45 protein-coding genes (1 of these 45 running past the window's edge) are annotated in these 57,671 nt (G+C 38.3%); 32 read left to right on the top strand and 13 right to left on the bottom strand.

The window, feature by feature from the left end; all coding sequences use genetic code 11:
- Together H148_RS0102870 and H148_RS0102865 are read left to right on the top strand one after the other, a co-directional pair.
- Positions 1-424 carry the 3' portion of an amidohydrolase gene (locus H148_RS0102870; RefSeq protein ID WP_029033444.1) on the top strand. The gene continues 932 nt to the left of window position 1, outside the view, so only the last 424 of its 1,356 coding nucleotides appear in the window; the start codon falls outside the window, past its left edge; it ends in the stop codon at positions 422-424.
- A 9-nt stretch (positions 425-433) separates the two neighbouring features.
- Positions 434-1,735: an amidohydrolase family protein gene (locus tag H148_RS0102865; protein WP_029033443.1), complete on the top strand. Its 1,302-nt coding sequence runs from the start codon at positions 434-436 to the stop codon at positions 1,733-1,735.
- Positions 1,736-1,837: 102 nt separating this feature from the next.
- On the opposite strand, the gene H148_RS0102860 is transcribed toward H148_RS0102865, so the two are convergent.
- Positions 1,838-2,482, bottom strand: a complete 645-nt coding sequence (locus H148_RS0102860; RefSeq protein ID WP_037324560.1) for an alpha/beta hydrolase — start codon at positions 2,480-2,482, stop codon at positions 1,838-1,840.
- Between the two features lie 45 nt (positions 2,483-2,527).
- On the opposite strand from H148_RS0102860, the gene H148_RS0102855 reads away from it, so the two are divergent.
- The 4 genes from H148_RS0102855 to H148_RS0102840 are packed head-to-tail and all read left to right on the top strand — an operon-like array spanning position 2,528 to position 6,762.
- The gene (locus H148_RS0102855; protein ID WP_029033441.1) at positions 2,528-2,956 is read left to right on the top strand and encodes a PaaI family thioesterase; all 429 of its coding nucleotides are present in this window, start codon (positions 2,528-2,530) and stop codon (positions 2,954-2,956) included.
- Positions 2,949-4,100: a chorismate-binding protein gene (locus H148_RS0102850; RefSeq protein WP_029033440.1), complete on the top strand. Its 1,152-nt coding sequence runs from the start codon at positions 2,949-2,951 to the stop codon at positions 4,098-4,100. The genes H148_RS0102855 and H148_RS0102850 overlap by 8 nt, the downstream gene beginning before the upstream one ends.
- A gap of 55 nt (positions 4,101-4,155) precedes the next feature.
- On the top strand, positions 4,156-5,886 hold the full coding sequence (gene menD / locus H148_RS0102845) for a 2-succinyl-5-enolpyruvyl-6-hydroxy-3-cyclohexene-1-carboxylic-acid synthase (RefSeq protein WP_029033439.1): 1,731 nt from the start codon (positions 4,156-4,158) through the stop codon (positions 5,884-5,886).
- Between the two features lie 36 nt (positions 5,887-5,922).
- Complete coding sequence (locus H148_RS0102840; protein WP_029033438.1) at positions 5,923-6,762, top strand: CvfB family protein; 840 nt, start codon at positions 5,923-5,925, stop codon at positions 6,760-6,762.
- On the opposite strand, the gene H148_RS0102835 is transcribed toward H148_RS0102840, so the two are convergent.
- On the bottom strand, positions 6,741-7,226 hold the full coding sequence (locus tag H148_RS0102835) for a hypothetical protein (protein ID WP_029033437.1): 486 nt from the start codon (positions 7,224-7,226) through the stop codon (positions 6,741-6,743). The genes H148_RS0102840 and H148_RS0102835 overlap by 22 nt on opposite strands.
- A gap of 155 nt (positions 7,227-7,381) precedes the next feature.
- Between H148_RS0102835 and H148_RS0102830 the strand changes: the two genes are divergently transcribed.
- The 4 genes from H148_RS0102830 to H148_RS0102815 all read left to right on the top strand — a co-directional run bounded on the left by H148_RS0102830 (position 7,382) and on the right by H148_RS0102815 (position 10,953).
- Positions 7,382-8,221 (top strand): 1,4-dihydroxy-2-naphthoyl-CoA synthase, encoded by an 840-nt coding sequence (locus tag H148_RS0102830; RefSeq protein WP_029033436.1) that lies wholly within the window; start codon positions 7,382-7,384, stop codon positions 8,219-8,221.
- A complete protein-coding gene (locus H148_RS0102825; protein ID WP_029033435.1) occupies positions 8,209-8,742 on the top strand; it encodes a PH domain-containing protein in 534 nt (177 codons plus the stop codon). Before H148_RS0102830 ends, H148_RS0102825 begins: the two co-directional genes overlap by 13 nt.
- Complete coding sequence (locus tag H148_RS0102820; RefSeq protein WP_029033434.1) at positions 8,735-10,246, top strand: PH domain-containing protein; 1,512 nt, start codon at positions 8,735-8,737, stop codon at positions 10,244-10,246. The genes H148_RS0102825 and H148_RS0102820 overlap by 8 nt, the downstream gene beginning before the upstream one ends.
- 164 nt (positions 10,247-10,410) lie before the next feature.
- Positions 10,411-10,953, top strand: a complete 543-nt coding sequence (locus H148_RS0102815; protein WP_156877193.1) for a hypothetical protein — start codon at positions 10,411-10,413, stop codon at positions 10,951-10,953.
- A gap of 75 nt (positions 10,954-11,028) precedes the next feature.
- Here the strand turns inward: H148_RS0102815 and H148_RS0102810 are convergent, their stop codons facing one another.
- From H148_RS0102810 to uvrA, 4 genes are all read right to left on the bottom strand, one after another.
- Positions 11,029-13,443 (bottom strand): alpha-ketoacid dehydrogenase subunit alpha/beta, encoded by a 2,415-nt coding sequence (locus tag H148_RS0102810; protein ID WP_029033432.1) that lies wholly within the window; start codon positions 13,441-13,443, stop codon positions 11,029-11,031.
- 161 nt (positions 13,444-13,604) lie between these two features.
- On the bottom strand, positions 13,605-16,415 hold the full coding sequence (locus tag H148_RS0102805) for a gluzincin family metallopeptidase (RefSeq protein ID WP_029033431.1): 2,811 nt from the start codon (positions 16,413-16,415) through the stop codon (positions 13,605-13,607).
- A 195-nt stretch (positions 16,416-16,610) separates the two neighbouring features.
- Entirely contained in the window at positions 16,611-17,300 is a 690-nt protein-coding gene (locus tag H148_RS0102800; RefSeq protein ID WP_029033430.1) for an LOG family protein, read from the bottom strand.
- Positions 17,301-17,318: 18 nt separating this feature from the next.
- Positions 17,319-20,150: an excinuclease ABC subunit UvrA gene (gene uvrA, locus H148_RS0102795; protein ID WP_029033429.1), complete on the bottom strand. Its 2,832-nt coding sequence runs from the start codon at positions 20,148-20,150 to the stop codon at positions 17,319-17,321.
- Positions 20,151-20,471: 321 nt separating this feature from the next.
- Here uvrA and H148_RS0102790 point away from each other — a divergent pair, with 321 nt between their 5' ends.
- The 5 genes from H148_RS0102790 to H148_RS0102760 all read left to right on the top strand — a co-directional run bounded on the left by H148_RS0102790 (position 20,472) and on the right by H148_RS0102760 (position 29,625).
- Positions 20,472-21,470, top strand: a complete 999-nt coding sequence (locus H148_RS0102790) for a response regulator transcription factor (RefSeq protein WP_029033428.1) — start codon at positions 20,472-20,474, stop codon at positions 21,468-21,470.
- Between the two features lie 191 nt (positions 21,471-21,661).
- Complete coding sequence (locus H148_RS0102785) at positions 21,662-23,233, top strand: hypothetical protein (RefSeq protein ID WP_029033427.1); 1,572 nt, start codon at positions 21,662-21,664, stop codon at positions 23,231-23,233.
- A 96-nt stretch (positions 23,234-23,329) separates the two neighbouring features.
- Positions 23,330-24,673, top strand: coding sequence for a hypothetical protein (locus H148_RS0102780; RefSeq protein ID WP_029033426.1), 1,344 nt, complete (start codon positions 23,330-23,332; stop codon positions 24,671-24,673).
- Between the two features lie 1,902 nt (positions 24,674-26,575).
- Positions 26,576-27,583 carry a M12 family metallopeptidase gene (locus H148_RS0102765; protein ID WP_245583378.1) on the top strand — a complete coding sequence of 336 codons (1,008 nt, stop codon included), beginning with the start codon at positions 26,576-26,578 and terminating at the stop codon, positions 27,581-27,583.
- A gap of 518 nt (positions 27,584-28,101) precedes the next feature.
- The gene (locus H148_RS0102760) at positions 28,102-29,625 is read left to right on the top strand and encodes a hypothetical protein (protein ID WP_029033423.1); all 1,524 of its coding nucleotides are present in this window, start codon (positions 28,102-28,104) and stop codon (positions 29,623-29,625) included.
- Positions 29,626-29,922: 297 nt separating this feature from the next.
- Here the strand turns inward: H148_RS0102760 and H148_RS0102755 are convergent, their stop codons facing one another.
- Positions 29,923-30,507, bottom strand: coding sequence for an acyl carrier protein phosphodiesterase (locus H148_RS0102755; protein WP_029033422.1), 585 nt, complete (start codon positions 30,505-30,507; stop codon positions 29,923-29,925).
- A 163-nt stretch (positions 30,508-30,670) separates the two neighbouring features.
- Here H148_RS0102755 and glmM point away from each other — a divergent pair, with 163 nt between their 5' ends.
- On the top strand, positions 30,671-32,059 hold the full coding sequence (gene glmM / locus H148_RS0102750) for a phosphoglucosamine mutase (RefSeq protein ID WP_029033421.1): 1,389 nt from the start codon (positions 30,671-30,673) through the stop codon (positions 32,057-32,059).
- On the opposite strand, the gene H148_RS0102745 is transcribed toward glmM, so the two are convergent.
- On the bottom strand, positions 32,049-32,957 hold the full coding sequence (locus H148_RS0102745; RefSeq protein WP_029033420.1) for a lysophospholipid acyltransferase family protein: 909 nt from the start codon (positions 32,955-32,957) through the stop codon (positions 32,049-32,051). The genes glmM and H148_RS0102745 overlap by 11 nt on opposite strands.
- 54 nt (positions 32,958-33,011) lie before the next feature.
- Here H148_RS0102745 and H148_RS0102740 point away from each other — a divergent pair, with 54 nt between their 5' ends.
- Together H148_RS0102740 and H148_RS0102735 are read left to right on the top strand one after the other, a co-directional pair.
- Positions 33,012-33,662, top strand: coding sequence for a rhomboid family intramembrane serine protease (locus H148_RS0102740; protein ID WP_029033419.1), 651 nt, complete (start codon positions 33,012-33,014; stop codon positions 33,660-33,662).
- Positions 33,663-33,708: 46 nt separating this feature from the next.
- Complete coding sequence (locus tag H148_RS0102735; RefSeq protein WP_029033418.1) at positions 33,709-34,383, top strand: SIMPL domain-containing protein; 675 nt, start codon at positions 33,709-33,711, stop codon at positions 34,381-34,383.
- A 78-nt stretch (positions 34,384-34,461) separates the two neighbouring features.
- Here H148_RS0102735 and H148_RS0102730 read toward each other — a convergent pair whose 3' ends face one another.
- Entirely contained in the window at positions 34,462-35,595 is a 1,134-nt protein-coding gene (locus H148_RS0102730; RefSeq protein ID WP_029033417.1) for a TlpA disulfide reductase family protein, read from the bottom strand.
- Positions 35,596-35,718: 123 nt separating this feature from the next.
- Between H148_RS0102730 and H148_RS17110 the strand changes: the two genes are divergently transcribed.
- The gene (locus H148_RS17110; RefSeq protein ID WP_211222968.1) at positions 35,719-38,166 is read left to right on the top strand and encodes a GAF domain-containing protein; all 2,448 of its coding nucleotides are present in this window, start codon (positions 35,719-35,721) and stop codon (positions 38,164-38,166) included.
- Here the strand turns inward: H148_RS17110 and H148_RS0102720 are convergent.
- Complete coding sequence (locus H148_RS0102720) at positions 38,086-39,276, bottom strand: Pycsar system effector family protein (RefSeq protein ID WP_029033416.1); 1,191 nt, start codon at positions 39,274-39,276, stop codon at positions 38,086-38,088. The two genes, H148_RS17110 and H148_RS0102720, sit on opposite strands and share 81 nt — an antisense overlap.
- 54 nt (positions 39,277-39,330) lie before the next feature.
- Here H148_RS0102720 and H148_RS0102715 point away from each other — a divergent pair, with 54 nt between their 5' ends.
- The gene (locus H148_RS0102715) at positions 39,331-43,053 is read left to right on the top strand and encodes a metallophosphoesterase (protein ID WP_029033415.1); all 3,723 of its coding nucleotides are present in this window, start codon (positions 39,331-39,333) and stop codon (positions 43,051-43,053) included.
- Between the two features lie 337 nt (positions 43,054-43,390).
- Here H148_RS0102715 and H148_RS0102710 read toward each other — a convergent pair whose 3' ends face one another.
- From H148_RS0102710 to H148_RS0102700, 3 genes are all read right to left on the bottom strand, one after another.
- A complete protein-coding gene (locus tag H148_RS0102710; RefSeq protein ID WP_029033414.1) occupies positions 43,391-44,287 on the bottom strand; it encodes a mechanosensitive ion channel family protein in 897 nt (298 codons plus the stop codon).
- A 5-nt stretch (positions 44,288-44,292) separates the two neighbouring features.
- Positions 44,293-44,784: a Dps family protein gene (locus H148_RS0102705; RefSeq protein WP_029033413.1), complete on the bottom strand. Its 492-nt coding sequence runs from the start codon at positions 44,782-44,784 to the stop codon at positions 44,293-44,295.
- A gap of 65 nt (positions 44,785-44,849) precedes the next feature.
- On the bottom strand, positions 44,850-45,173 hold the full coding sequence (locus tag H148_RS0102700) for a hypothetical protein (RefSeq protein ID WP_029033412.1): 324 nt from the start codon (positions 45,171-45,173) through the stop codon (positions 44,850-44,852).
- Positions 45,174-45,516: 343 nt separating this feature from the next.
- Between H148_RS0102700 and H148_RS0102690 the strand changes: the two genes are divergently transcribed.
- The 12 genes from H148_RS0102690 to H148_RS0102620 all read left to right on the top strand — a co-directional run.
- Positions 45,517-46,539, top strand: coding sequence for a LacI family DNA-binding transcriptional regulator (locus H148_RS0102690; protein WP_029033411.1), 1,023 nt, complete (start codon positions 45,517-45,519; stop codon positions 46,537-46,539).
- 76 nt (positions 46,540-46,615) lie between these two features.
- Complete coding sequence (locus H148_RS0102685; protein WP_029033410.1) at positions 46,616-47,623, top strand: SDR family oxidoreductase; 1,008 nt, start codon at positions 46,616-46,618, stop codon at positions 47,621-47,623.
- Positions 47,624-47,673: 50 nt separating this feature from the next.
- Positions 47,674-48,333 (top strand): GNAT family N-acetyltransferase, encoded by a 660-nt coding sequence (locus H148_RS0102680; RefSeq protein WP_169578539.1) that lies wholly within the window; start codon positions 47,674-47,676, stop codon positions 48,331-48,333.
- 12 nt (positions 48,334-48,345) lie between these two features.
- Positions 48,346-49,620 carry a nucleotide sugar dehydrogenase gene (locus tag H148_RS0102675; RefSeq protein ID WP_029033408.1) on the top strand — a complete coding sequence of 425 codons (1,275 nt, stop codon included), beginning with the start codon at positions 48,346-48,348 and terminating at the stop codon, positions 49,618-49,620.
- Between the two features lie 89 nt (positions 49,621-49,709).
- A complete protein-coding gene (locus tag H148_RS0102670) occupies positions 49,710-51,104 on the top strand; it encodes a nucleotide sugar dehydrogenase (protein ID WP_029033407.1) in 1,395 nt (464 codons plus the stop codon).
- A gap of 308 nt (positions 51,105-51,412) precedes the next feature.
- Complete coding sequence (cysQ, locus tag H148_RS0102660) at positions 51,413-52,213, top strand: 3'(2'),5'-bisphosphate nucleotidase CysQ (RefSeq protein ID WP_029033406.1); 801 nt, start codon at positions 51,413-51,415, stop codon at positions 52,211-52,213.
- A complete protein-coding gene (locus tag H148_RS17105; RefSeq protein WP_083961555.1) occupies positions 52,203-52,697 on the top strand; it encodes a DUF2061 domain-containing protein in 495 nt (164 codons plus the stop codon). Before cysQ ends, H148_RS17105 begins: the two co-directional genes overlap by 11 nt.
- 60 nt (positions 52,698-52,757) lie before the next feature.
- Complete coding sequence (gene cysC, locus H148_RS0102650; protein WP_029033405.1) at positions 52,758-53,357, top strand: adenylyl-sulfate kinase; 600 nt, start codon at positions 52,758-52,760, stop codon at positions 53,355-53,357.
- Positions 53,350-54,255, top strand: coding sequence for a sulfate adenylyltransferase subunit CysD (cysD, locus tag H148_RS0102645; RefSeq protein ID WP_029033404.1), 906 nt, complete (start codon positions 53,350-53,352; stop codon positions 54,253-54,255). Before cysC ends, cysD begins: the two co-directional genes overlap by 8 nt.
- A 9-nt stretch (positions 54,256-54,264) precedes the next feature.
- Positions 54,265-55,521 (top strand): sulfate adenylyltransferase subunit 1, encoded by a 1,257-nt coding sequence (locus H148_RS0102640; protein ID WP_029033403.1) that lies wholly within the window; start codon positions 54,265-54,267, stop codon positions 55,519-55,521.
- Between the two features lie 414 nt (positions 55,522-55,935).
- Entirely contained in the window at positions 55,936-56,742 is an 807-nt protein-coding gene (locus tag H148_RS0102630) for a sulfotransferase family protein (protein WP_156877192.1), read from the top strand.
- Between the two features lie 703 nt (positions 56,743-57,445).
- Positions 57,446-57,671: transposase (locus tag H148_RS0102620; protein WP_029033401.1), on the top strand; the 226-nt coding region annotated here is incomplete at its 3' end.

Below are 57,671 nucleotides of genomic sequence, written 5' to 3'. Positions count from 1 at the left end.
TGCATACAATGCTGCTATTCTTACCCAGAATGGGGTAAACACTTCAATCAATTCAGACAGCGGGGAATTGATAAGACATTTGTACCACGAAGCAGCTAAAACCCAGAAGTACGGAAATCTTACAGACCACCAGGCTCTTGAATTGATTACTCTTAATCCGGCAAAACAACTTGGAATCGACAATAGGGTAGGATCCCTGGAAGTTGGAAAGGACGGAGATGTGGTAATATTTGAAAATCATCCACTTTCAATATATGCCATACCGCAAATGACTTTTGTAGATGGGGTAAAATATTTTGACATTAAAGAAGACAGGGATGACATAAGGATCTATGTAGATCCTTTAGAAGAAGTAGATGTAATGAGAGAAATGACAGAGCACGAGAAATGTATGTCAAATACATGGGAATTTTTAAACGAATAATAAAGAATTATGAAACATATAATATTCACAGTTTTATTGGCAGTTTTAGCTATAGCATCAGTACAGGCACAAAATCCTAAAGCCGAATATGGTGCCTTTGCTCTTACTAATGCCACATTACATACAGTAACAAACGGCATTATTAAAAATGCCACTGTTCTGATAAGAGATGGAAAAATTGAAGAGATTAGTAAGCAAACCTCTTTTCAGGAAGATGTCAAGGTAATCGATTGCAGCGGAAAACATATTTTTCCGGGGATGATCGATGGTGGTACAAGACTTGGTCTTTCTGAAGTTGGTTCAGTCAGTCTTACCCAGGACTACAGCGAAATTGGAGATGTAATACCTCATATGGAAGCTCTAAGTGCTGTTAACCCTAATTCTGCACTTATCCCGGTTACCAGAGTTAGTGGAGTTACCACAGTACTTGCGGCTCCGTCAGGTGGTTTGTTTCCCGGAAAAGCCTCTTTAATTAATTTGCATGGATATACTCCTAAGCAAATGTTTGCCGGTTTTTCTACTCCTGTTCTTAATTTTCCTCAATCAGGAAAAAGAGGCTGGTGGGACGAAAGGACAGAGGAAGAAATAAATAAAGCTAATAAAAAGACTATGGAAGAACTGGATGATATTTGGCAAAAAGTGGCCCAATACCATACAATAGATAGTGCGAATGCTGCGGGATCAACTTCCGTTAAGTTGGATTATTATCCAGAGATGAAGGCGCTGTTGCCTGTATACCGCCAGGAAGTGCCTCTTCTGGTAGAAGTTAATAAAGCAAAAGATATAAAAAAGGCCCTGGAATGGGTGAAGGAAAAAAACGTTAGGGCAATATTTACCGGAGTCAGTGAAGGCTTTAGAGTAGCTGAAGAGCTGGCCCAAGCAGGAATCCCTGTTATTGTAGGACCAGTTTTAAGTACTCCTTCCCGAGACTATGACAGGTTCGACAGACCTTACGCCAATCCCGGTTTAATGAAAGAAGCCGGTGTAAAAGTAGCCATACGAACCATGGAAACAGAAAATGTAAGGAATCTTCCTTACAACGCAGGTTTTGCAGCTGCTTACGGTATGTCTAAGGAGGATGCATTAAAGGCCATAACGATCGTTCCTGCCGAATTGTTTGACGTGGCAGATAAACTGGGTTCTATTGAAGAAGGTAAACAAGCTACACTTTTCGTTTCTACAGGCCATCCTTTTGAAACAGCTACAGATGTGGAACATGTTTTTATCGATGGTTGGAAGATCCCGATGCAAAGCCGTCATACAGAACTTTATGAAGAATTTTTACAGAGAAGCCCGGGCTTAAAAAAGTAAATTAATTCTAGGTTTAGAATAGGACAGCCTCCCAATTTCGGAGGCTGTTTTATTTAATAGTATTCAGGCAAAGACAGCTTATTAGTTGTTGGAAAAGGAATATCAGTTTATTTCAGCCGAATTGTTGATTACCTCTTTGTTTACCTCATGTCCTCCATCAAAAGGAACGAAGGTGAGATTCTTTGGAAATAATTGCCTGATCCTCATTTCTTCTGACTCAAGAAACTCTTTATTGATAAAAGGATCTTCGGTTCCATAAACAAAAGAAATTTCTGTACTTTCCAAAAAGGCAAAATTTTTGGGCTTTAATTCTTTTGGCAGTCGGCCGGAATTCAGGATGAGTTTGGAGCACTGGATCTTGCGCCTTGCAATCCAGCGGGTGACGATAGAGACTCCCTGGGAGTAACCGAAAAGGATCAGTTTTTTGGCAATTTTGAGATCCTCTTTTTCATAGATCTCGTCGAGGTATGCCAGCACATTCTGAACCTCCCGTTCGGTATTTTCACGGGTGGCCCAGGAGGCGCCAACGTGTTCGTACTTGCCGTTCAGGTAGTATTTGGAAGGTGCCTGTGGCGCAATGATGTAGTTCTTCTCCTGATTGAGGTGTCGGAAGTATTTTAAGAAATAGCGGCTCAGGTAGCCTATTCCATGGAACACCACCCATACATTTTCTGTTTTATCTGTAAGTTCGTTGAGCGTGCTGTAAGAGTTAACGGTTTGGTAAGAAACCTGCTTTTCGTTCATCATTATCCAGTGGTTTTGTACTTTTACAAATAAACCAATCTATTTGCTATGACCAAAGAGGAAATTCTGGAGCTGTCGAAAAAAGTGTGTAAGAACACGCTCATGGAAACTCTTGAAATTGAATTTACTGAAGTTGGAGAGGATTACCTAATCGCTAAGATGCCCGTGACTTCTAAAGTTCATCAACCGGATGGTGTACTGCACGGTGGTGCTACCGTTGCTCTTGCAGAAAGCGTTGGCAGCCTGGCCAGTCATGTCTTTTTGGATACCGAGGAATATTTTGTCCGCGGAATTGAGATCGCAGCTAATCACTTAAAAAGCGTTTCTGAAGGGTTTGTTTATGCAAAAGCTACTTACCTCCATAAAGGCCGGACGACCCAACTCTGGAACATCAGGATCACTGATGAAGCTGAAAATCTTATTTCTGTAGTAAAACTTACTACCATTACCCTACCAAAAAAGAAAAATAATGCCTGAAGCTCAATTTTTCGATCGGCTGGAGGCTCAAATTACTCGTAATTTACCGTTTGTTGTCTACAGAAAGTCTATCCTCTCCGGAAATTCGGGAACTGTGACGACTTTTCTACAGCAGAATGATGATTTATTTTACGCCGAAGATTTCACAGAAAAAGGATTCATTTTTGCCCTTTTTGACACTTCTAAAAAGCCGATTCTTTTTCCTGAAAATGCCTCGGAAAAACTCATTTTTGAACAGGTAGTTTCTGAAGAAATCACCGAACCTCTAACCTTTCAAGAAGGAGAAATTCCGGAAGGAATTAAGTCGACTCATATTGAACTGGTGGCAAAGGCGGTTGAGGCTTTGAAAGCGGGCCAAATGGAAAAAGTAGTGCTCTCCCGGAGGGAAGAGTTAGAGCTGAAGGGGAAGGATCCCCTGAAGCTGTTTAAAGAATTGCTGAATTTTTATCCCACAGCCTTTGTTTACTGTTGGTTTCATCCGAAAGTCGGCTGCTGGCTCGGTGCGACTCCCGAAACATTGCTAAAGGTTGAGGAAAATCGATTTAAAACCATGGCCCTTGCCGGCACACAAAAATATTCAGGAACTAGGGATGTTGAATGGGGCGAAAAAGAGAAGCAGGAACAAAAATTTGTAACTGATTCAATTTTAAATGATCTTGAAAGAATAGGTGTCAGCTCGAGCGGAGTCGAGAGCTCAGCAGCTTATACAGTGAAGGCAGGAAATCTGCTACATCTTAGAACTGATATTTCCGGAAGATTAATAGATTCCCGAAAAGGATTAAAAGAAATAATTGAAGCATTGCATCCAACCCCGGCCGTTTGTGGCCTTCCGAAGGAAAAGGCAATGGAATTCATTCTTTCAGAAGAAAATTATGACCGGGAATTCTATACGGGTTATTTAGGAGAATTGAACTTACAAAAGAATACACAGCGCTCCCGGACCAGGAGAAATGTTGAGAATTTGGCGTATCGTGCTGTAAAAAAAGAAACCGATCTTTACGTCAATCTGCGTTGCATGAAAATTGAAGATGGAAAAGCAATACTTTTCATCGGCGGCGGAATTACGAAAGATTCCGTGCCCGAGGATGAATGGGAGGAGACGGAGAATAAGACGGAGACGATGAAAAATGTGCTTTTAAAATAAAAATTTAGTCCTCACAGGTTTCCAAAACCTGTGAGGACTATTCAGAAGAAAATAAATGAAACATCCAAAAATACCTGTTGCAAGATCTGTAGTTGCGCTTTGCGAAGCCAAGGGAATTCAGCATGTGGTGATCTCTCCCGGTTCCAGGAATGCGCCCCTTACCAACGGATTTGCATATCATCCAAAAATTCAAACCTACAGTGTAGTTGATGAACGTTGTGCGGGCTTTGTCGCCATAGGAATGGCACAGCAGCTACAAAAGCCTGTAGCCGTAGTTTGTACATCAGGATCGGCGTTGTTGAATTATTATCCGGCGGTGGCCGAGGCTTATTACAGCGACATTCCGCTGGTGGTGATCTCTGCCGATAGACCTGTTGAAAGAATTGACATTGGCGACGGACAAACAATCCGTCAAAAGAACGTTTTTGAGAATCATATTTTGTATTCGGCCAATTTGCATTCAGAAGTAGTTCTGGAGAATGAGGCGACAGATAAAAAACTTCAGCAGAAACAATTCGAATCTCAAAAGCACAACGAAAGGGAGATTAATCTGGCGCTGAACAAAGCGATAGAGGAGAAGGGGCCGGTGCATATTAATGTTCCGTTTTATGAGCCACTATATGACTTAGTTGAAGATGTGGAGGTGAATCCGATTCAGATCCTGCCCGAGATCATTGAGAGAACTTATTCTCCGGCTCAGCTGCAGGCTTATGCCGATCTTTGGAATAAGGCTGCCAGGAAGATGATCATCATCGGCGTAGCCCCGCCAAATGTTGTGGAGCAGGAATTTTTGGACCGCCTGGCAAATGATCCTTCGGTAATTGTGTTTACCGAAACTACTTCAAATGTGCAGCAGGAGAAATTTTTTACCCGAATTGATACCATTATCGGGCCTATTGAAAAGGATGAAAACAAGGATCAGCTGTTCGACAACTTGCAGCCCGAGATTCTGCTGACTTTCGGCGGAATGATCGTTTCAAAAAAGATAAAAGCTTTCCTGCGTAACTATCAGCCGAAACATCACTGGCATGTGGATCCAAAAAAGGCATATAACACCTTTTTTTGCCTGAACAAGCATTTTGAAACTTCAGTGAATTTGTTTTTTACTCAATTCTTTCCGCTTATCAATAATTCTGAAGGTAATTATTCCGAATACTGGCAGGAGGTGAGAAGCAGGAGAAAGGCTAAACATGAAGATTATATGGGGCGAATTCCATATTCGGATCTTAAGGCGATGCAACTTATTGTCCGGACGGTACCCCGGAAATATGACGTTCAGCTTGCCAACAGTTCAACAATAAGGTATGCGCAACTTTTCAGGTGGAAGGAGAGTCTTAAAATCTATTGCAATCGGGGGACCAGTGGTATTGACGGCAGTATTTCAACCTCAGTAGGAGCGGCCATGGTTTCGGAAGAGCCTGTTCTAATGATCACAGGAGATCTGAGTTTCTTTTATGACAGCAATGCGCTGTGGAACAATTATATTCCGAAGAACTACAGGATCATCATTCTGAACAATCGGGGAGGCGGTATTTTCAGGATACTCCCGGGAGATAAAAATTCGGAAACTTTTGATACTTACTTTGAGACGGTACATGAACTTACAGCCAAACCTATTTGTGAGTTACATGGATTTGAGTATGCCGCAGCAAAAACTTCAGAAGAGATAGAGCAGCAGTTAAATGCCTTTTTTGACACCTCAGGAAGGCCGAAGGTTCTCGAGATCTTTACTCCGCGGGAAGTCAATGATAAGGTTTTGCTGGAATATTTTAGCTTCGTGAGGTAGCCGTTTTATTTAATTATCTTTGACAAAATTATTTTTATGCTTGCCATTGGGGAATACCATACGCTAAAGATTGATCGCGACACTGATCCCGGACTCTTTTTAAAAGATGATGATGGGAACGAGGTGTTGTTGCCAAACAAATATAAACCTGAAACCTTTGAAATAGGGGATGAGCTGGAGGTCTTCGTTTATCTTGATCATGAAGAACGACCGGTGGCAACGAATTTGAAGCCTTTTGTGAAGTTGGATGAATTCGGCTACCTCAAATGTGTAGAAGTTAGTGATATTGGAGCTTTTATGGATTGGGGCCTGGAAAAACATCTTTTTGTGCCTTTTAAAGAACAGGCAATGAAAATGAGAGAGGGAGAGCGCTATCTTATTTTCTGCTATCTCGATGAACTTACGGAAAGGCTGGTGGGTTCGAGTAAAGTAGATGCTTTCCTTGATAATTCTCAGCTCACGGTAGAGCCTTTTGAAGAGGTGGGTCTCATTATTGCAAATCCCACAGAATTAGGCTGGAATGTAATTGTAAATGAAATTCATAAGGGACTGCTGTACAAAGATGATGTGTTTCAAAAATTGCACGTGGGAGACAGGCTGAAAGGTTTTGTAAAGAAAACCCGACCCGACGGTAAAATTGACATAACACTGCAGAGGCCCGGCTACCGAAGCATTGAGCCAAATGCGCAGGAATTATTAACTATACTGGAGTTAAAAGGTGGCTTTCTCGGTCTTACAGATAAATCTTCACCCAAGGAGATAGAGAAAGAGGTGCAAATGAGCAAAAAGAGCTTTAAAAGAGCACTGGGAAACCTATATAAGCAACGAAAAGTAGATATTAAAGAAAGCGGAATTTATCTTCTAGAGGGCGAATAAAAATAAGGGGATACAAAACCTCTTCCTCTGGTACGAGAATAATATGGATTGCTGAATAGCGGCACCTGCATTTCCTGATAAGCCGGGATCTTCTTTTCCCCTGAATAAATATCGAAATTGGAACTTCGGTCATGAATTCTTATTTGATTGGTCACTTCTAAAAGTGTCCTCTCTCCTGTGCTAAGGGTGGGCATTGGGGATTCCAGTTCAACTATGGCTTTTTCTTTTTCATATCGTTCTTGTTCCATCATTGCGATAAGATTGACTTCTCTTTTTTCTGCTTTTTTATTAAAATTAACTTCAGTAAGAGTGAATCGGCTGTCGGGAAATTCAGGTGCCAGCACAGAGAGACTGGGTCGTATTTCTAAAGCACCGATGTAAAAACCTTCAGAATTAGAGAATTCCTGGGCTTGACCGCTAAAGCTTATAAAAATAATACTTACCAGAAGGACTATTCGATTCATTAGTACCTGTTTCTTAGGTGAAATCAAATATCGTACTAAAAATGATCATTTTAAAAGAAGCCGGGTAAAATATGCAGGAGGTTCTATGAAGAAGGTTTACATTTAATAATTCAAAATAGTTAAAAGCCTTATTTTTGATTAAAATTATTTAAAATATGACCAAACCAGATTATAGAACAGCCAAAGAATACGACGATATTACCTATAAAAAGAGCAACGGAGTAGCAAGAATCGCGTTTAACCGGCCAGATGTTCGCAACGCTTTTAGACCAAAAACAACTAAGGAATTATATGAAGCTTTTTATGATGCTCAGGAAGACACATCAATAGGAGTTGTGCTTCTTTCTGCGGAAGGACCTTCTTCTAAAGACGGTGTTTATAGTTTTTGCAGCGGGGGAGATCAAAAGGCTCGCGGGCATCAGGGTTATGTAGGTGAAGATGGAATGCATCGTTTAAATATTCTGGAAGTACAAAGATTAATAAGATTCATGCCTAAAGCTGTCATTGCAGTTGTTCCCGGGTGGGCAGTAGGAGGCGGTCATAGTCTTCATGTAGTTTGTGACCTTACCCTTGCCAGTAAGGAACATGCGATCTTCAAACAAACCGATGCCGATGTCACCAGTTTCGATGGCGGATATGGCTCTGCTTACCTGGCAAAAATGGTAGGTCAAAAAAAGGCTCGTGAGATCTTCTTTTTGGGCAGGAACTATTCAGCCCAGGAGGCTTATGAGATGGGAATGGTAAACGCGGTAATACCGCATGACCAACTCGAAGAAACTGCTTATGAATGGGCACAAGAGATTCTTGCAAAATCGCCAACATCAATTAAAATGCTCAAGTTTGCAATGAATCTCACCGATGATGGAATGGTGGGCCAGCAGGTCTTTGCAGGGGAAGCAACCCGACTTGCTTATATGACAGATGAAGCCAAGGAGGGACGTAATGCCTTTCTTGAAAAAAGAAAACCGAATTTTGAGAAAAAATGGATCCCTTAGCAACAGACAATTTTTCAAATTTCCAGCTTAATGTGGATGCCCTTCCAAAATTTGAGGAAGTGAAATTGCAGCCTATTTCAAGGAAGTATCTTATAAAATTGCAGGTAGGAACAACGATTTCACTGTTGTTTTTTGTAGTGGGGATCGTTTTTGGTTTTTATTTTTTGCCTGTGGAATTTCACAACTACCTTGTTTGGGCGGCAATAGTTCTTGTACTGCTTTTTGGATGGTCTTTCTTTAATAATGTTATGTACGTGAAGAGAAGTGGGTACGCCCTGCGGGAGCAGGATATAATTTTTAAACGCGGATTTCTATTCGAGCGGATTACTGTGGTTCCTTTTAACCGCATTCAACATGTTTCTGTTGAGCGATCTTTTATGGATAAGATGCTAAACATAGCAACTATAAAGGTATTCACAGCCGGAGGTTCGGGAAGTGATGTAAGTATTCCCGGGGTAAAACCTCAAACTGCTACCTCTGTAAAAGAGGAAATTTCGAAAAGAATCTATAACCATGCCTGATCATAATTTTTCTGAGCCGCAGCGGCAATCAAGTGTCGGGTTAATATTGATCTTTGCTACCTCCCTTTATCATATTTTACGGAACTTATGGGTAGTAGTATTTTACTTTGCCATTGGAGAATTCAGCCAAAAAACACTATTTATTGCAGGAGCGGCGGTAATTCTTTTATTGCTATTTAGTCTTGGCTACAGTATATTATATTACCTGAAGTTTAAATTTCACATCGATGAAAAAAATGAAGAATTTGTTCTTCAAAAGGGGGTGATCTCCACAGATGTCATAAATATTCCTTTTCAAAAAATTCAACAAGTTAACTTCCGAAGAAATATCTTACAACGAGTTATCGGAGTCTACAGTGTGGTCGTCGAAACTGCAGGAAGCCAGGACAAGGAGGTGGAAATAAAAGCACTTTCTAAGGAATCTGCTAATGCATTAGCCAACCGTCTAATGGCTCATGCCGAAGAAGAAAGAGCAGAGGCACAGGAGGACGAATCCACATCTCCCGTGACCGAAGCAAAATTAGCTACCGGAGCATCACCAGATTGGGAACATAAAGTTAGTCTTGCAACTTTGTTCAAGTTGGGATTAACATCAAATTATCTTCGTGGAGTAGGGATTATTGTTGCCTTTTACTTCACCCTGAGGGAGCAATTTATGTTTAATGAAGAACTTTCGGCTCAACTTCAGGAACAGGAAGTATTCTTTGCCCAGGGGAAATTTATGCTCATTATCTTATTATTGCTCGTGGGAATGTTACTCACAGTAGGAGAGACGGTTGTGAAGTATTACGGGTTGCACTTGCAGAAGTTTAGAGATAATCTACAGGTGGAAATGGGACTGAGAAATAACACCAGAGTAAATCTGAGAGCCAGTCGAATCCAGCTGTTGCAGGTCCTTACAAATCCCATTCAGAAGAAAATGGATCTGTATAAGCTGAAAATATCTCTTGCAAGCAGTGAGGATGATCTTGAAAAGAACCAGATCAAGGTGGTGGGGTTGCCTCCAGCAGTAGTCACTCAGGTAAAGGAATATTTTTATAAAAAACAGGTACAGGAAGATTTTATAATCCTGCCCAGTAAATATTTGTTATTGAGAAGAATTTCACGAGCCATGATTCCACTTATCATTGTCTCCCTTTTGTTGTTCTTTTACGCTCAACTTGTCACGATAAGCTGGTTTCTTGCTATTACCGGCGTTTATGTGGTGCTAGTGATACTTTATAATTATTTATATTATAAGAGGTTTAGACTTGGAGTTTCAGAAGAATTCCTTATCCGGTATTCCGGGGTATGGATAGAAAAGGAAGAATATCTTGAAATGTTTCGGCTACAGGCGATTTCTGTAACACAACCAATCTGGTATAAAAAACGCAGATTAATAAATCTCACTTTTCATTCTGCAGGAGGAGATATTAGTTTTCCAATGGTCAAAAAGGAGCAGGTGCAGCCATTATTAAATTATCTTGTTTACAGAATAGAAAGTACTGAAAGAGCATGGATGTAAGTTTTTATCAGTTTCTTTCTTTTATCTTCAAAAATTGCTTACCCAAAGGGCTTTAAAATTTCATATTCACAACTTTATTTAAAGTGTAATTAATTGAAAATTAATTAGTTAAAGTTTTATTTGCTATCATGTATTAAAGTAACTTTAGAGTAAAATCTATGCTTATGGAAAAAATTTACTCAGTTACACTGTTACCATTTATTTTTTTATTGTTTTTTTCCTGCAGTGTCGAGGATCTTCAGGAGAATCTTGCTGTAGAAGGAGAGTACGGCTATAACTTCAGGGAAAGCAAAGCCGAATGGGATAGATTAAAGAAGAAGAATGGAAACTCATATGTCTACACCATTCTTGAACAGTCCTGGACCGGTTTTGGTAGTGAGACTACTATTGAAGTTGAAAAGGGGAAAATTACAGCCCGGCACTATATTGCTTTTGAGATATCAGAAGAGGGTGACAAAAAAATCACCGAAAGTTATGAAGAGTTCAAAAATGACATAGGAAAACACAATTTGGGAGCACCTCCGTATACTATGGATGATCTCTATAAAACCTGTCTTTCCCATTATCTCATTGCTGATCCCGATACTCATGAAATACTTTTTGAAACCAATGAGGAAGGGATAATGACGCTCTGTGGGTTTGTGCCTCAGGGATGTCAGGATGACTGCTTTAGGGGGATTAGGATATCTTATTTTACCTGGAAGTAATGTATGTATGTAAAAGGGAAAAGCCACGACTCTAAAATAGGCGTGGCTTTTCCCTTATTGTAGTTTTTTGTGATATTATTTTAGATCGGGGAATCTTGCAGGATCTGCTTCATTCATAATTTCATATACTTTCTCAAAAATGTCTTCTACAGAGGGTTTTGAGAAGTAATCACCATCTGTTCCATACGCCGGACGATGGTCTTTTGCCGTAAGAGTCTGTGGCTTACTGTCGAGATACTTCCATGCATTCTGCTCCTCCAAAATCTTTTGCGTAATATAAGCCGAAGCACCTCCCGGAACGTCTTCATCGATTACAAGAAGCCTGTTTGTCTTTTCAACGCTTTTTACAATATCCCTTTGAATGTCGAATGGTAGAAGGGATTGAACATCAATAACCTCAGCGCTTATTCCTACTTCCTGAAGTTCATGGGCAGCCTGTTGAACAAGTCGCAACGTAGAACCGTAGGATACAAGCGTAATGTCTTCACCTTCATTCATGGTTTCGACCACCCCGAGTGCAGTTTTAAAATCTCCAAGATTATTTGGCATCTTCTCTTTTAAACGATACCCATTAAGTGATTCAATAATTAAGGCAGGTTCATCGCTCTCAAGCAAGGTATTGTAAAATCCTGCTGCTTTGGTCATGTTGCGTGGTACCAGGACGTGAATACCACGGATGAGATGTAGTATACCACCCATTGGGGAGCCACTGTGCCAGATTCCTTCCAAACGATGCCCACGGGTTCTAATAATAAGCGGAGCCTTTTGCTTTCCTCTTGTTCTGTATTGTAAAGTGGCTAAATCGTCACTCATGATTTGGAGAGAGTATAGCAGGTAATCAAGATATTGGATTTCTGCAATTGGCCGCAGACCTCTCATCGCCATCCCTATTCCCTGTCCCAGAATAGTCGCTTCTCTTATCCCGGTATCTGCAATACGCAATTTTCCATATTTCTCCTGAAGCCCTTCAAGTCCCTGGTTCACATCCCCAATTTCCCCTGTATCCTCTCCAAAAATGAGAGTTTCGGGATACTTTTCGAAAATCTTGTCAAAGTTTTCTCTTAACACAAGCCGACCATCCACTTCTTGAGAATTTTCATCATAAGAAGGAGCTATAGGAGCTATATTTAGAGCGTTAAATTGTGATGTACTGTAAAGATGACTACTGTATTGCGGCCGAACCTCTTCGGTATATTTATTAATGAAGTCAATTAGCTCCTGTTTTGCCGGGAAATCCTCTCCAATTAAAAGTCTTAGAGTTTTTCTGGTTGTAACCAGGATGTCCCGCTTTAACGGTTCTTTGTTGCTTTGAAGTTCGTTTATTAATTGAAGAATGAAATTTTTATTCTGACTATTTTCGGCCACCTTTTTAAGTACAGGCAATATATCCTTCATTTTATTCTTCACGGGTGAGGTATGAGCTTCCCATGCATCCTTTTTCCCGTCCCTTACCTGCTTTTTAATCTCTTTTTCGATCTCCTGAAGTTCCTCTTCTGTAGCAATATTCGTGGCAATCATCCATTCCCTCATCTTAACATTGCAATCATGTTCCCTTTCCCATTGCAGTCTTTCTTCACTCTTATATCGCTCATGGGAACCTGAAGTGGAGTGCCCCTGAGGCTGAGTAAGCTGTTGAACGTGAATTAATACGGGAATGTGTTCTTTTCTGGCAATTTCACTTGCATTTTCATATGTCTCTATAAGAGCGGGATAGTCCCATCCGTTCACTTTATAAATCTCATAGCCGTTATTTTCACCTTTGTCTCTCTGGAAACCTTTTAAAACTTCAGAAATATTTTCCTTTGTAGTTTGATGTTTCGCATGAACAGAAATTCCATATTCGTCGTCCCAGACATTCATCACCATAGGTACCTGGAGTACCCCGGCAGCATTTATAGTTTCCCAAAACAGACCTTCACTGGTACTGGCATTACCAATGGTTCCCCAGGCAATTTCATTGCCCTTATTGGAAAATTTCTCTGCATCTATACCTTCCACGTTTCTATATATTTTAGAAGCCTGTGCAAGACCTAACAGGCGAGGCATTTGTCCCGCTGTAGGGGAAATATCTGCACTGGAATTTTTTTGTTGCATTAAATTTTTCCAGGTTCCATCTTCTTTTAAACTGTGTGTAGCGAAATGACCTCCCATTTGTCTACCGGCAGAGCTGGGCTCCTGATCAATATCTGTGGTAGCGTATAAGCCTGCAAAAAATTGCTGAATATTAAGAGCTCCAATTGCCATCATAAAGGTCTGGTCCCTGTAATATCCGGAACGAAAATCACCATTCTTAAAAACCTTTGCCCATGCTAACTGTGGTACTTCCTTTCCATCACCAAAGATCCCAAACTTAGCTTTTCCGGTAAGTACTTCCCGGCGTCCCAAAAGACTACACTCACGGCTGGTTACCGCCAGTTTATAGTCGCTTAAAACCTGTGCCTTAAAATCTTCGAAAGAAATTGCACTTTTTGGGGAGGTTTCACTCTGCATAATACTTGTTTAAGATTAGTGCAAATGTACAGAAAACAATGATTAAATACAATTCAATGAAACCTGCTTAAAATCATTTTTTCACAATAAAAGCATCCAAATAATGAGATTAATATAAGAGGAGAGGTGAGGAGTATATTTTATTAAGAATAAAAGAATCTTTAGAACCAGCTTCGGGTAAAGAATCCTATTAAGGTCTGAATATCGAGCGTAGCTATAAATCTTATTTTTTGATCGTAGTTTTCCCCTTCAAATTCCCATCCTTCACTGGAATGAACAGGCAGGAAGATCTCGAAATAACTTTGTACCAGGCTCAATCTTATACCGGAGTCGTACAGGAGCTTTGCGTTGTCATTCCTGTTTTTTACCAAGCCTACATCGCTATAGGCATAGATCCATTTCCAGAGTGTTATACTTCCGTTAACCGTCGTTATCCATTGGTTCGCAAACTTGGGTTCCAACATTGATTTAAATCCACCTTCTGCCATGATAATTTGCTGGCTGAATAAACCACTCGTCTCACTTCTTCCGTAGTAATTATAATCAAAAAGATAATCTGAAGGACGATCAAGTGCGAAACTAAAATAATCACTATTTGGCATATCATTATACAAGAATGCTCCTCCAAAAAATCTCAGGTTCACCTGTCTGTCATTTTTTAGAAGCTTCCGATATCCAAGGGTAATAGAAGATTTGCTGAATTGCTGGGCTACCTGAAAGTCCAGAGATCCTGATAAAGAAGTAACGAGTCCGGGATTACTGTACAGGTAATTTACATTGAATACGCTGTAGTTAGGCACCTCAAGATCTGTAAATTCATTTTGATCTCTATAGACATTTACATTGCGTATCATGATTCTTTCCCTGGGACTTTGTCTCATGTAGGAATCCCTAAAATATAAGGAGAGATGGGGAGTAAGCCTTTGGTACATAAGATCATGCCCATAAGAAAACCGGCTTCCACCTATGCCATATGAGATCATATATAAATCTTCATCAAAGAAAATTTTGTGAGATAAACCTGCACCACCAACAATGGTTTGACTTTTTGAGGCATAAAAGGGCGAAAGGTTATATTCGAAATTGCGATCCAGAACAGTTTTGTTGTAGAGCTTAAGTCCAAAGGAAGGTCCGTCATAAAGATTGTACTGGAATTCGGGCATAAAAAATACCTGCTGATACCTGGGATTCTCGAAATCCTGAAAAAGTCTGAACTGTAGCGGTCGGTTCATAATTCCTCCCACCGTTCTATAGTTATTTCTTCGGTTAATTTCCGGCACAACTCCTTCGTGATTGACAGCAACCTGTTTTATTCCGGCTGCAGGAATACGTACCCGCCGAACCCCGGGAGAATGTTCTACCCATGTCTTATATACAACGTCATCTCCGTTTAGCCCATAAACCTGAACGGGAGCAGAGGTGCCTGTTTTATTTTTTAAAATGATTCGCAATGAATCCCCCTCTCTCGACAAACTACGTATTTTAAAATCAATTTTGCTTTTTGTTGACACATAGTCATCAAAAAACCATTCTACGTCTTTCCCGGCGTTTGAAACAAGAATTTGACGAAAATCTTTGGCGTCAACGGGTTTCAGTTTATATTGCTCAAAAAATTCCTGAATGGAATAGGGGATAGTGTTGTCCTCCAGGAATTCATCAAGATATTCAAAACCTACTCCCGCTTTAAAAGGGTTAGCTAAATTTTTATTAAATTTTATAAGGGAATCCTGGGGGGTGTCTAATGGTTGATCCAAATGTTTACGTGAAATAAACAAATACATAAGAGGGTATTGATCATTAAATTCCAGGTTGGAAGCATGAAACCAGCGTACACCAATGATCTCACTCAAACTTCCCAGTAATTTAAGATCTGGATAGTATTCATCAATGTATTCCATCATCATATAGATGTGTATACCATCCATGACCCATTTATCTTCCCGGGGGTTTAACATGAGGGAATTTTCCAAGTAGTTTTCTGTAAGTATCTTTAGTTGTTTTAATTCGTAACTAAAGCCTTCCGGAAAGGGTCTTAAAAATTTTGGAAGTTGATTAAGACCGTAGACCGGGTTTGAAGCATAATCTTGCTGAGTTGCAAGCAGAACAGAGTGAGGATAGGGGCCAAGGTTATCCTGAAGATAATTTATTATCCTGTTTACAAAAAAAGATTTCATTCCGGGATTTGCCCCACTATCGGAAATATCTGTTAGTACATGAAGACTGTCCACTTTAAAATTTTCAAAAATAACTTCTTTAGTGAGATGCAACTCTGTATCTAACCTTTCCTCCCCCGATAAAAAAACAGTTTTTTGAGCACCATTAGGCTCAATCTTACTCATCTTCAAGGCAGATATAGCTGAAAGATTGGAAGGAATCGTTAGTTCAATATCCAAGCTGAGTTTTGGAAGATAGAGATCATTTAAGTTCTTATGGCTGTAAACTTTCCAGCCATTATTATAGACCCCCGGAGCAATAAACCAATATCTCAACTCGTACTTTCCATTATTTTGATAGCCGTAACCCGTGAATTCATCGCTGGGAATCTTTACTATGTAGTCTAAATTAATTATATATTTTTCCCCTGGAGCTATTGGATGCTCGGGGATTATCTTGATCAAGTCGGGTTGATCTTTAGGGCGTTCCCATTTAAGAAGGTTTAATGAATCTCCTATAATGGAATTAATGGTAGTTCCTCCTCTTCTTTCCTGCCGGGCAAAATGGAAACTACGATCGTAATCTTCAAAAAACCTACGGGCTAGTGGGGTGCGGGTATCAGAAAAAGCATTCATCCAGTCGCTTAGATAAATCTCTCTGAGAGTATCACTACTGGTATTCCTATACTCCAGCGTTTGCTGTATGGATATTGATTTTATAGAATCATTAAGTTCTGCTTTGATAAAAACATTATGTTGCCCAAAAAGAGGAAAGGACAGGAAGGCAAACAGAAAAAAAATAGGAAGCTTTATATTCAATTTTTCTAGTGGCAGATAGGAGTTAAGACTAAAAACGTAATGTGATGCAAGATATTATTTCAAAGCACAATAATGAACATCTTATATAAATTTTTCTGAAGTTATATTGATACAGGTTTTTTACAGATGATGCTATCGTAATTAAAAACAGCCCTGTCTAAAAGGCTGTTTTTAGAATAAACTTTTAGATAATTCCTAGAAATTAGGACTAAGATTATACTCGTCATAGAATTTGTCAAGAATTTCGATAACTTCTTCGGCAGTGTCCACTACCTGAATAATATCTATATCTCCGCTGCTAATATTTTGAAAATTATCAAGTAATGTACTTCGCACCCAATCAATCAAACCTCCCCAAAAATCTCTTCCAACTAAGATAATGGGAAATTTATCGATCTTATTTGTCTGTATTAGGGTAATCGCTTCAAACAATTCATCCAAAGTTCCGAATCCACCGGGCATAACTACAAAACCCTGAGAGTACTTTACAAACATGACTTTTCTTACAAAGAAGTAATCAAAATTTATATTTTTATCATTGTCAATATAGGGGTTGTCGTGCTGTTCAAATGGAAGATGGATGTTCAGGCCTACAGATGTTCCACCGGCAAGATGAGCACCTTTATTTCCTGCTTCCATCACCCCGGGGCCACCTCCGGTGATAATTCCATACCCGTGTTCTACTATTTTTTTGGCAACCTCTTCGGTCAACTTGTAGAATTTGTGATCGGGTTTTGTACGGGCCGATCCAAAAATAGATACACAGGGGCCTATCTGGCTAAGTTTTTCATATCCATTTACAAATTCCCCCATGATCTTAAAAATAGCCCAGGAGTCATTGGTTTTTATTTCATTCCAGCTTTTATTTCTTGTCTCTGTTCTCATAAATTTTTCAAATTGCGGCTAATTTAGTTCTTTTTGCAGAAAGGGTGCAGTGTAACTTTTCCTGTCTTTGGCAACTTCTTCGGGGGTTCCCTTTGCTACCACTTTACCTCCGTTTCTTCCTCCTTCATATCCAATGTCGATAATATAATCGGCCATTTTTATTACATCCAGGTTATGCTCTATGATGAGCACCGTATTTCCTTTATTGACCAGCCTATTCAATACTTCCATTAGTACACGGATATCTTCAAAATGCAAGCCTGTGGTAGGTTCATCCAGAATGTAAAAAGTATTACCGGTATCTCTTTTAGAAAGCTCTGTTGCCAGTTTTATGCGTTGCGCTTCTCCTCCGGAAAGCGTGGTGCTTTGTTGTCCCAAAGTAATATAACCCAACCCCACATCCTGTATGGTCTTTATTTTCCTATAGATCTTCGGAATGTTTTCGAAGAAAATTACAGATTCATTGATGGTCATTTCCAGAACATCTGAAATTGATTTTCCCTTATACCTTATTTCCAGGGTCTCCCGGTTAAATCGTTTACCCTGGCAGGTTTCGCACTCAACATACACATCAGGTAAGAAATTCATTTCAATTACACGTAATCCACCACCTTTACAGGTTTCGCACCTTCCGCCTTTGACATTGAAGCTGAAGCGGCCCGGTTTATAACCTCTAATCATTGCTTCGGGGGTTTTTGTGAATAAGTTTCTGACTTCAGAAAAAACTCCGGTGTAGGTTGCAGGATTTGATCGGGGAGTACGACCAATAGGAGTTTGATTAATATCTATTACTTTATCAATATGTTCCAGGCCCTTGATGCTCTTATATGGCTTTGGTTTTTTTACCCCGTTGAAATAATGAGCGTTCATGATGGGATAAAGGGTTTCATTAATTAATGTTGATTTTCCACTTCCGGATACTCCGGTTACAGCAATCATTTTTCCTAAAGGAAAGCTTACCGAAACGTTTTGAAGATTATTTCCGGTTGCACCAGTGAGCTCGATCTTTTTACCATTACCTTTTCGTCTCTTTTTGGGAACCTCAATTTTCATACTTCCATTAAGGTAGTTGGCCGTAATAGTGTTGTGTTGTTTGATCTCCTGCGGAGTGCCCTGGCTTATGATCTCTCCTCCGTGTCTTCCAGCTTCGGGACCTATATCTATTACATGATCGGCCCGCTCGATCATATCTTTATCGTGCTCAACTACAATGACCGAATTTCCAAGATCCCGTAAAGAAATAAGAGAATTAATTAGCTTTTCATTATCGCGTTGATGCAATCCTATACTTGGTTCGTCCAATATATATAATACCCCAACCAGTTGAGAGCCAATTTGCGTAGCCAACCTAATTCGCTGTGCCTCTCCTCCCGAAAGAGATTTAGAACCTCGATTTAAAGAAAGGTAATTAAGACCTACGTCCACCAGAAATTGTAAACGGGTTCTAATTTCCTTAATAACTTCAGATGCTATCTTCTGTTGCTTTTCTGAAAGTTCGGTATTCAGATTTTTGAACCATTCGGCAAGATCTATAATGTCTTTCTGGGCAAGTTCGGCAATGTTTTTTCCATTTACTTTGAAGTAAAGAGATTCTTTTCTAAGGCGGGTTCCTTCACATTCTGGACATTTAATTTTATCCATATATTCCTTTGCCCATCGGCGCAGGGAAGTGGATTCATTTTTTTCATAAGTCGCCTCAATAAAAGTAACTACTCCTTCAAAGTCAATTTTATATTCCCTTGTGATCCCAAGGGTTTGAGATTCCTTGCTGAATTTTTCCTTGCCTCCAAACAATATCATGTTCAAAGCATCTTTAGGAATTATTTCTACAGGATCTGAAAGGCTAAAATCAAATCGTTCGGCAATTAACTGAAGTTGATTAAAGATCCAATTTTTCTTTTGTGGTCCATGAGGGGCAAGAGCTCCGTTTTTTATACTTTTCGAAGGGTCGGGAATAATTTTCTTTTCATTGACCTTGTGCAGAGTACCAATTCCATTACATACAGGACATGCTCCTTTTGGAGAGTTGAATGAAAAGTTATTTGGTTCGGGATTAGGATATGATAATCCCGAAGTTGGACACATTAAATTACGGCTGTAGTACTTCACTTCCTCATTGTCCTGATCCATAACCATAAGAACACCATCCCCATGATACATGGCTGTCACTATACTTTCGGCCAGACGCTTACCCGAATCTTCATTTGAGGTGACTTTTAATCTGTCTACCACTATTTCAATATCGTGAATCTTGTATCGATCCAGCTTCATCCCTTTGACGATGTCTCGTACTTCCCCGTCTACCCTCACTTTTACAAAACCCTGTTTGGCAATTTGTTCAAAGAGTTCTCTATAATGCCCTTTTCGGGACCTAATTACGGGGGCAAGAACATTTATTCTTTTTTGTTCAAAATTTTGGAGGATCAAATCCCGGATTTGCTCATCATTATAACTCACCATTTTCTCTCCCGTATTGTAGCTGTAAGCATCACTTGCCCTGGCATACAGGAGCCGTAGGAAATCATATATTTCGGTTATTGTTCCTACTGTACTCCGAGGACTTTTGCTTGTTGTCTTTTGCTCAATAGCTATAACAGGGGAGAGTCCATCAATTTTATCAACATCGGGTCTTTCCAAACCTCCCAGGAACTGGCGGGCATAGGCAGAGAAAGTTTCTATATAACGACGTTGTCCTTCAGCATAGATGGTGTCGAAAGCAAGAGAAGATTTTCCCGATCCTGAAAGTCCGGTAATTACTACCAGTTTTTCCCGAGGAATCCTGACATCAATATTTTTTAAATTATGTACCCGTGCACCAAGTACCTCAATAAATTCTTCTGTTATGGCCATGGAATTTTTTTGCAAGGCTGCAAAGGTACTGAAACTGTAGTTATTGAGAAAGTAAGAGCTTTCTGATTAATCATTTTAACCCATGAGGAAAAATTTAAATTTTTTTCTGAATAAATGTTTCTTAAAAAAGCATTTCAAGGTTTAAAATGTAGTTAAAATTATCATATCCTGTAGGAAATTAGTGTTTTTAACTTATTATAAGTCAGGTAATTACCACACAAGTTTAGGATTTATTTTAAAGTAGTTTCTATATCTTTACCTGTGAAGAGGAGAAAATATTCTCCCTTTAAATTAATTAAACTACAAGCCGGGACCTACGATATGGAAAAGAATTTACTACTACTAATTACTAAAAACCGGGACCTTGCCATTAATCTTGAAAAGGAAGCCAATAACAATTTCAATTCGACGCAGGTAAACAGCATTCATGCCGGATATTCATTAGCACTTAACATTTTACCTGATGTCATTCTTGTCGATTATTCTTCGCTAGGTCTTGAGAGCCTGAAAAGCCTGACAAATTTTAAATTAACTCATTTTTTAAATAAAAGTCTTCTTTTTCTTTTTGGAGATCAGGAAAATAAAAAATTCTTGGATAAGAACATTAAAGATACCGTTGATGGAATTATCTATGACAGCGGTTGTTATCGAACAATTGTAGAGGAGATTGAGGAAATTATCAAAAACAAAAGATGTCTTACTAATTACTGGAAAGATTCCTTTATGGGCTTATTTAATCTGTTAGAGAATCCCGTAATCCTTTTACAGGAGGAAAAGGTTGTGGCAATGAACGATGCTTTCAAAAACGATTTTTTTATTACAGGGAAGAAGCGACTTGAACTTACAGACCTTGTAGTAGAGAGAAATAAACTGAAAGTAAAAGAGACTCTTAAAAAATTTGCTAAAGGCAAACATATGAAAGCTATTACTAAAACTTCCCTTGTAATGAATGAAAAAATTAGGGAAGCCAAAATAACTTTTTCGAAGCTTGATAAGAATCTTTGCGGCCAAATGATCATGATGATCAATTTCACCGGAAATGATTTTCCTTTAAAAAATGAAGTTGGTACAAATTCACCCGAAACAGAAAAATATTTTTCCAATTACTGTAATCAGGAAGAGCAGTATTTTACCAAGAGGGAAAAAGAAATTATCACCCTGCTATGCAAAGGTTATAAGACCAGGGAAATTTCTGAAGCCTTATGTATCTCGGCCAAGACTATAGAGAAGCACAGAGCTAATATTACACGACGTACACATTCGGGAACAATCCTGGAGAGTATTATCTATGCACTTAATCACAATATGATCGAAATATAACGAAAAGGAGGGTTTTCCCCCATTGTCAGCAGTTAAGATTAATCCTACATTTAACAAGAATTACCTTTACTCCCCCACTTGCTTCCCCCAGCTTTTTTTACTCCCCCCGTTGCAGACCTTTTAGAATATTATTTATTAACCATTATATATTTATTAACCATTCTATTTATTAACAAAAACCTTAAGGAATTATGAAGAAATTTAAAATTTCAATTGCCTGGCTTACCGTTTTGGCATTGACCTTTACTTCGTGTAGTAAAGAAGAAAACGATGTCACAGGTAGTGACACAGAAACCGTGCAGTTAACATTTGGTGCTATGCTGGATGCTTTTGATAACCAAAATAAACAGGCGACACAAGCAGAATGTAGAGACAATGCAGTACCAGCTTATGTTATGTTAGGTATATCGACTGATGAAGCAGGAACCGATTTTATTGCAGGCGGAAATGCTGACAACTTAATAGAAGTTGGACTAACTAATAATAGTGGATCCTGGGAGACCACCTATTCAGATCATCTTGAGCTTCCTCAAGACACCTATTATTTACAACACTTCATAGTTTATGATGCAAGTCATCAAGTATTATGGGTTGCTCCCAGAGAGGGAGGAGCTTTTGCAAGTGAAGTGGGCGATGCCTTACCACAAGCTATTGAATTAGCTGCAGGGACAAAACCATATATCGCAGTTGATGTATTATGTTTTTATCCAAGAGAAGAGGAAGCTTACGGTTACCCGTTCTTTGACTTCGATATTATTGAGGTAGAAAACAGCTATTGCATTTTTGTAAACTACTGTTATGATGGAACAGGACGGGAATATCCTGCTCATTTCTCAGTTGAAGTGTGGTCAGACACATGGGATGGAGATGAGGTGGTTTACAGTGATAGGATGAATTCGATATCTATGCAAGGTGGTGATCCTGCTGCTACGGTGTTATGTCTTGCCTTACCAGATCTTGGTGATGATACCTATTATGCACGAGTAACTGTTCGCAATCACGATCTACTTCCATACTTGTCAGATCCTGACTCTGATTATTTTGAATTCACCATAACTCAGGATGATATCGATGATCAGGAACTAATGGTTCCAGCTTATGAGCATGTACGATTCAATTGTCAGCCTCCTTATGGAGAGCCGACTTGTGAGCCCGGAACTGTGGTTGGAGATACTAACGGAGATTGTATCGTTGACTGTAATGATACGAACTCTTGTGAGCCGGGTGACCCATGTCCAGGTATAGATCCTGCTTTAGACACTAACGGTGATTGTGTTATTAACTGTAGAGACACAAACACCTGTGTGACCAATGGAGGGTGTGGTGATACAGCCTTCATGTTTGGAGATTACGTTCTTGCTGAACATTATAATGGTAACAACTGGGGATGGGGACTTCTCATCGATGGTGTAGATGTAGATGCACAATTTTACGATGAAGAAAATGAGCGTTGGGTGCTTCCTTTCTGGGCAGGTGCCGGTCAAAATGATACCAGTAAAGCCTGGAGAGCGGGTGATGTTATTATTGAACTTGATGATGATGGAGAACAAATTCATGTAACTATTGATCTTTACGACGGAGTTACTGTTGGAGACACCCACTTCTGGTTTAATGATGATAACCAGTGGCCTGAAAATCGTGCTCCCGGACAATTTGATCTCCACAAGGACACAGATCTCTTAAGCTATAGCTTCCCTGTGGATGGAGAAGATAACTATACTTTAATCGTACATGCCGGACAGGTGTGTCATGAAGACTTCTAGACAGAATTAGATCTCTCCGGATCTAAGGTTCGGAGAGATCTTTTTAAATAATTTTTATTAACCATTCTAATTTTTATTAATTAAAATCAATTTATTATGAAAAATTTCAAAATTTCCATTGCCTGGCTGGCAATGTTTGCACTAATTTTTACTTCCTGTAGTAAAGAAGAAGAAGCAGGTGTAGTCACAGATGATCCCGAAACGGTACAATTAACTTTCGGTGCTTTACTTAATGCTTTTAACGATCAGAACAAGCAATCAGAAGCAGAATGTAGAGACAATGCAGTCCCTGCATATGTTATGATAGGAGGGTCCACTAATGCAAATGATGAAGTTGCTGAAGAACACTGGTTTGAGGTTGGCCTTGTGAATAACAACGGATCATGGGAGACTACTTACTCAGAAGACCTTGCACTTCCTGCAGGTACTTATTATCTACACCACTTTATTGTATATGATGCAGGTGGAAATGTGTTATGGGTTGCTCCTCGTGAGGGAAGCACTTTTGAACCAGAGGTCGGTGACGCACTTCCAATCGAAATCGAGTTGGTAGCCGGAACAAAACCCTATATTGATGTCGATGTTCTATGTTATTACTCAAGGGAAGAAGCTGCCTATGGATATCCATTTTTTGACTTTGATGTAATAGAGGTAGAGAACAGCTACTGTATCTTTGTTAACTATTGTGATGATGAAACAGGTCGTGATTATCCTGCTTATTTTAATGTAGATGTATTCACTGATGCTGCTATGACAGATGAAGTTAATATTAGCAATGACACCAATTCCATAACAATGGCAGGTGAATGGCCTTCAGCTTCTGTATTATGTTTTGCATTGCCAGATCTTGGTGACGATACTTATTACGCAAGAGTAACTGTAATGAATCATGATTATCTTGATTACACTGCAGATGCAAGTGACTATTATGACTTTGAGATTACTCAGGCAAGTATTATCGCACTTGAAGCACAAGAACCTGGCTATCACCACATAAGATTTGAATGTGGAGAAACTACGCCACCTCCTGTGAACTTCGATTGTACAGAAGACTTTAATGATCAGACTTGGAGTGACATTGGTAATTGTAATTTTTATTATGTCAATGGAACTGATAGTTTTGTGGAGATAAATGCTGAGAAGCCATTATTCCTAGCCGAATTGGGTTCTAATAATCCAGTAGAAGACCTAACGATAATGCTGAATGACAGTAATGATTTGGTGATATCTACAACTGATTTCGGATTGGACTTCGCAAGTGGTTTTGAAGTAGTAGTGACTGATAACGAGACATTCTGCGAATCATTTTTATTAGATTATCGCTCAAATACAGCTGAAATTACAGCTTCTATAAATGATATTATGGAATTAAGTGCGGATAATGTAAGTTATCCACTGTGGGTGAAGGTGAGAGTATTAGTATGTCCTCCTGAGGCCTAAGCTATAGTGTATTGAATAAATTAGGAATTCAATTCTTGATTTACAATAAAAAGCTGCGCGATTTATCGCGTGGCTTTTTTTTATGCAGTGACCCGTCCTGAAATAAGTTGACAACAATTTCAATTACTCTAAAATCCCCAAAAACCAGAATTGTAAAGCGTACCAAGTGCAATTACAAATTAGTTCCTATTTTGGTTGGTAATTCAGTGGTTATAGAAACAAGTCCAGAATTTATCTGATCCAAAAATCAAGAACATTTTTGTCTAAGTAAAACATCACCTCTTTAGTCGGGAGTTAAACCTCCTTTTTAGTATTGACAGGTTTTTTGTTTTTTAATGTTCCTCATCAAAAATAGTAATACTGCTCTTGTTGTTTTAGTTGTTCACAGCCTTTTTTAAGTGTTTTCTGAGTTGACTAAAGGTCTGGGGCTTGAAATAGTCGAAATATGCTTCTTCCATTTGTTCTGTTAATCCTTTCAGTCTAGTTATTTTCTGGACAATTAAGGCCATACCGATTGTTGATATGGGATTAAAAAAAGATTGGTCAGAACTTGTAAGTATATTGGCCTACTATATTATCTTTTTAAGCCCATCTTCAGAGCCTTTAGGTTTGCCTTTCCTTTTCATATGATCAGAAACTTTATAAACAACTATTTTCTTAGTGAAACATTTATATTGAAGATTGGGTGACAATTTTATCTCCTACGCGATAGCAAGTGTCACTTTACCACACTACCGGAGGTGTATTAATTTTTATACTCTTTAATTTCATTTGGATAGTAGATGTTCCGGGGAATAATAGTGCGGCTGAATTTTTTCCTTTTAAGGCGATAAACTTTGTAGCATTAAAGTTTATACTAACCGGCCTTTTCGAAGAAAGGCAGGCTTTAAAGATGTACTTTTTCTCGACCCCACAACTATGTTCGTCTCTAAGAACAATTATCAGCTACAGAGATTATCTATTTAAAACTACAATTAAACACGGCTCGGTCCTGCATATTAATATACAGCCTCTTTCCTGATCCCGATACCTGGATATTAAGCTTTGTCCTTCTCCGTTCATCCATTTTAATTGAGCTCTATCGGCTTGCAACAAATGCTGCCTCCAGTTCTTATTTGACTTGCAAAATATTGCACTTTTTACTACTATTCTCTTTTTTTCCGACTCTAATAACTTTTCTTGTGAACGGTTTAATTTTTTTAAATCTAATGAAAGATAACCTTGGTCAGATATACCACCAAACCGTTCCAGCTGACTTAAACCAAATCCGCTGCTTTTAAACACAGAATTAATTTGTCTTTGAAATTCCTCGAAATATCTTCATTGGTTTTAAATTACGCTTACACTTAATTTCATACAAGTCGATTTCAGGCTTCCGCCCATCTTAGAAAGAAAAATATTCCTTCTCCCATTCATGAAGAACTATTTTGACGATTCTTTTATGGATCTCATTGTAGGAAAAATCCTATGTATCTATCTATGTTTCAATGTGTTAAAATTAACAAAAAATTATATTAAACCAATTATTTTCTTTTTTTTTGCAGCGTAAATTTTTATTTATCAAAATATATCTTCTAAAGAACCCTATCACCAAATATTTAAATTTATTACAACGAACCAGACAGCAATTTGAAACTTCCTTAGCCCCAAACATGTTACGATCCAAAGCAACATGTGTTAAAAAATAACAACAAATTTTTTGGCACGGTTCTTCCTAAATAAAAATTTTAGGACTTTTTTAAGTTATTATGTTGCCTAATTAACCATTTGAAAAATGGTTAATAATATTAAAAAAAAGTAAACATTAACAACAGCCTATTTTTTTAAAAGGTTGTTTACATCAAAGAAAACCTACTTATGAATAAAATTAAAATATTTTTTATTGTACCTGTTCTGGCTATAATGGCCTGTAGCAAAGATTCTGTAGAGGAATTGGACTTAATAGATTCTTCAACTCAGATTACTGAGGCAGAGGATATCACGGAAATGGCCCATACAGAAGTAAATGGAAATATAACTGAAGTATTTTTTGCTGGAAGCAAGATGCTCGTTGAACAACATAATGGTGATTATATTTATGAAGGGGACATTCTTTTACCTCCAGATATGGTGAGCCATGAGGAAGTTAAAGTAGTTTTTGAAAAAAATGAAATTGTCCCGGAAACTAAAAGTGTTGGACGAACTTCAGGTAGGTGGCCTAACAATACCGTCTATTATGCTATAGAAAGCGGACTTGATAATAAAACAAGAGTTTATGATGCCATAAAGCATTGGGAATCTAACACTAATATTAAATTTGTGGAGAGAACTTCTCAGTCCAATTACGTTTATTTTGTAACGGGTTCAGGTTGTTCTTCTTACGTTGGGATGATTGGCGGAAGACAAAATATTACCCTGTCTACCGCATGTTCTACCGGTAATACCATTCATGAAATTGGACACGCTATTGGCCTTTGGCATGAACAGAGTCGTGTAGATAGAGATAACCATATCACTATAAATTTTCAAAATATTCAGAGCGGAAGAGAACACAACTTCAAAACATACGAAGAAAATGGTATGGATGGCGATGAATTTACTACTCATCTTGATTTTGGTTCTATTATGATGTATGGATCCTATTCCTTTTCAGCGAATGGACAACCTACTATTGTGAAAAAAGATGGTAGTACATACAGTATTCAAAGAAGTGCCTTATCTTCAGAAGATGTTAAAGGAATAAACAGTATGTACCCTGGAACGTCTCCAGGAACAACAGTAACGACAACGGAACCAGAATATATTGATGGAGAATATTATACTGTCCATGGCCTCTATGTATTACGTTACTACGGTCAATGGTATTATTATACCCGTTATGGATGGAGAACAGTGATTTACGTTGATGGTGCATGGAGATATGCCTATTAATATTTAATAATTCATAAAAAAACCCGGCTTCTACGCCGGGTTTTTTTATGAATTATATTGTATAGATTTTTCTCTAGAATTCGGATTTAAATAATTGAGGACTAATTCTACACTATGCCAAAATTGTGTGTAATTTTTCTACTTTCTATTATTTGTTTTACCTTTTATCCTTATTGGCCATTAGATTCTTTCAAGAATTTCAAGAAGTAGGGAATTCCCCCATTGGTTTAAATTTAAGCTAAATGTACTTTTATAGTATTAGTTACTACTTTCCTGAGTAACTACTAATTCCCCATTCATTTCCCCCACTTAATTCCCCTGTATAGTTAAAAATTTGACTAGCAACATCTCGTTGACATGGGTTATACCGTATGCTTTACAATGACATGGAACTTTCTTCTTCTCCGGGAGCAGAGGAAGTCGTTTCAAATTGATCTCTGTAGAAGATCCCGCTATGGATGATATAACAACAATTTTTTACAACCATTTTATTTTTTAACCAAAACTTTTTAATTATTATGAAAAATTTTAAAATTTCAATTGCCTGGATGGCAATTTTTGCAATGATTTTCACCTCCTGTAGTAAGGATGAAGCCGGAGTAGTTTCTGATGATCCTGAAACTGTGCAGTTAAAATTCAGGTCTTTGCTTAATTCTTTTAATGATCAGAATAAACAATCTGATGCTGAGTGTAGGGACGACGCAGTACCTGCTTATGTTATGCTAGGATGGTCTATCGATGAAGATGCCGAAACGGGAGATTATGATCTCCATGAGGTAGGGCTTGTTGACAATAATGGTTCCTGGGAGACTACTTATTCTGAGGATCTGGCCGTTCCTGCCGGTATATATTATCTACAACACTTCGCAGTTTATGATGCAAGCGATCAGGTTCTATGGGTTGCTCCACGCGAAGGGGGAGCATTTGAATCAGAAGTCGGCGACGCTCTGCCAATGACTATCGAATTGGCAGCTGGAACTAAACCTTATATTGACGTTGATGTTCTATGTTACTATGCAAGGGAAGAAGCTGCTTATGGATATCCATTCTTTGACTTTGATGTTGTAGAAGTTGAAAACAGCTATTGCATCTTTGTTAACTATTGTGACGAGGAAACAGGACGTGAATATCCTGCTTATTTTAATGTTGACGTTTTCACTGATGCCGCTATGACCAATGAAGTGGTGCTCAACAACGACACTAATTCAATATCAATGTCAGGAAATTGGCCTTCAGCCTCTGTACTATGCTTTGCAATGCCAGATCTTGGTGATGATACATATTATGCGAGAGTAACAATATTAAACCATGAAGATCTTGATTACAGTGCAGATGCCGGAGATTTTTATGACTTTACGATTACTCAGGCCAGTATTGAGGCATTGGCACAAGAAGAACCAGCCTACCATCATATAAGAATTGGATGTTCTGACGACCCTGTTATTAGTGCTGACACAAATATTTTTATTTATTTTGATAGTTCTGGATCCATGGACAATACCTTAGCGCCTCTGCAAGAAATGAGAAATAATCTTCTAAAAGCGGCGTTAATAGGCCTTTATAATCACGATGAAACGCTTTACGATGATAAAGTAAGGGTGATTTCCGATGGAAGTGAAAGAACAATAGATTATTTAAATATGGGGGGTGATACCCCAACGGGAGATGTTATAGTTCTGGTCTTCCAGGATGAATCTGTAACAAGTTATACCAGCTCTAGTACCACCTGGGATTCCAGTTCTCCAAGGACAGCAACTTTTGACAATGATATTACTACCTTGAGAACGAGGTTAAATTCTTTCCCTGCAAATTATTATCATGGGGTAATTTTTCAGGTAGCAACGCCCAATTATTCAGGGACAGATAACTTTGCTAAGCTCATTAGCTATTGTGAAAACGGAGATGGAAATTACGCAGGAGCCTATGGCCTCTCTGACAGATCTGAATTTGGTTATGTGTATGATGTTACCCCGGGAGCCTCTGCAACGTACTATCAGAATTTAATTGTAACAGCACTTCAAAATCTTGGATATAGTCTGTAGAACCCAATTGAGATTATTAATACTCACAGGAAAGCCGCTTTTTTAGCGGCTTTCTTTTGTTATAGGAATTAAGGATCATTTCCCTTTCTTAAATGATTCATATTCTCGGAATATATTTAATCCTTTACCAATTCATTAATTAGATTATATCAAGTTTGTTCTTCAGAACATTTAAGTAAATTTTGCTAATTGAAAATTTATACAAATTAAGATTCCGAAAATGCCCTTTTTTACCCTTTTTGTGGTTTTTGTCGGCTGATTTTTGAAGCAGAAAACAAAATATGAAATTGTTGTCTTTTATAGGGAAGCCTTCTTCTCCCGAGAATACTGTTGCAGTTGTGGAAAAAAAGTTTTGAATTCTTCAGAGAGGTCATCATAATGCTCCTGGAGATCATTAATTGCAAGATCCATTTGAACAATATTTTTGGTGCGGATATTCATTTGGTATAATATTCTTGCTATTCCTTCAATACTGGCGTAGCTTAAAAGCCAGTTTTCAGAAACCATATAGGGAAAGAATCTTTGAATAGGAGCCGGTAGCAGATCAAATTTTTTTTGTAGTAATTTATAGAATTCGGCTACAAAATCTTCTAAAGGAACCTCAGAGTATTCATCCCAATATGAAGCCAGAAAATGATCGTAATAAATATCTACAATTACTCCACTATAATGACTGTAGTTCTTGTGCAATTTCGCTGAACTTTTCTTAACGAGAGGATGGGAATCTGTGAATGAGTCAATAGCCCGGTGTAAAAGGATGCCTTTTTGAACTTCGGGAGGGTATTGTAAATAGTTCTTTCCCTTTATTGAGTCTGCGATAAAATTTCCCAGGATGATGTCTTCATTTTGACCGGAAAGATAAATATGGGCAAGAAAATTCATTTGAGCTAAGGTAATTAATCTCTGTGTTTAATTTATGTTAAGTTTTGTGACTGCTTCAGAAGGACTGTATATTTGTGCGACCTTACTTTTTTTGCTGAACAAATTCCGCAGAAAATGAGGTTCCAAAAAATGACATTTTTGACAACTCTTTGAAAACCAGTTTATGACTTTAATTAAATCTATTTCCGGAATTCGCGGAACCATTGGAGGAAAACCTTCAGAAAACCTGACTCCAGTGGATGCAGTAAAGTTTGCTGCTGCTTACGGTACCTGGTTGAAAAACCGCCATCAAGATAAGAAGGCTATCGTTGTGGTAGGTCGGGATGCAAGAATTTCGGGTCAAATGATTCAACAACTTGTAATGAATACGCTTACCGGACTTGGAATTAATGTAATTGATCTTGATCTTTCTACAACTCCCACGGTCGAAATTGCGGTTCCCATGGAAAAGGCAGATGGGGGAATTATTCTTACCGCCAGTCATAATCCTAAACAATGGAATGCTCTAAAGCTCCTCAACGAAAAAGGAGAATTTCTGAATGGAGATGAGGGAGCTGAAATTCTACGAATTGCCGAAAAAGCCGATTTTTCTTTTGCAGAAGTAGATGACCTTGGAAAAATTATGGAAGTTGACCATTATATTGATACTCATATTGAAGAAGTGGTAATGCTTCCCCTGGTGGATGCCAAAAAAATTGCTGAAGCAGGATTTACTGTAGCAGTGGACGGGGTTAATTCCACAGGGGGAATAGCAATTCCAAAATTACTGAAGAGGCTGGGAGTAAAGGTAATTGAACTTTATTGCGAACCAACCGGCGAGTTTCCTCACAACCCGGAGCCTCTTAAAGAACATCTTTCAGAGATATGTGAGCTTGTAAAAGAGCAAAAAGCAGATCTTGGTGTGGTGGTTGATCCCGATGTTGACAGACTTGCTTTTATTACAGAAGAAGGGGAAATGTTTGGCGAGGAATATACTTTAGTGGCTTGTGCCGATTATGTTTTAAGTAAGACTCCCGGGAATACTGTAAGTAATCTTTCTTCTTCCAGAGCTCTAAGGGATATCACCCAAAAGCATGGTGGCAGCTATGAAGCCAGTGCGGTAGGTGAGGTAAATGTTGTGGAGTTAATGAAGAATAACAATGCCATTATTGGCGGTGAAGGTAATGGTGGAATTATCTATCCGGAATCCCACTACGGCCGTGACAGTCTGGTAGGAGTAGCCTTATTTTTAACTTTTTTGGCTGAGAAGCAAATGAAGGTGTCCGAATTGAGAAAGACTTATCCTTCTTATTTCATGAGCAAAAACAAAATTGAACTCACTCCGGAGCTTGACGTGGATAATATTTTAAAGCAGCTAGAAAAGAAGTATACCGGAGAAGAGGTGAGTACGGTAGATGGTGTAAAAATAGATTTTGCAGAACACTGGGTGCATTTGAGAAAATCCAATACTGAACCTATAATCAGGATTTATACCGAAGCTAAAAGTCAGGAGAGGGCAGATGAGGTAGCTAAAGAAATGATAGGTGAGATAAAAAAAATCGCTAATCTTTAATAACTACAGCATTTTCTGATATTGGATTATTTCTATGTTTCCATCTTTTATGGGTCCATAAATAATACTGGGGCTCCTGTTTAATTTGATTTTCAAGATGTTCAAAATAGCTTCGGGTTATAAAATATTGAGGTTCTTTTGCCGGCTCATATGATATTGTTTTAAAGGAGGCTACGTAGTAGCCTCTTTTAATTTTTTCTACGTGCAGGTAGACTACTACCATATCCAATGTGCGGGAGAGATGTTCCAGCCCCATAAAGATTGGAACCGTAATTCCCATAAAATCTCTCCAGGCCCGGGCACGGGAAATTTTTGGAGACTGGTCTGCAATCATAGCATAAACCCCGCGGATTCCTTTACGTTCATTAGCAGTAATAGTTTTGGTCGCTTTTGTAGTTGGAATAAGGATACCTTCATAGCGACCTCTAATATCTTTGGCAAGTTGGTCAAAGTAGCGGTTTTGTACCTTTTTATATACCCCAAAACCTTTGTAGTCCAGGCCGTATAACTGTAAAGCATTCATCCATTCATAACTCGCATAATGGCCACAGGCAAGAAGGATACTCTTATCCATTTCTCTAATCTTCTGGATTTCTTCTACATTTTTAAATTTAAAACGCTTTTTTAATTCTTCATTTGAGATAGAGAGGCTCTTTATCATTTCCAGAAACATGTCCACCATATGACGGAAGAAATCTTTTCTGATCTTTTTCAGTTCCGCCCTGGTCTTTCCAGGAAAAACGAGTTGAAGATTTTCTATGACTGTTTTCCTTCTGTACCTGGCGACGTAAAATACAATCACAAAAACAAAGTCTGAAAACAGGTAGAAGAGCCTGAAAGGTAATATCGAAATAAGCCACAAAAATGGGTAAGCCAGCCAGAAAACTAAACGCTGCATGGGAAATTCATTTAGGCAAATATATGGTATATTTGGCACTAAATTTTAGCATTAATGGGAGATTTGGACCTGGTTACCATAGCAGTCATAGCAGCAAATATAATTTTCTCTTTTAAGGGATTTAATGATCGGTCTTTATTTGAAAAGTACAAGTTTAATTCTGCAGCGGTTAAAAGAGGAGAGAAGATAAGAATCCTCACTTCCGGATTCTTACATGTGGATACAGCGCATTTGTTTCTTAATATGCTCACCTTGTATTTCTTTGCCGATATCGTTATTGCCTCCCTTGGTAGTATAAGTTTCTTACTCATATATTTTACGAGCCTGATGATTGGTAATCTTTTATCTTATTATTTTCACAAGGACGAATTTCAATACAATGCGGTGGGAGCAAGCGGTGCCGTATCGGGAATTATTTATGCTGCTATTTTGTTGTATCCGGACATGAGCCTCTATATGTTTTTTATACCAATTCCAATACCGGCTTATGTTTTTGGAATAGGTTATATGTTTTACTCTATCTATGGGATGAAAAACAGGATAGGGAATATTGGTCATGATGCTCATTTTGGTGGAGCTGTAGGAGGTTATATTTTAACGTTGATCCTTGTACCAGAATTATTTACTACAAGTTTGTTAATGGTGATTTTACTTGCATTACCCATTGTTTTACTTTTTTTCTTACAGAAATCAGGAAAAATATGATATTGGCATCGAAATTGAAATTCAGAACAAAATAGTTTTAATAATTATGAAAAAATATCTTCTTTTAATTGCCATTTTTGGATACTGTATAGGCTTTGCTCAAGAGAAACCAATTCCTTCAATCTCGGTACTTGGAACCGGAACAGTAAACATAGTACCAGACAAAGTGCTTATTAAGTCAAGGATCGAACACACTGGTAAAACAGCTGAAGAGGTTAAGCGAAAAAATGACCAGGTGGTGGATAAGGTGATAAAATATTTGAAATCTCAGGGTGTAGCCCCCAAAAATATCCAAACCGAATACATCAGGCTCAACAAGGAAGTGAATTATAATACCCAGGATACCATGTATTCAGCGAATCAGGCAATTTCCATTGAATTGGTCAACCTTACGGACTATGAGAAAATCATGTCTGGTCTACTAAGTTCAGGCCTCAACCGGATTGATGGTATAGAATTCAGAACTTCAGAAAAAGAGGCACTACAGTCAGAAGCACGAAGAAAGGCAGTTTTAAATGCAAAAATGAAAGCTGAAGAATATGCATCTGCACTGGGACAAAGTGCAGGAAAGGCAATATTTATTTCTGAAGTTCAAACAGATCATTATCAACCGGTTTACAGAGTTATGGAAATGCAATCGGATAATGCCGAACAGCAAACTATCGCGCCGGGTGAAATGGAAATTACCGTGAAGGTCAATGTCACTTTTATGTTGAATTAATTTATGATTTAATATAATTAAAAAGGGTGCTGAACAGCACCCTTTTTTTGTTTTTAAACCGAAACCCAAGGGAAATTTTTAATTTTGCGAAGAAGTATTATTAAGCATCTCTCCAACCTTTTCTCCTAGGGCTTCACCTCTAAGGTCTTTTGCAATGATCTTTCCGCTTTCATCTAACAGGAAGGCTGCCGGGATAGCCCGAATGCCGTATTCTACTGCGACAGGATCCTGCCAGAACATAAGATTAGAAACATGGTTCCATTGGCCAAGATTATCATCTTCTATAGCTTGAATCCACTTGTCCTTTTGTCCCGGACGATCCAAAGATACCTGAATGATATTAAATCCCTGGTCATGATATTTCTCATAGACCTCAACAATATTGGGATTTTCTACCCTACAAGGTTTACACCATGCAGCCCAGAAATCAACAAGAGTCACTTTTCCAAGAACATCATTTAAAGCAAGCATTTCTCCCTGTGGAGTTGGTGCAGTAAAGGTTGGAGCCTTACTGCCAACCTCGGTCTTGCTCATATTGTCCAGACGTGTTTTAAAAGATTTTGTCAAAGGAACTTCCTTAATTTTAGGACTCAATTGATCGTAAAGTTCCCTTAACTCTGAGGAAGAATAGGCAGAATTTAACATGTCCTGAAGGATCATTACAGATACAATGGAATTAGGATTTGATTTGATCAATCCTATTTTTGTCTCTTGATCTTCGTCAAAAATCTGTTCCTGAAAAGCCTGTAGATTTTGTAAAGTAGTAGAATCTCTGTTCATCATAGCTTCTCTCAAAGCGTTTCTGTTTTCTCCCATTTTCTTGCTAACCGTTCTCACATTCTCCAGGTAAGCGGTTAATACTTCGTTGTCTTCTCCACCGGAAATTTCTGAAGAATAAATACTATCCGGATATACTTCAAAATTAATGGGGGTATTATCTGCAATAAAAACCACATTCCCACGGGTTCCTTCAACGGTCAGAAAACTTATGGTAGGCTCTTCTTTTTCGGCAAGGTCAAGTTCAAATTTCTCATCTTTAACTTCTACAGTATCCAGATGCACAACCTGAGTATTACTGTCATTTAATTCTGAAACGATAACCATTTGCCCATCCGGAGCATTTTGAACTGTTCCGCTAATCCTGTATCCTTCATTTTCACTTTCACAAGCAGCAAGAAGAATAACCAGTCCGGCTAAGAATATTTTTCGCATAATTAATTTAAATTTTGGACAAAAATAAGGAAGATACCGGAGAGAAACCGTTGAAATAGATAAATTAATGTTAATATGAAAAACTGTCACAGGCACAGATCGAAATTCCTTTAATTTTAACATATGAAGAATCAAAAGGAATTTCCCCTGGAAATAAAGATCGGTTTTCACAAGATCATTGAACAATATCGCAGACAACTGGAGATAGAATCGAGCAGCATCTCCAGGGAATATTTGGAGAAGATGTTGGAGTATATCTCCACTTTTCCTCCTTTGGAAGAAGGGATCAACAACTTTGAAGAGCTTAATAAGTTAAAAGATCCCATAAGGATTCTCATGAAAGATCTTTTTCCCGAAATTCTTTCGGGGGCACAGATTAAAGCCATCTCTGTTCCATTTCATAATCTTATTTTTAATTCAACTCAAAAATTCAGAGAGATTTTAGCAGGTGCAGGAAAAGATTTCACATTGAAAATGAGGAATCTTGGAGACGACCTTGATTACATCTACGCGTGTATTCTTATACTCAATGAGTATTATGGCTACGATTTGGATTTTTCACGGCCTCTTTATTATGACATACCCGATCAAAATGGCATTTTAAGACACTATAGAATTGAACTGGATTCAGATTTCATGGAGCTGGAACCTAATGATAAGGCTATAGAAATAACCAAAGATGATGTTGATGAGTTAATTCAAAATATTGAAAATGTAGAGCTTTGGAAGCAAAAATTTCCCCCAAAAAGCTGGATTTTTAAAGGGTTTACTATTATTTCACTTACAGATGTTACTGTAGACGATGCAATCTCAGATCTTAAGACAACTCTGTTGCAAAGAAATACCTCAGGAAAGGAAGAGATGGAAAAATTTGAGGAGATTTTTAAATCCATCTATAAAATTCCAAATCTTCGGGTAGGTTTTACTATGTATAATGATCAGGAATCAACCTTTGAACGAATGATGGGAAATCGTTCTCCCAGTTTTTTACTTCAGCAGAAAAAAGGAGTGGACTGTAAGGGTGCGCTAGAGGAGGAGGCTTATCAAAAACTTGTGAGGGAACATAATTACTTTAGTATTCCCGATGTCACAAAATTTTCAGCCAAGTCTTCAAAAAATCTTCTGGCTGCATCTTTGGTGGACGCAGGTGTAAAAAGTGCAATAATTGCTCCTATTGCTAAAAACAACATTTTATTGGGGTTGCTTGAATTGGTGTCTTATGAAAAAAATGAACTTAACAGTATTAATGCCACGAAACTAGAAGATATCTTACCTTACATTGTTACCGCCGTGGAACGTAGTAAGGCAGAATTTGAGAACCGGGTGAAGGCGGTAATACAAAGCGAATGTACATCGATACATCCCAGCGTGTTATGGATTTTTGAAAAGGAGGCAAGAAAGTTTATAAGAGACCTGGATGAGGATGGACTTGCATCTTTTAAGGATATTACCTTTGAAGACGTTTATCCTTTATATGGAGAAATAGATATTGTGGCTTCTTCAGAAGCCCGTAATGAAGCTATTCAGAAAGACCTGCTTGATCAACTTCAATTAATTACCGGCATAGTTTGCGAGGCTGAAGAAATTGAAAATCTGAGTATTTATGAACAGGTAAAATTCCGCATTAAGGAATTTGAAGATGATCTCGCCGGCAGTTTGAGCACCTCAAGTGAACAGAAGGTTTTCAACCTCCTCCAAAGGGAGATAAATCCTGTCTTGGACCACATTGAAAAACAATCTCAGCAATTAAAGGAAAAGGTAGGAGTCTACAGAGAAAATGTAAATTCTGAAACCGGTATAATATATAATCACCGCAAACATTATGACGAGGCTGTACAGCAAATTAATCGCACAATGGCCCGTTATATTGATCGTAGACAAATTGATGCGCAGGAGATCTATCCCCATTATTTTGAAAGATATAAAACCGATGGCGTAGAACACAATATTTACATAGGTGCTTCCCTCGCAAATAATAAAGCGAAACCTTTTGACGAGGTTTATCTGTTCAATCTTCGTTTGTGGCAATTGAGTACGATGTGCGAAATGGAGAACCGTTTCTACCAAATCCAGGAAAATATGCCTTTGAAACTGGAGGCAGCTTCATTGATCCTTGTTTACAATACAACGTTATCAATAAGATATAGGATGGATGAAAAACAATTTGATGTTGATGGTACCTACAACGCGAGGTATGAGATCATAAAAAAAAGAATAGATAAAGCAAATGTGAAAGGATCTGAAGAAAGGGTAACTCAAAAGGGGAAAATTGCAATTGTCTATGCTAACAGGAAAGATGAAAGGGAATATTTGCGTTATATTAAATATTTGCAGTCCAAAAAATACTTAGGGGAAAAGGTTGAAAAATTAGAGTTGGAAGATGTACAGGGAGTAATTGGCTTAAAAGCAATCAGAGTTGAGGTCCTATACCATCTTAAAAATGAACAACAGGAAGAGCAGATTTTTACCTATGAAGATCTTGAAAAGGTCCTAGGCAAGGTAATAAGTAGCAATGAAAGTAAGGACCGAGAGAATAATTCCTACCATAAAGATAGTATAGGTAATTCTTAACAGGTAATACTTCCGGTTGAGTACTACTCCGAGCATGTAGAGATCCTTCATTAGAGATTCATAAACATCGGTTTGATTTTCTAGTATTTCATGCATTGCCCATTCAAATTGCTCGTAAGGCATACGATGAAAATTCCCAAAAAATAAAACGTTTACCTCTCCTTTTTTTATTTGCTCCCTTGTGAATTCTCCCGATGTTACGTTTGGCCTGGTAGACATAATTGCTCCTATAATTGATGCCACACTAAAGATCATGAGAATAAAAATGGGGATCATCATCATAGTACTTGATTGGGCGGGGGTCGCAAGATCTGGTATAAAATTGGCAATGGCCAGAGAAATGATTATGGCATTAACTGACAGGAGGATATTGGCTTTAGCATCTGCAATATCACTTAACTTTAGGTGATTCCGCATGGTGACTCTAAAGAGCGTTTGAATCCCCCGATCCGGGCTCTTGTCTTTGTATTTTACTTTGAGTCTAGCCTTAGCCTCTTCCTTAGCTAATTTCTTTTTTGCCTTTCTTTCTTTATTGAGTAGCTCGTAGAGATTTTTATTTTTTCCTTCTGTCCAGTTTTTTCTCGCGTAAGGAGTATAGTATTGGTGTCGTTCGGTAAAAAGTTCGATATTTTGTTCAATCCACTCCTGATGTGAATAGTTCTTTATCTTTTGGAGTTTTAGTTCCTGCCGAAGGAATTCACTGGTTTCTTCAAAATAGTCTTTTGTCAGATGAGAGGTATCTGCGTCTTTAATAATCTTTTCTGAAAGATCTTTAGGTTCTGCCCCCATTCTGGAGGCGAGAATTAATTTTGAGACTTCATCAATAAGTTCCTGGTCTGCGTCCTGTTTTTGCAACCAGTCTTTTGCAATGTGAACACTTTCATCTTCATGACCTGCATATTTCTCTATATAACCTGTGTCGTGCAACCACGCAGCAAGGAGAAGCGGCTCTTCCTGTTTAACACTTATTTCAGATTTTTCAATTAATTCTTTAGTACTTTTAACTACCCTTTGAGTGTGCTTAAAATTGTGATAAATGAATGTATTGGGTAATTTTTTTCTGAATAGTTCCTGTACAAAATTTTCAGCTTTACCGGTAAGAGTTGTCATTCAGTCGTGGTTAGTTTGCACCAAATTACAAAAAAATCCCCCCAATAATTTTGTATGAGAAAAAATAACATATTTCTAACACTGGTATTGTTTATTGCACTTTCGGCCTGTTCTCCTTCATTAAATCAACTTTATTATGCCAAGGATGAACCTACAGAAGATTTTGGCTACCCCGAGGATAAAGTAGTTGAAAAATCTTTTTATCTATTGGGAGATGGAGGTTATTCTCCTCCCGGAGGTTCTTCAGAGGGATTACTGGCTTTTAAGACCTACATTGATTCAGTAAAACAGGTTGGAAATTACACAATATTTCTTGGTGATAATATATACCCCTCTGGACTGGTTCCTAAAGATCATCCGGATAGGAAGCTTATGGAATACCGTCTCGATGCCCAAATAGATGCCGTGGAAAATTATGACGGTAATCTCTTTTTTGTTCCAGGGAACCACGACTGGTATGGTGAAGGATTAACGGGACTTGAACGCCAGGTTGAATATTTACGAGAAAAACTGGAAAGGGATGATGTTTTTTATCCTGAACCGGGCTGTGGTTTGGCTTCGTTTGAAGTTACTGAAAATATCCAGGTTATAGTTGCCGAAACCCAATGGTTTCTGGAAGATTGGGATGAGCACCCTAAAATTAATGATGACTGTGCTGAAATCAGAACCAGAGAAGCCTTCTTTCAGGAAATTGACAGTGAACTAAAAAAGAACCAAACAAAAACTGTAATTTTTGTGATGCATCATCCTATGTACACCAATGGTTTACACGGAGGGAATTTCAGTTTTAATAATCATTTGTACCCAACTCAGCGAAAACTTCCTTTACCCCTTTTAGGAACTTTAGCGAATTTTATACGAACTACCGGTGGAGTTACCAGTACAGATCTTCAGAATGAAAGATATAAGGGGATGAGGGACCGCATAGAAACTATCGCATCCAGATGGGGGAATGTAATCTTTGTTTCGGGACATGACCATTCCATACAGTACATAGAACATGATAAAATAAAGCAGGTAGTTTCCGGTTCGGCTTCTAAAGCTTCTTATGCAGGTATAAGAAACGATGGGCTTTTTGCCTATTCCGGACAAGGGTTTGCTGCTCTTGATGTTTTTGAGGATGGTTCTTCCTGGATAAGTTTTTATGGAAGTAGGAACAAGCAACCTAAGCTTTTATATCAAACTGAAGTCATTGAAGCACCACAACCTTTTAATACCGATACATTATCAACTTCCTTTCCACGCACCCTAGAGGCGTCGGTCTATGAGCCACAGGAGACAGAGGCATCTCAAGCTTATGAAAGTATTTGGGGGGATCGATACAGGGCTCTATACGGAATCAATGTAGATGCCCCGGTAGCAATTCTTGATACTTTATACGGTGGCCTCACTGTAGAAAGAGCAGGAGGAGGCCACCAAACCAGATCTCTTAGGTTAAAGGATCGGGAAGGTAGGGATTACAATATGAGAGCTCTGGAAAAAAGTGCTGTCCAGTTTCTTCAAACAGTGGCTTATAAGGATACTCCGGTAGAGACAAAATTTGAGAACACTCTTGCCGAAGATGTAATTATGGATTTTTACACTTCTGCACATCCCTATGCATTTCTAACTATTCCTACCTTGTCCAAGGCAGCAGGGATTTATCACACCAACCCAAAGTTGTTTTATGTTCCTAAGCAAAAAGCTCTTGGAGATTTTAACAGTGAATATGGGGATGAATTATATATGATAGTAGAACGACCGGAAGGAGCATGGACTGGTTATGAATCTTTTGGCGAACCAAATCATGACATTGAAAGTACAGCCGGAGTTTTTGAACGATTACGGCGGGATGAAAAATACAGTCTTGACGAATCTGCTTATATAAGAGCCAGGATATTCGATATGCTGGTGGGAGATTGGGATCGGCATGAAGACCAATGGAGATGGGCTGAATTTGAAGATGAGGAGGGAAATCACCTTTTTAGACCTATTCCGCGGGACAGGGATCAAGTTTTTTCCAATTTTGACGGAGCCTTTTTAAATACTTTACGAGGTCTTACAGGTTTTGCTAATCAATTTGCTGTATATGATGAAAATATTAATGATATCGAGTGGTTTAATTCGGCAGCAGTGGGGTTGGACAGAAGCCTCATTCAAAGTGCTGAAAAAGAGGAATGGTTAAGACAGGCAGAGTTTCTTCAGGAGCAAATTACTAATGAGGTCATTGAAGAAGCTTTTAGTAAGCTTCCGGAGGAAACCAGGGGAGAATCAACACAACGTATTATTCGAAATCTTAAAGCCAGGAGAGATAATTTAGTAGATATTACCAGAAGATACTATAATTATTTTGCTGAATTTGCCATCATTTCTGCGACAGATAAAGATGATCATGTAGAAATCGAGCGTCTTGCGGGAGATAAAACCCGCGTTACCATCTACAGGATCAAAGAGGGGGAAAAGGCCGATGTGGTGAGTCACAGGGTGTATGATTCTAATGTTACGGAAGAGTTGTGGATATATGGCCTTGATGATGATGACATTTTTGAGGTTCATGGAGAAGCTTCTTCACAGATTCTGGTCAGAATTATTGGCGGACAGAACAATGATATTTATAGGATCAAAAATGGCAAAAAAGTAAAGGTCTATGACTATAAATCTTTACCCAATACTGTGGAAATCAATGATGGAGGAGATATTACTTTCACAGATAATTATGAGGTGAATGTTTTTGACAAGGACCGAAAGGTTTTCTCTACAAGTGCTATTCTTCCGGCTGTAGGTTACAATCCCGATGACGGTTTTCAGGTGGGGTTAAGTGCATCAGTTACTAAATATGGCTTCCGAAGAAATCCTTTTACTGCACAGCACAGGTTCAGGGCCGGATATTATTTTGCTACCCAAAGTTTTGATTTACGCTATCAGGGTGAATTTGCTAACGTCTATGGAAATTACAACTTCCTTGTGGCAGGTCATTTTACTAATCCAAGTTACACTCGCAATTTCTTTGGAATGGGAAATGAAACTGAAAATTTTGAAGAAGATTTGGGAATGGATTACAATCGAGTTCGCATTAGTAGGTTTGGAGGAGAAGCTGGTTTAGTGAAAGATTCTCCCTTTGGCCGTTATTACAAATTGAATGCATCTTTTGAAGGAGTAAAAATAGAGGAAAATACAGATCGGTTTCTTTCTTCAGAATACATGAAAAGAACTAATTTTTTCGAGCGGCAGTATTTTGCGGGTCTGGAAGGTTTATTTCTATATGAGAGTTATGATGATGTGCTTAATCCATCAAACGGGATGAAGTTTGAACTTATAGGAGGTGGAAAAATCAATACAGGGGAAACAGATAATTTTTATGCTTATTTAGCTCCATATCTGGGTTTCTATAAAGCTGTGAGTCGTAATAATAAATGGGTTATTAATTCACGTGTTAATGCAGAGGTACTTTTCGGTGATGATTTTGAATTTTACCAGGCTGCAACTTTAGGTGGAAATGAGAATCTTAGAGGATTTAGAGAAGAACGATTTTCAGGTGAAAGTGCCTTTGTGTGGGGCAATGATCTAAGATATAGTTTTGATGAATTTAAAACGTCCTTTATCCCTCTTCAAATGGGAGTTTTTGCGGGATACGATCTGGGCCGGGTGTGGCTTGATGGAGAAGATAGTGAGCTTTGGCATGACAGCTATGGCGGCGGCTTCTGGATTACGGGTGCAGAAGCCTTTTCGGCTAAATTTAATTTATTTACCGGAGGTGAAAGACTACGTTTCAGTTTTAGTGTCGGAATGAATTTTTAATACTCCTTTTGTTGCTTAATACAATGTTTGCTTTTTACTCCTTCAAATTAAGGATAGAAGCAAAGCCGTTTCAGTTTAGCAAATTATATTAATTGAGGAGGCTGTTTTTTACTGAAAGAGAGCAGTTAATTACCTTTTTTTAGGGGTATGATCAGGTTATTATGTAAGCTTCCCTAATTAGAACTGCTTGTTTTTTCTAATTATTTGGGGGTTTGAGAAGAATATTTAATATCCTTCGGGAAAGAAACAGGAAAATGGAGGTGATACCATTCTTCTTCAGAGGAAAAAATGAACTTCGAAGAACCTCTTGTTTTGCCCTTTTTAAAAGGAGAGTTTTTTATGCTTCCTCTTCAGAAGAAGGTTTCTGAATATTCAATTTGTTATTAAACTCAAGGGTGCGAATAGGGAATGGAATATTAACATCATGTTGATCGTACACCTTCTTAATGGCTATAATAGCAGAACTTCTGGCAAAAAGTATATCCCTGTTGTTCGTTGCTTCGGTCCAAAACCTCACAACAAAATTTATTGAGCTATCTCCGAATTCATTGTACATAAATTCAACTTCCTCATTTGCTCGCTGCGGGAAGAGTTCAGAAAGTGCCTGAATGGTTATTTCTCTTACCAGTTCAAGATTTGAATTATATGCTACTCCACAATTTACCATGATACGTGACCGGCTTGTACGGGAAAAATTTTTGAAGGGCGCATCAATTACCTGGGAATTTGGAATAACTACATAATTGTTATCGGCTTCTCTTATTACTATGCTTCTAAGATTTATCTCGACTACCCGACCGGCGTAATCACTATTCTCGATCCAGTCTCCAATTTGTAGTTCGGGTAGAAAACTGAGCAAAATTCCCGAAAAGGTATTGTTCAAAGTTCCCTGAAGAGCAAGACCCACGGCTAAACCAACCACCCCTGCACCGGCAAGAACAGATGTAAGGATCGTATTAAGATTTAAAAGCCCTAATGCTACAAAAAATCCTATTGCAATAACAACCACCTTCAGGATCTTAATGGTTATTTCACGAATAGAAGCCTGTTTAACTCTAAATCTTAATAGCTTATCGAGTAATTTGCCGAGGTATTTTGCGGCTAGGACAAAAATGATAAATACTAAAACCGCCAAAATGAAATTAGGCAAACCCAGGATCATTGAATCCAGCCATTCGCCTAATTTCTCCCAGATTCCTTCTACGGAATTCTGTATATCAAATTTTTCCGACATCTACTTTACACCGGCTTATGTTGTTCGGAAGTTTTCATTTTCCAGGCATCCAACATCCAACTGGTTTTTTCAAGCTCCCTGATGTAAGCCCCAATAAGATCAATTGTACCTTCATCGCCTCCTTTATCGGCCACTTCCACTACTTTACGCATTTGCTTTAAAATAGTTCCATGATCATCTAAAAGATTCTTGATCATTTGAGAATCTGAAAGATCTGATTTTGACTCGTTCAAATTAGATTTTTCCAAATACTCACTTAAATTACTTGTCGGTTGATATCTAAGGGTAAGTATACGCTCTGCGATTTCATCTATTTTTATTTTGGCGTCATCGTAAAGCTCTTCAAATTTTTCGTGAAGATCAAAAAAATTCTTTCCTATGACATTCCAGTGATAATTTCGGAGTTTTTGATAATATAAATGATAATCTGCTAATAGAACATTAAGTTCCTGAACTGTATTTGACGTCTCTTTGGCGTCTAAACCTAAGTAACTCATAGTTTTTATTTATGGTTTTATTAATTAGTATTCAAATATACAATAAGTATAATGTAAATGCAAATCTATTCTGAAGTAGGACGATTACTTTTAAGGTCAAGTTTTTTTAGTAATACCTCAGAAATTTGTCCGGAAGTATAGTTGTATCCATCCACAAGTACTCCTTTTCTTCCTGAAGAGGTAGTAATAGCATAAAGAGTGGCCTGGTCTCCCGGATTTGAAGGACCTTCAAAACGATAGACTTCATCTACCACAAAATCTTGAGAGAGAAACTCTTCTCTTTTTTCTTTCGATTTTAGTTCCTCATCCAGGAGGTTGAAATCTTCTTCATAGCCTTCTTCAGTCCTTAGCATATTCAGGGTCTGAGATAAAGTTCCTTTTTGTTTCATTATTGTCTTTTTTCGTTCAAGATTAAGTTACGTCCCCGAATTCATGTTTGCAAATAGGAGGGATTGTTTAGTAATTATTTAACGCAGCTACTTCTTATTATCTTTCCCGCCGAACTTAAAAAAGCCAAATGGTATTACTAAAAGAAAAAAGAAGTACCATCCGGTAATAAGACCCAAAATAGTTATAAGAGCTGCAATAATGTAAAACCAATAGCTGCTAAAAAATTTCATTTCTATTTTACTTTTATGATAATGTATAAAATTTTCGGGAAGTTTCAGGCTAAAAATGTTCCAATTAACGCGGCTTTACTACATTTGTGTTTAACCTCTTGATACTTTTCAAATGAAAACCAGAATTACCCTTAAGGAACTGGCGAAATTACTGAACGTTTCTGTATCTACAGTTTCAAAAGCTTTAAACGACAGCCCCGAAATTAGCCCTAAAACAATTGAAAGGGTTAAGGAGTTAGCGGCCCTTCATAAGTATCGACCTAATCCAACTGCCGTAAACTTAAAGAGTAGTAAAAGCGGAACAATTGGGGTTTTAATACCTAACATTGCGAATTCCTTTTTTGCAAAAGTTCTTTCGGGAATGGAGGAAAGGGCACAACGTGAGGGTTTACAGTTGATAACGTATATCTCCAACGAATCTCATGAACGGGAAAAACAAATAGCAGAAATGCTCACTGCAGGCTTTGTAGATGGAGTTTTAATTGCAATTGCTGAAGAAACACAAAGGAAGAAGGAATTTGACCACATTAAGAACATTATTCAATATGATATTCCGGTAGTGCTTTATGATCGTATAGATTTTGATATGCCGGTTGATAAAGTAGGGATTAATGATCGAAAAGTATTTTATGACGCGACCAAAGATCTACAAAAGAAGGGTCTGAGCAAGATTGGAATTGCTACTTCCATTCATCATATGGGGGTAGGCAAAGCAAGAATAGAAGGATATCGGGAAGCCTTGGGGGATAATCACACCTTTTACCTGGCTAATTCGGCTAAAAAAGAGAGTTTGAAAGAAAAGATATTGAAAATGTTACTTGAGGATAAAGTGGAAGCAGTTTTGGGTAGTGATTTTGATAGTACAATGCTCACTTACCGTTTGGCTTATGAAAACAATATACGAATTCCCGAAGATCTTAAAATTATAGGTTTTGTAAGGGGTGGAATGGCCAAGTATCTTACACCATCTCTAAGTTATGTAGACCAATCCCCACATAAGATTGGAGAGACAGCGATGGAGGTGCTTATAAACAGAATCAATAGAAAAAATACCGGTCCAAAGGAAAGAATAACAATTGCGACAGAAGTGGTGCATTACGAGTCCACCCAATTTCCGGAAAAGAAGCTTCTTTAAGAGGAAATTAGTAAAATCCTTCTTTGAAAATTTTACCTTTGACCGCAATCATAAGAGTTAAACCAAAAACTATTTAATGAACAGCAAACAGTTTGAATTGCTCAGTTCTTCAAAAGTATTAGTTACCGGCGGGGCCGGATTCATAGGTTCCAATCTTTGTGAAACCTTACTTGAATTAAATACTTCAGTAATTTGTCTTGACAATTTCGCTACCGGGAAGAGAGAAAATCTTTCAGCATTTCAGGACAATCCTAATTTCACCCTAATTGAAGGGGATATCCGGAATCTCGATGACTGTAAAAAAGCAGTAGAAGGAGCAGATTATGTGCTGCATGAGGCGGCCTTAGGATCTGTCCCTCGATCTATTAATGATCCTATTACCAGTAATAATGTAAACATTTCCGGATTTGTTAATATGTTAGTTGCTGCGAAAGATGCAGGTGTGAAAAGGTTTGTTTATGCAGCAAGTTCTTCTACTTACGGAGACTCTGAAGCGTTACCAAAAGTTGAAGACAAAATAGGAAAACCTTTATCACCATACGCCATAACCAAATACGTGAATGAATTATATGCAGATATTTTTTATTCTACTTATGGTCTGGATACCATTGGCCTTCGCTATTTTAATGTTTTCGGAAGAAAGCAAGATCCACATGGAGCATACGCAGCTGTTATCCCCAAATTCGTTATTCAGTTCATGAATCATGAAAGTCCGGTAATCAACGGCGACGGAACTTATTCCAGGGACTTTACTTATATAGATAATGTGATCCAAATGAATTTGCTGGCCTTGACCACAGAGAATAAGGAAGCGCTAAACGAAGTGTACAATACTGCAGTAGGGGACAGGACCAATTTAAAAGAACTTACACAGCTACTCAAAGAGTATCTTTCAGAATATGATCCTGAGATAGCTAATGTTGAAGTGAAATACGGGCCACCCCGGGCAGGTGATATTCCGCACTCTCTGGCCTCTGTTGAAAAGGCGAAAATGCTGTTGGGTTATAATCCCAAATACGGAATTGAGGCTGGATTAAAGGAGGCGGTGGAGTGGTATTATAAAAACCTAATCATTACAAAATGAATCAGTTTTATGATGTTTTGGAATGGGATTCCAATTTTTTTAAGTTTCCTGTGGCAAAACTTAAAAATAATTCCCTGTCCGAGAACATGGGTGAAAAGCTGGAAAATTTATATGATCAAAATATAGAATTAGGTTACTATACTTCAACCATAAAAATTTCTAAAGAAAAATTGCAAAGCAGGTTTTACCATCTTGAATTGGTTTCCACCAGGATTCCTATTGTAAAGGAGATGGTAAACAAAACAATTATTCATCCTAATATATCACTATATGAGGAGCAAGAGCCTTCTGAGGACTTAATTTCTCTGGCTTTATTGGCTGGACAGAATGGTAGGTTTGGGAATGATCCCAGAATTTCTAAGGAGGTATATAGAAAATTATTTGAGTGCTGGATAAGAAATTCAATAAAGAAAGTTATTGCAGATGAAGTTTTGGTTTACAAGGTAGATGAGGAAGTTGTAGGTTTTGCAACTATAAAAATTGACGGAAATACCGGTTATGCTCCTCTATTGGCGGTCAAAAGAAAATATGAAGGCAAGGGAGTGTCATTTGCAATTATGAGAGCTATTGAAACCCGTTTAATTGAAAATGAGTGTAAATATGTATTGAGTGGAACCCAGGAGATTAATAAAAAAGCATTAAGCACCTTTAAAAGGTATGGTTTGCAGCCTCAGCCTGCAGAATATATATATCATTTGTGGAGGAAATAAAAGAAATTAAATATGATTAAAATTGGCGTCATTGGTCTGGGATATGTAGGCCTGCCTTTAGCCAGATTGTTTGCGACTAAATATCCTGTAATTGGATTTGATATTAATAAAAGTCGAGTAGAGGAGCTCAGACAAGGCAAAGATACTACTCTGGAAGTTGAAAACGAGGTTTTACAAGAGGTGCTGTTAAAGACACCGTCATATGAAAACGGATTGTATTGTACTTATGAGTTGGAAGACATTAAGGATTGCAATTATTTTGTAATTACTGTACCCACCCCGGTGGATAAAAACAATCGCCCTGATTTAATTCCCCTTTATAAGAGTAGTGAGTCTGTAGGGAAGGTCCTGAAAAAAGGAGATATTGTGATTTATGAATCAACCGTCTTTCCAGGGGCAACCGAAGATGAATGTGTTCCAGTTTTAGAAAACGCCAGTGGCTTAGAATTTAATAAGGATTTTTTTGTAGGATATTCTCCGGAAAGAATCAATCCAGGGGATAAGGAGCACACAGTTGAGAAAATTTTAAAGGTTACAGCTGGCTCAACTCCCGAAATTGGTAAAAAGGTTGATGAGTTATATGCTTCAATTATTACTGCAGGCACCCACCTCGCTCCAACCATAAAAGTGGCAGAAGCAGCAAAGGTTATAGAGAATTCCCAGAGAGACATTAATATTGCCTTTGTCAATGAGCTTGCAAAGATCTTCAATATGATGGGAATAGATACTCAGGACGTATTAGAGGCAGCAGGAACAAAGTGGAATTTTTTACCTTTTAAACCAGGTCTTGTGGGAGGACATTGTATAGGAGTTGACCCTTATTATCTTGCCCAAAAAGCTCAGGAAATAGGATATCATCCCGAAATTATTTTGGCTGGTCGCCGAATGAATGATTCCATGGGAAATTATGTAGCCTCGGAAGTAATAAAACTTATGCTCCAGAATGACCAGAAAGTAAAAGGAGCAAATGTTTTAATTCTTGGGGTTACTTTTAAAGAAAATTGTCCAGATGTACGTAATACAAAGGTTGTAGATGTAATAAAAAATTTGAAGGAATATGGAACTCACATAACTATATATGATCCTCTTGCCAATCCTGAGGAAGTTCAGCATGAATATGGATTGTCCACCACCAGAAAACTTCCTGAAGGTAAGTTTGAAGCAGTGGTACTGGCAGTTGCTCATAAACAGTTTTTGGACCTTGACTTTGACCAATTTAAAAATGGGCAAACAGTGATTTATGATGTGAAGGGGGTTTTGGGGGATAAATGTGATAAGAAGCTTTAATAGGTAATGTAAATTTGTGAACTGGTATAATACGGGTACTTTCGAATCTTCTAAAATTTGGAAATATACAAGAGTGAAATTAAAAGAAAATGAAAATTAAAAATATTTGCTGTATTGGCGCTGGTTATGTTGGCGGTCCTACGATGGCGGTAATCGCACAGAAATGTCCGGAGATTAAGGTTACGGTTGTAGATATTAACGAGAATAGAATTAAAAAATGGAATGATCCCGATGTAGAGAAAATTCCTATCTACGAGCCTGGTCTTTCCGATATTGTGAAGGAAACGAGAGGAAAGAACTTATTTTTTTCAACAGACGTGGATCAAGCCATTGAAAAAGCAGACATGATCTTTATTTCGGTTAACACGCCAACTAAGACCTACGGAATTGGAAAAGGTATGGCGGCCGATCTTAAATACATAGAATTATGTGCCCGACAAATAGCAAGAGTTGCAAAAGATGATAAGATCGTAATTGAGAAATCAACTTTACCGGTAAGAACTGCTGCTGCTTTAAAAAATATCCTCGACAACACGGGAAATGGTGTCAAATACCAGATTCTTTCCAACCCAGAATTCCTGGCCGAAGGCACTGCTGTAGAGGATCTATTAAATCCTGACAGGGTATTAATTGGAGGGGACATAGAAACAGAAAATGGAATGGAAGCTGTAAATGCCTTAGTGGATATTTATGCAACCTGGATACCTAAGGAAAATATCCTTACTACAAATGTATGGTCCTCTGAATTATCGAAATTGACAGCAAATGCCTTTCTAGCACAAAGAGTTTCCAGCATTAATGCCATGTCTCAACTTTGTGAGGTAACCGGGGCCGATGTGGATGAAGTAGCTCGTGCTGTGGGAAAGGATTCCAGAATAGGATCAAAATTTTTAAAATCATCGGTTGGATTTGGTGGCTCATGCTTTCAAAAAGATATTTTAAATTTAGTTTATATTTCGAGATCTTTTGGATTAAACGAAGTAGCAGACTATTGGGAGCAGGTGATTATTATGAATGATCATCAAAAAAGGCGTTTTGCGGCCAATATGGTACAGACTATGTTTAACACAGTGGCAGGTAAAAAGATAGCTATTTTAGGATGGGCTTTTAAAAAAGATACTAATGACACCCGTGAATCGGCAGCAATATATGTCGCTGATTACTTATTAAACGAGCAGGCAGAGATAGAGGTGTATGATCCAAAGGTAACAGAAGAACAGATTTACTCTGACCTAGATTACCTGGGAAGCCGAAGTGGTGATGTCAATCGACAGGCGGTAACGGTCGTGGATTCAGCATTGGTTGCTTGTGAAGATGCTCATGCCGTTGCAATTCTTACAGAGTGGGATGAGTTTGTAAATTTAGATTGGAAGAAAATCTATGATAAAATGTACAAACCTGCCTTCCTATTTGATGGTAGAAGATTACTAAACTCAAAAACTAAAAAAGAAATAGGTTTTGATTTTTATGCTATAGGGAATTAATTAACAAGATAAAATTTGAAGATGAATTGATGTTCTCCGAGAATGGTGATTTTACATCCATAGTAAGAATTAAAATCATTGTCTCTTACTTTTTTTGAAGAAATACCCAATGATTAGAGAAAATTTTCTTAAAAAGAGATTTTGTGTTTTTTCACTAGTCAGGTGTTTTTTATTATTAACAATATAAATTCTATAGAATGCATCAATATAACATTGGATTTTTCACAGTTCTTTAAGACAGATGGTTGTGCTTTTTTGCTAGCATCGGCCTACCTTTGCAGACTAAGGATTTATTTTAATAATGAAATTTGGAAGAAAATTTACATATAGCTCTTAAGGGAGCAATTGCCGCCGGAAAAAAGATTATGCAAATCTATGAGCAGGATGAATTGGTTGTTGACTCCAAAGAAGACCATTCCCCCCTGACAATTGCAGACACAAAAGCTAATGAAATCATTAATAATTATTTAATTCCTACAGGAATTCCGATTATAAGTGAAGAAAATAAACAAATCGATTTCAGTATAAGAAAGGAGTGGGTTGAATGTTGGATTGTGGATCCTTTGGATGGAACAAAGGAATTTATAAAAAGAAATGGAGAATTTACTGTAAATATTTCACTTGTTATTGAAGGAAAGACGAAGCTGGGGGTGATTTTTGCCCCTGCACTTGATATTATTTATTTCGCAGATGTTGAAAAAAGAAAAGCTTATAAATCTACTGTAAATCACGATTATGGAGTTCATGACGTAATTAGAAATGCACAGGAGATAAAAGCTTCTAAAAATGAAAATTTAATTAGAGTTGTGGGTAGCCGTTCCCATATGAATGAAGACACTCGAACCTATATTGAAACGTTAACAAGCCGCTATAACAAAAAGATCGAAGTGGTTTCGAAAGGAAGTTCCTTAAAGTTTTGTTTGATAGCCGAAGGTGAAGCACAGATTTATCCTCGCTTTGCACCTACAATGGAATGGGATACAGCCGCAGGGCAAGCCATATGTGAAGCCGTTGGGTTGACTTGTATTTCCAGAGATACGGGTAAATCAATGATTTACAACCGGAAAAATCTTCTGAACGGACATTTTTTAGTTTCCAATGAAGGATAGTTCCCATAAAAGGCATATTGCCAAAGCTATCACCTGGAGGATCATTGGAACTATTGACACTATATTGCTGTCATGGTTTATATCGGGCAGTCCTTATACAGGTCTAAAAATAGGTTTGGCAGAGGTGATTACAAAGATGATCTTTTATTACTTCCATGAAAGATTATGGTTTAAAGTTAAGCTTGGTGTAAAAAAGAATGGAGATGACAGTAAAAAAAGACACCTTGCCAAGACTATATCGTGGAGAGTCGTAGGGACTTTAGATACAATGCTATTGGCCTGGATAATAACCGGTAATCCTGTGACAGGAGTTCAAATAGGAATAGCAGAAGTTGTTACTAAAATGATCCTATACTACCTGCACGAACGGACCTGGTATAAGATTGATTACGGGTTACCGGGCCGCAGAAGTAAAGGTAAAGCAGTAACGGAAACGAAAGATGAAAATGAGCAGCTAATAATAGAAAATGAACAAAAGCAATAGCTAATCAAATGTGTAATTAAAAAGATTTGAATAAATAGAAATTAACGAATTACGAAATTCATGTCCCCAAATATTACTAAACACGAATATCAAATTTCACGAGAGGAACGTAACCGTAAAAATCAACACAATTCTTTTGTAATTTGGTTCACGGGGCTTTCCGGATCAGGAAAATCTACTATTGCAAATCATCTGGAACAGGTTCTCTTCAGCAATGGAATCAAAACCTATTCTCTTGACGGAGATAATATTCGAAGTGGTCTTAATGGTGGATTGACCTTTTCACTTGAAGATCGGAAGGAGAATAATAGAAGGATAGCCGAAGTGGCTAAACTTTTCATGGATGCGGGAGTAGTTACTATAACTGCTTTTATTTCTCCTTTAAGGGAGGATAGGCAGGAAGCAAAGCAAATAATTGGAAAAGAAAATTTTATTGAGATTTTTATAAATACTCCAATTTCGGTTTGTGAAGAAAGAGATGCCAAAGGACTTTATAAGAAAGCCAGAGCCGGCGAGATTAAAAACTTTACCGGTATCAGCTCCCCATATGAACCGCCCATAAATCCGGCAATAGAGATAAAAACCCAACAGATGTCGGTAGAAGAGTCTGTAGAAAAAATCACGGAATATTTAAAGGAAAAATTGGTGTACAATGAGTAAATACTATTTGAACTACCTGGACGAACTGGAATCTGAAGCAATTTATATATTGAGAGAGGTATGGGCCCAATTTGAAAATCCTGTAATTCTTTTTTCCGGGGGTAAAGACTCCATACTCGTTACCCATTTAGCCAGAAAAGCTTTTTTTCCTGCTAAAATTCCCTTTGCATTGATGCACGTGGATACAGGTCACAATTTTCCAGAAACAATAAATTTTAGGGATGATCTTGTTAAGGAATTGGGAGTAAAACTAATCGTGGGCTCTGTCCAGGAATCCATAGACAACGGGAGAGTTGCAGAGGAAAAAGGAAAAAATGCAACAAGAAACGCACTTCAAATTACCACTCTTTTAGATGCTATTGAATCTAACAAAATCGATTGTGCTATAGGGGGAGGCAGAAGAGATGAAGAAAAAGCAAGGGCTAAAGAACGTTTTTTTTCACATCGAAACGATTTTGGTGAATGGGATCCCAAGAATCAAAGACCAGAATTATGGAACTTGTTGAACGGAAAACATTTTGAAGGAGAGCATTTTAGAGCTTTTCCAATTAGCAACTGGACAGAAATGGATGTTTGGAATTATATCAAACGTGAAAATATTAGCATTCCTTCTTTATATCTGGCACACGAGCGGGAAGTGGTTTATAGGAACAATTCCTGGATCCCGGTTTCAGAGTTTCTGAAATTAGAAGAAGGTGAGAAGGTAGAAAATAAAAAGATTCGTTTTAGAACTCTGGGAGATATAACTATAACCGGGGGAATAGAATCTGATGCCGATACGCTTGAAAAAATTGTGCAGGAAGTTTCTGCTATGCGGAAAACAGAAAGAGGAGATCGCTCAGACGACAAGCGAAGTGAAACAGCAATGGAAGACAGGAAAAAGCAAGGATATTTTTAGAAAGTCGATATGGAAATAGATAACAATCAATTATTAAGGTTCACAACAGCAGGAAGTGTTGATGATGGAAAATCTACATTAATAGGCCGACTTTTATATGACTCTAAATCTATATTTGAGGACCAGCTGGAATCGGTTAGTAAAACCAGTGCAAAGAAGGGACATAATGGAGTAGATCTTGCCTTATTTACTGATGGTTTGAAAGATGAACGCGAACAAGGAATTACAATAGATGTAGCTTACCGTTACTTTACTACACCTAAACGTAAATTTATAATAGCGGATACCCCTGGTCACATACAGTACACCAGGAACATGGTGACTGGTGCATCTACCGCGAATGCAGCGGTGATTTTAATTGATGCACGTCATGGGGTGATTGAGCAAACAAAACGTCATTCTTTTATAGCGTCTTTACTCAATATCCCACATTTGATCGTGTGTATTAATAAAATGGATCTTGTTGATTTTTCCGAAGAAGTTTATAGCAAGATTGTTGGACAATTTGAAGAATTTTCTTCTAAACTGTTGATGAAGGATGTTCGATTCATACCTATTAGCGCATTGTTAGGAGATAATGTAGTTAACAGGTCCGAAAGCATGGAATGGTATCAGAATGGAACCTTACTTAGTACCCTGGAAAACCTTCACATTAGCAGTGATATCAATAAAATTGATGCACGATTCCCGGTGCAGACAGTACTACGTCCACAAAGTGAAGAAAACAGAGACTATAGAGGCTATGCTGGAAGAATTGCCAGTGGAATCTATAGGGTAGGAGATGAAATTACCATATTACCCTCAGGGTTTACTTCAAAAATCAAATCTATAAATGCAGGTGATCAGGAAGTGGAGGAAGCATATGCACCCATGTCCATTGCCATGACTTTAGAGGATGACATAGACATTAGTCGTGGGGATATGATTGTGAAGAAAAATAACCAGCCGGGACTTGAACAGGAATTTGATGTAATGCTATGCTGGCTCAACAATGATCCTGCCCAGGCTAGAGGGAAATATACAATAGTTCACTCTTCAAATGAACAAAGGGCTATAATTAAAAATATAGTCTATAAAATAAACATCAACACATTTGAACGAAACACAGAGGACAAGAAAATTGAAATGAATGACATAGCTCGCATTACCATTCGGACTAACCGTCCTTTAATGTTAGATCCCTACCGGGAAAATCGTAATACCGGTGGTTTGATCCTCATTGATGAAGGAACAAATGAAACCGTAGCTGCCGGAATGGTAGTATGACATTAAATACTTAGCTGATAAGGCACGAGTTCCTTTATAGAAAATTGGGAAGTTAAGTTGATAATAATGTTGGATCCTTGAATATTCCCGAATACTGCTGCAATGTGCACTGGTGAACGTTCTTACTTAGTTCTCAGGTCTATGGGAATAGCGAAGGAGTTTATTTTCCACTTAAGATGATTTCTTATCCTCTTGTAAATGTCTATGCCGCTATAAAGAATGGGGTCAATATTTGAAGAATGGTACAAGAAGATAATTCTTTTTCAAGACCTTCTTAGAAATTATTGCCCTCCCCGTTTCAACCCGGGCACTTCTGAAAAAAAATCCGCCCTTCTTACTTCCTCTAATTTAGAAACAATTTTTTTTTAGTTACCTTTGCACCCGTTAAAAATAATAAAGCTTGTTCTTCTGCACATGACAAAAATCGAAATGGATACGAGACCTGACTTTCTGGTGGTAGGTTCTACCAAGGCTGGAACGACGACGCTCCAGCGTTACCTCGGGATGCACCCGGAAATCTACATGCACCCTCGTGACTTGCACTTCTTCAGTGTTGACAATCGGTATCGTAGAGGGTCAGATTGGTACCGCGCACAGTTTTCGGAGGGTGCTGCCTATACGGCTGTGGGTGAGAAATCGCCGACCTACTCCTGGGATGAGAGAGCTCCTGACCGCATCTACGACTATGATCGAGATGTGAAGCTGGTTTGGATCCTGCGTGAGCCTATCGCGCGGGCACATTCTCATTACTGGCAAATGGTGTGGAGTGGGGGAGAGTATATGAGCTTTGAACAATGCTTCTACCATAAGCGACACTGCATCCAGCGCAGCGTGTACGCCGATCAGGTGGAGCGGTACCTGGCTTTATGGCCAGCCGAGCAGATGTACTTCCTTACGTTCGAGAACATGATTAGCGATCCGCTTGCTACCATGAACGGGTTGTTCGACTTCCTAGGTGTGCCTTCGCGGGATGCGCTGCGGGACGAGGTCCATGCACGGAAGGCTACGGAGTATCCGCGCTACCCCTGGATAAATTACCCCTTCGTTGTAACTGGGTCGCATGGGCGTGTGGCTCAGGCGATACGTTCCCGTGCTCTGCGCCTCACCACCACCCGGAAAAAAACAAAGGTTGATCCGGGGTTGCGAGCCGAGATGGAGGCGTTTTTCGCGCCGCACAACCAGCGTCTGAACGAGCTCGTGGGCGTTACCTACAGATACTGATCTGACGTACTTTCGACGATTCATGCTGGTAAGCGGCATTTCCACTATGCACTTTTTTTCGGCAATAAAAAAAGTAATTATAGAACTGGATCCGCTGAAGACTTCAGATGAAAGGAAAGCTCAACTAAGATCGCTGATAGAATTCATAGAGGCAAAGATCTCAAAAAAGCAGGAAATCAGCATCCATTTTTATTAATACTCACAATTTTCGCAGAAGTCACCTGGCTCAGGTGGGGGCACAGACTCTGGCTCGCAAGCAATTCAGCACAGGCAATTAATAAATCAATGCAATCCAGGCTCAGCTTCAGACATTTCTCTATACGTTTTTCTCCTATATTCTGATCTACACAGATTTTCGTAGCTGTTACACCGTCATAACAGTTGTCAATTACATTGGTATATTCTGAACTTAATTATTTCATGTTACGTCTTTTCGAAAAAAGGTTTTCGTCAAACAAAGAATGTTTTAAATCGTTTTTCAATAGGTTAAAATCTCCTTAATAAGTTTGTTCTTCCTCTTCCATTGCGCTTTTGGTTTCCCGTAAGACTGGCGAAGAAGAGCAAGTCGACAATGTCGAAATTGTTTCTAAAGTATAGGACTTTTGATAGTTTGTCAAAAAAACGGTAAGTTCACCAGACATTGTGTAAGCTTCCCTTAAAACCGAACTGTTTAAAAGTAGAATAATTCTTAATTTTAAACAGTATGAAAAAAAGTAAATTTTCTCCACAGCAGATCTCTAAGATCCTCAAAGAATTCGATAACGGTAAAACAGCTGCCGAGATCAGTCGTGAATATGGTGTAAGCACCGCTGCTTTTTACAAATGGCGAGAGCGTTTTAGCGGAATGAATGGTAAAGAGCTTAAGCGACTCAAAGAACTTGAGGAAGAGAATCGTCGACTCAAGCAAATGTATGCCACCCTTTCTCTAG

The sequence above is a fragment of the Salinimicrobium terrae DSM 17865 genome (assembly GCF_000424665.1).
Taxonomy (GTDB): domain Bacteria; phylum Bacteroidota; class Bacteroidia; order Flavobacteriales; family Flavobacteriaceae; genus Salinimicrobium; species Salinimicrobium terrae.
The sequence above is the reverse complement of the archived record's forward strand: the minus strand, read 5'-3'. Positions and strand labels throughout refer to the sequence as shown.

What these genes read in the sequence shown, in the direction of transcription:
- H148_RS0102820 (WP_029033434.1), top strand. Translation starts at nt 8,735, where the DNA reads ATGCCTGATCATAATTTTTCTGAGCCGCAGCGGCAATCAAGTGTCGGG.
- H148_RS0102810 (WP_029033432.1), bottom strand. Translation starts at nt 13,443, where the DNA reads ATGCAGAGTGAAACCTCCCCAAAAAGTGCAATTTCTTTCGAAGATTTT.
- H148_RS0102815 (WP_156877193.1), top strand. Translation starts at nt 10,411, where the DNA reads ATGGAAAAAATTTACTCAGTTACACTGTTACCATTTATTTTTTTATTG.
- H148_RS0102670 (WP_029033407.1), top strand. Translation starts at nt 49,710, where the DNA reads ATGAAAATTAAAAATATTTGCTGTATTGGCGCTGGTTATGTTGGCGGT.
- H148_RS0102850 (WP_029033440.1), top strand. Translation starts at nt 2,949, where the DNA reads ATGCCTGAAGCTCAATTTTTCGATCGGCTGGAGGCTCAAATTACTCGT.
- H148_RS0102755 (WP_029033422.1), bottom strand. Translation starts at nt 30,507, where the DNA reads ATGAATTTTCTTGCCCATATTTATCTTTCCGGTCAAAATGAAGACATC.
- cysD (WP_029033404.1), top strand. Translation starts at nt 53,350, where the DNA reads ATGAGTAAATACTATTTGAACTACCTGGACGAACTGGAATCTGAAGCA.
- H148_RS0102730 (WP_029033417.1), bottom strand. Translation starts at nt 35,595, where the DNA reads ATGCGAAAAATATTCTTAGCCGGACTGGTTATTCTTCTTGCTGCTTGT.
- H148_RS0102705 (WP_029033413.1), bottom strand. Translation starts at nt 44,784, where the DNA reads ATGAGTTACTTAGGTTTAGACGCCAAAGAGACGTCAAATACAGTTCAG.
- H148_RS0102825 (WP_029033435.1), top strand. Translation starts at nt 8,209, where the DNA reads ATGGATCCCTTAGCAACAGACAATTTTTCAAATTTCCAGCTTAATGTG.
- H148_RS17105 (WP_083961555.1), top strand. Translation starts at nt 52,203, where the DNA reads ATGAAGGATAGTTCCCATAAAAGGCATATTGCCAAAGCTATCACCTGG.
- H148_RS0102790 (WP_029033428.1), top strand. Translation starts at nt 20,472, where the DNA reads ATGGAAAAGAATTTACTACTACTAATTACTAAAAACCGGGACCTTGCC.
- uvrA (WP_029033429.1), bottom strand. Translation starts at nt 20,150, where the DNA reads ATGGCCATAACAGAAGAATTTATTGAGGTACTTGGTGCACGGGTACAT.
- H148_RS0102700 (WP_029033412.1), bottom strand. Translation starts at nt 45,173, where the DNA reads ATGAAACAAAAAGGAACTTTATCTCAGACCCTGAATATGCTAAGGACT.
- H148_RS0102740 (WP_029033419.1), top strand. Translation starts at nt 33,012, where the DNA reads ATGGGAGATTTGGACCTGGTTACCATAGCAGTCATAGCAGCAAATATA.
- H148_RS0102840 (WP_029033438.1), top strand. Translation starts at nt 5,923, where the DNA reads ATGCTTGCCATTGGGGAATACCATACGCTAAAGATTGATCGCGACACT.
- H148_RS0102780 (WP_029033426.1), top strand. Translation starts at nt 23,330, where the DNA reads ATGAAAAATTTCAAAATTTCCATTGCCTGGCTGGCAATGTTTGCACTA.
- H148_RS0102720 (WP_029033416.1), bottom strand. Translation starts at nt 39,276, where the DNA reads ATGACAACTCTTACCGGTAAAGCTGAAAATTTTGTACAGGAACTATTC.
- H148_RS0102860 (WP_037324560.1), bottom strand. Translation starts at nt 2,482, where the DNA reads ATGATGAACGAAAAGCAGGTTTCTTACCAAACCGTTAACTCTTACAGC.
- H148_RS0102865 (WP_029033443.1), top strand. Translation starts at nt 434, where the DNA reads ATGAAACATATAATATTCACAGTTTTATTGGCAGTTTTAGCTATAGCA.
- cysC (WP_029033405.1), top strand. Translation starts at nt 52,758, where the DNA reads ATGTCCCCAAATATTACTAAACACGAATATCAAATTTCACGAGAGGAA.
- H148_RS0102830 (WP_029033436.1), top strand. Translation starts at nt 7,382, where the DNA reads ATGACCAAACCAGATTATAGAACAGCCAAAGAATACGACGATATTACC.
- H148_RS0102745 (WP_029033420.1), bottom strand. Translation starts at nt 32,957, where the DNA reads ATGCAGCGTTTAGTTTTCTGGCTGGCTTACCCATTTTTGTGGCTTATT.
- H148_RS0102800 (WP_029033430.1), bottom strand. Translation starts at nt 17,300, where the DNA reads ATGAGAACAGAGACAAGAAATAAAAGCTGGAATGAAATAAAAACCAAT.
- H148_RS0102835 (WP_029033437.1), bottom strand. Translation starts at nt 7,226, where the DNA reads ATGAATCGAATAGTCCTTCTGGTAAGTATTATTTTTATAAGCTTTAGC.
- H148_RS0102690 (WP_029033411.1), top strand. Translation starts at nt 45,517, where the DNA reads ATGAAAACCAGAATTACCCTTAAGGAACTGGCGAAATTACTGAACGTT.
- H148_RS0102675 (WP_029033408.1), top strand. Translation starts at nt 48,346, where the DNA reads ATGATTAAAATTGGCGTCATTGGTCTGGGATATGTAGGCCTGCCTTTA.
- H148_RS0102855 (WP_029033441.1), top strand. Translation starts at nt 2,528, where the DNA reads ATGACCAAAGAGGAAATTCTGGAGCTGTCGAAAAAAGTGTGTAAGAAC.
- H148_RS17110 (WP_211222968.1), top strand. Translation starts at nt 35,719, where the DNA reads ATGAAGAATCAAAAGGAATTTCCCCTGGAAATAAAGATCGGTTTTCAC.
- menD (WP_029033439.1), top strand. Translation starts at nt 4,156, where the DNA reads ATGAAACATCCAAAAATACCTGTTGCAAGATCTGTAGTTGCGCTTTGC.
- H148_RS0102710 (WP_029033414.1), bottom strand. Translation starts at nt 44,287, where the DNA reads ATGTCGGAAAAATTTGATATACAGAATTCCGTAGAAGGAATCTGGGAG.
- H148_RS0102640 (WP_029033403.1), top strand. Translation starts at nt 54,265, where the DNA reads ATGGAAATAGATAACAATCAATTATTAAGGTTCACAACAGCAGGAAGT.
- H148_RS0102715 (WP_029033415.1), top strand. Translation starts at nt 39,331, where the DNA reads ATGAGAAAAAATAACATATTTCTAACACTGGTATTGTTTATTGCACTT.
- H148_RS0102685 (WP_029033410.1), top strand. Translation starts at nt 46,616, where the DNA reads ATGAACAGCAAACAGTTTGAATTGCTCAGTTCTTCAAAAGTATTAGTT.
- glmM (WP_029033421.1), top strand. Translation starts at nt 30,671, where the DNA reads ATGACTTTAATTAAATCTATTTCCGGAATTCGCGGAACCATTGGAGGA.
- H148_RS0102735 (WP_029033418.1), top strand. Translation starts at nt 33,709, where the DNA reads ATGAAAAAATATCTTCTTTTAATTGCCATTTTTGGATACTGTATAGGC.
- H148_RS0102785 (WP_029033427.1), top strand. Translation starts at nt 21,662, where the DNA reads ATGAAGAAATTTAAAATTTCAATTGCCTGGCTTACCGTTTTGGCATTG.
- H148_RS0102630 (WP_156877192.1), top strand. Translation starts at nt 55,936, where the DNA reads ATGACAAAAATCGAAATGGATACGAGACCTGACTTTCTGGTGGTAGGT.
- H148_RS0102765 (WP_245583378.1), top strand. Translation starts at nt 26,576, where the DNA reads ATGGCCTGTAGCAAAGATTCTGTAGAGGAATTGGACTTAATAGATTCT.
- H148_RS0102760 (WP_029033423.1), top strand. Translation starts at nt 28,102, where the DNA reads ATGAAAAATTTTAAAATTTCAATTGCCTGGATGGCAATTTTTGCAATG.